A 45,145-nucleotide genomic window follows, 5' to 3' on the forward strand; every position below is an offset into this window, starting at 1 on the left:
AGCTGGGGTTAGCGAAATCAATGGCTTGGCGGCGGGGTCGATGCGCTGCTGATTCTACGAAACCCGTTTGACTCGTCGGGCAAGACACCGGCACGATGTCATCATCGGCGAAGCCCCGGCGGCCTCACGTCTCGGCCCGCGCCCCCGCCTCACTCAGCACCCGCTGCGCAATCGCCACCACCTCGGACGCTACGATATCGCGCATGCAGCGGTGGTCGTTCATCCTGCAGATCGTGCTTTGGCAGGGCTGGCACGACAGCACGCTCTTGTCCTGGACTACGGTGGCGGCAAGGCCGTTGAGGGGGGCCCAGAGGTAGGGGCTGGTCGGGCCGAAGATGCCCATGGTGGGCGTGCCGAGCGCGGCTGCGATGTGCATCAGGCCGGAATCGTTGGAGATGGCGACGCCGGCCGCGGCCATGGCCAGCACGCCGTTGCGCAAATCGGTGCCGGTGAGGTCCCGGACATCAGGACCGCCGGCCGCGACGATCTCCTGGGCGAGGCCCTTTTCGGCGGGGCCGCCCACGACCCAGACTTCGAGGCCACGCTCGACCAGCAGCCGGGCGGCCTCCGGATAATAGGTCCAGCGCTTCGAGACGCCGACCGAGCCGGGGGCCAGCGCCACGGCCGCGCCGGCGCTGAGCCCATTGGCCTGCCGCCAGCGGACGATGTCCTCGGCCGGGACCCGCAATTGCGGCACCGGCCATTCCGGCGGCAGGGGGGTGCCGTCGGGCTGGGCCAGCGCGGCGTTCTTGTCGATGAAGCGGGGCAGCTTTTTCTCGCCCCAGCGCCAGCGGTTGAGCAGGCCGAACCGGAACTCGCCGACGAAGCCGACCCGTTCGGGGATCCCGGCCAGCGCAGGCGCGATGGCGGCCTTCCAGGTCCGGGGCAGCACCAGGGCGGTGCCGTAGTTCCGCTCGCGCAGGAGCTTTGCCAGGCCGAACTGGCGGCCGACGGCGAGCCGGCCGCGCGGCAGGTCCCAGACGACGCCAGAACGCACGCCGGGCATGTAATCGACCAGCGGCGCGCACAGGGACGTGGTCAGGAGATCGACCGGCCGGTTCGGCCAGCGCTCCTTCAGGACCCGGACCACGGTGTGATTCCGGACGAAATCGCCGATCCACATGTAGGGGACGATCAGGATCGGGCGCATGTCGCTCCGATCTGCGCTTCCACTAAATTGTGAATTTTGATTCATTCGTTAATAGGACCGAGGACGGACTGATCTGGCGGTTCGGTTAGCCGCTCCCGGCCGGCAGGTAAAGCCGGGAGCGCGCTGATCCCAAAATGCTTACACTTTGGCAGATGATGCGCTACGGCAGGTATCGGGCCGCGAAGATCGGGCAGGGTGGTTGGAATGTTGCTGGTGACCGGCGGAGCCGGTTTTATCGGGTCGAATGTCGTGGCCGCGTTGAACGACGCCGGCCGGAGTGACGTCGTCGTCTGTGATTTCCTCGGCACCGAGGGCAAGTGGCGCAATCTCGCCAAGCGGCAGCTTGTGGATATCGTCCCCCCGGCCGAGCTGCTGGACTGGCTGAACGGCCGCAAGCTCGACGCGGTGATCCATCTCGGGGCGATTTCCGCGACCACCGCGACCGACGGCGATCTCGTGTTCGAAACCAATTTCCGTCTCTCCATGCGCCTGCTCGACTGGTGCACGGCCAATGCGGTGCCCCTGATCTACGCCTCCTCGGCGGCGACCTATGGCGACGGCGAGGCAGGCTTTGACGACGATGCGTCGCTGCCCGCGCTGAAGAAACTGCGGCCGATGAACCTCTACGGCTGGAGCAAGCACCTGTTCGATCTCGCCGTTGCCGAGCGCGTCGCACGCGGCGAGAAGCTGCCGCCGCAATGGGCGGGGTTGAAATTCTTCAACGTGTTCGGCCCCAACGAGTATCACAAGGGCTCGATGATGAGCGTGCTGGCGCGGCGCTTCGACGACGTGAGGGCGGGCCGCGCCGTGCAATTGTTCAAGTCGCATCGCGAGGGCATCGCCGACGGCGACCAGCGCCGCGATTTCATCTATGTCGACGATGTCGTGCGCGTCATCATGTGGCTGCTGGCAACGCCCTCGGTGTCCGGGCTGTTCAATGTCGGCACCGGCAAGGCGCGCAGCTTCAGGGATCTGATGTTGGCCGCCTATGCGGCGCTCGGGGCGAGGCCCAACATCGAATATATCGACATGCCCGAACAGATCCGCAACAGCTATCAATACTTCACCCAGAGCGAGGTCGATCGCCTCTGCCGCGCCGGCTATAACGGCGGCTTCACGACGCTCGAGGATGCGGTGAAGGCCTATGTCGGGGACTATCTCGACCGGCCCGACCGCTTCCGCTGAGGCTCCAGGATCATGCCGACGCCCATTCTCGATTTCGACGCTCTCGCGCAAACGATCTCAGGCCGCACGGTGCTCTGCATCGGCGACATCATGCTGGACGAGTTCGTCTATGGCGAGGTGTCGCGGATCTCGCCGGAAGCGCCGACGCCGGTCATCGTTGCCCAGCGCAGCGAGATCGATATCGGCGGCGCCGGCAATGTCGCGCGCAATATTGCCTCCCTCGGCGCGCGCTGCATCTTCGTCGGCCTCGTCGGCGAGGATGATGCGGGCAAGCGGCTCGCGGCCGCGCTTGCGGAGCAGGGGGGCATCGAAAGCGCGCTGGTGTGCGATCCGTCGCGGCCGACCACGCGAAAGGTCCGCTTCGTCTCCGAGCATTTCTCCACCCACATGCTGCGCGCGGATTGGGAGCAGGCGCAGCCTGCTTCCGACGAGGTCGAGGCGAAGCTGATCGAGGCGATCCTGCCGCAGGTCGCCCGCGCCGACATCGTGCTGCTGTCCGACTACGCCAAGGGCGTGCTGACGGCGCGCGTGATCCGCCACACCATCGACGCCGCGCGAAAGCTCGGCAAGCCCGTGATCGTCGATCCCAAGAGCCTGAACTGGGCGATCTATCGCGGCGCCACGCTGCTCACGCCCAATCGCAAGGAATTTGCCGAGGCGACCCGCAGCCGCGCCGACACGCCGCAGAGCATCGTCGATGCCAGCGAGGACGTGATGCAGCTCGCCGATTGCGAGGCGATCCTGGTCACGCAAGGCGAGCACGGCATGACGCTGGTGCCGCGCCAAGGCGCGGCCGTTCACGTTCCGGCGGTCCCCGTGAAGGTGCGCGACGTCTCCGGCGCCGGCGACACCGTCGCCGCCGCGCTCGCGGTCTCGCTCGCGGCGGGCGCGGACTGGGACACGGCGCTGCGCGTGGCCAATGCCGCAGCTTCCGTCGCCGTCGGCAAGCAGGGCACCGCCATTGTGAGCACGGCCGAGCTGCGGCGAAAGATCCTGCCGCACGCCTATCTCGCGGCCGAGGAGAAGATCGTGCTCGAGCCGGGGGCGCTCGACGCGCAGCTCGCGGAATGGCGCAGGCAGGACCTGCGGGTCGGCTTCACCAACGGCTGTTTCGACATCCTGCATCCCGGCCATGTCAAGGTGCTGACCGCGGCGCGCGGCGCCTGCGATCGCCTGGTCGTGGGCCTGAACAGCGACGCCTCGGTGCGGCGGCTGAAGGGTGCCGATCGCCCGGTTCAGGACGAACGGGCGCGTGCGGAAGTGCTCGCGGCGCTCGAAGCCGTCGATCTCGTCGTCATCTTCGAGGAGGACACGCCGATCGATTTGATCACCCGGATCAAGCCGAGCGCGCTGGTCAAGGGCGGCGACTACACCCGCGAGCAGGTGGTCGGCCATGAGGTCGTCGAGGCCGCGGGCGGGGTGGTCGTGCTGGTCGACATCCTCCAGGGTTTCAGCACGACGGCGCTGGTGCATCGCGCACGGGGAGGGGCTACGTGACGACACTTGCCGGGGAGACGGCGGGCCAGATGCTGGGGCGGCGCCTGCGCAGCCCGGCGGCCTGGAGCGAGACCGTCGATCTGTTTGCCATCCTCACCGCGGCCTCGCTGCCCTGGTCGACGTCGCTTGCGGGCATATTCAACGCCCTGATGCTGCTCTGCATGGTGCCGTTCCTCGACGTCCGGGCGTTCCTGCAATCGCTCAAGCGTCCGATCTGCGTTGCGCCGATCGCGCTGGTCCTGCTCGCGCTGGTGGGAACGCTGTGGTCGGACGCGACCTGGGGCGCGCGCCTCTACGCCGTCAATCCGACCGTCAAGCTGCTCGTGCTTCCGGTGCTGCTCTACCATTTCGAGCGCTCGCCGCGCGGACGCTGGATCTTCACCGCCTTCCTGGTGTCCTGCGCGCTGTTGTCGGTGATGTCCTGGCTGGTCGCCTTCTACCCGAACCTCGCGCTCAAGATCGATCCGCCCGAGCGCGGCATCTTCGTCAAGAACTACATCGACCAGAGCCAGGAATTCACGCTGTGTGCCGTCGCGCTCGCCTATCCGGTCGTGATGCTGCTGCGCCAGAAGCGCTACTGGTTCGCCGGGCTGCTCACGGCGCTGGCGCTGAGCTTCTTCCTCAACATGGTCTTCGTGGTGGTGTCGCGCACGGCACTCGTCACCGTTCCGATCATGTTCGGCGTGTTCGCGCTGCTTCATTTGAGATGGCGCAGCATCGCGATCATCGCGGCCGCTCTGCTCGCCGGCGCCGCTATCGCCTGGCAGGCCTCGCCGCAATTGCGCAAGACCGTCGACACCTTTGCCAGCGACTACACGCACTATGTGGAGAAGGGCGAGCCGACCTCGCTGGGCCTGCGGCTCGAGTTCTGGCGGAAATCGCTCGGCTTCTTCGCGGAGGCGCCGATCAAGGGGCACGGTACCGGCTCGACGCGCGGATTGTTCGAGCGCGTCGCGACGCCCAGCGGCCACTACCAGGCTTCCGCCGAAGTGATCGGCAACCCGCATAACCAGACGCTGAACGTCGCCGTGCAATGGGGCGTGATCGGCATCGTCGTTCTCTACGCGATCTGGATCCTGCATCTACTGTTGTTTCGCGGCGACGGGCTGGCCAATTGGGTCGGGCTCCTGGTGGTGGTGCAGAACGTCTTCACCTCGCTGTTCAACTCCCATCTGTTCGACTTCCACGAGGGCTGGATGTACGTCATCGGCGTCGGTGTCGCCGGCGGCATCGTGCTCCAGGCACAACAGGCGGAGGCGAAGGTGGGGGAAGCCGGTTCCTGAACGGCCGCGCGGCTGGCAAGTCCTGTCGAGATGGGCTATCAGCGCGGTCAGGTTGCACCTAACGGGATATTCATCGGTCGTCGGATGACGCGTCTTTCGCATCTCACCTTGCGCAATTTCCTGATCGCGCTCCACGACCTGCTGGCGACCACCGCGGCGCTGTTCGCGGCCTTCTATCTGCGCTTCGAGGGCGGCGACGGCTTCTACGACCGCCTGCCGCTGCTGCTCCAGATCCTGCCCTACTTCCTCGCCTTCAGCGTGGTCGTCTTCTTCGTCTTCAACCTGACCACGACGAAATGGCGCTTCATCTCGCTGCCCGACGCGCTGAACATCCTCCGCGTCGCGAGCGTGCTGACGGTTGCCCTCCTGGTGCTCGACTACATCTTCGTCGCCCCCAATGTCCGCGGTGCCTTCTTCCTCGGCAAGGTGACGATCGTCCTGTACTGGTTCCTCGAGGTCTCCTTCCTCAGCGCGCTGCGCATGGCCTACCGCTACTTCCGCTATACGCGGGTGCGGCGCCATGCGAGGGGCGAGGATGCCGCGCCGACGCTGCTGATCGGTCGCGCTGCGGATGCCGAGGTGCTGCTCCGCGGCATCGAGAGCGGAGCGATCAAGCGGATCTGGCCGGTCGGCGTGCTGTCGCCGTCGAGCTCGGATCGCGGCCAGTTCATCCGCAACGTTCCGGTGCTGGGCGGCATCGACGACATCGAGGACGTCATCGGCGACTTTGCCAAGCGCAACAAGCCGATTGGGCGCCTCATCATGACGCCGTCAGCGTTCGAGCCGGAGGCGCACCCGGAATCGATCCTGATGCGGGCGCGCAAGCTCGGCGTGATCGTCAACCGCATGCCGTCGCTGGAAAGCGGCGATACACCGCGCCTCACGGCGGTTGCGGTCGAGGACCTCCTGCTGCGGCCGAGCGAGACAATCGACTATGCGCGGCTCGAAGCCCTGATCAGGGGCAAGGCGGTGATCGTCACCGGCGGCGGCGGCTCGATCGGTTCCGAGATCTGCGAGCGCGTCGTCGCGTTCGGCGCCGCGCGCCTCCTGATCGTGGAAAATTCCGAGCCGGCGCTCTACGCGGTGACGGAGACGCTCGCCGCGCAGGGCGCAGCGGCTGCGATCGAAGGGCGGATCGCCGACATCCGCGACCGCGAGCGCATCATGCGCCTGATGGCCGAGTTCAAGCCGGACATCGTGTTTCACGCCGCCGCGCTCAAGCACGTGCCGATCCTGGAGCGCGACTGGAGCGAGGGCGTCAAGACCAACATCTTCGGCTCGATCAACGTTGCCGACGCCGCGCACGGCGCCGGCGCCGAAGCCATGGTGATGATCTCGACCGACAAGGCGATCGAGCCGGTGTCGATGCTCGGCCTGACCAAGCGCTTCGCCGAGATGTACTGCCAGGCGCTCGACCACGATCTCGCCGCAGGCGGCAGCGCCAAGCCGCCGATGCGGCTGATCTCGGTCCGGTTCGGCAATGTGCTGGCGTCGAACGGCTCGGTGGTGCCGAAGTTCAAGGCCCAGATCGAGGCCGGCGGTCCCGTGACGGTGACGCATCCCGACATGGTCCGCTACTTCATGACCATCCGCGAGGCCTGCGATCTCGTCATCACGGCGGCGACGCATGCGCTCGGAACGCAGCGTTCGGACGTCTCGGTCTACGTGCTCAACATGGGCCAGCCGGTGAAGATCGTCGATCTCGCCGAGCGCATGATCCGCCTTTCCGGCCTTCAGCCCGGCTACGACATCGAGATCGTGTTCACGGGCATGCGGCCGGGCGAGCGCCTGCACGAGATCCTGTTCGCCTCCGAGGAGCCGACCCGCGAGATTGGCGTCGCCGGCATCATGGCCGCGCAGCCGAACGAGCCGCCGATGCAGACCCTGCGCAAGTGGATCGCGGCGCTGGAGCAGGCGATCGCGCGCGACGATCGGGCCACCATCAGGACCATCCTGAAAGACGCAGTTCCGGAATTCGGATCGACCGCGGCCTGACCATGCAGTCTCCCGGCAAGATCGTCGTTGCGAGCCAGCATTATCCACCGGACCCGAGCACGACGGCGGCGATCATGGCCGAGATCGCCTGCCGTCTCGCCACGGGGCACGAGGTCGTCGTGCTGTCGGGCTCGCCCGGCGCGTTGCCGGCGTCGCAGACCGGCGCGGGCAAGCCGCGGATCGTCGCCATCAAGAACCGCATGACCGGCAAGGCGGCGCTGGTGCGGCGCGGCGCGGCCGAACTGCTGTTCGCGGCGCGCACGTTCCTTGCTTTGATGCGGGAGCTCCGGCCCGGCGACGTCGTGGTCACCGTCACCGCGCCGTTCATGCTGCCTTACGCGGTCGCGGCGGCCGCAAGGCTGAAGCGCGCCCGCTCGGCGCTGATCCTGCACGACCTCTTCCCCGACGTGCTCGTGACGGCGGGCCTGCTGAAGCCCGGTTCGATGGTGACGCGGACGATGCGCCTCGCCAACGGCCTGATGTTCCGCGCGCTCAATGCCGTCGTCACCATCGGCCGCGATGCGGAGCGGCCGCTGCTGAGCTATGCCGGGATGAAGCGCAACAAGATCCGCTTCATCCCGAACTGGGCGACGCTCGCGCCCGGGCCGCGTCCGCTGTCACCGGACAATCCGTTCCGCAAGCCGCTCTCCGCGCGTTTCGTCGTCGGCCTGTCGGGCAATCTCGGCTTCACCCATGATCCGGAGATCGTGTTCGAGGCGGCGCGCCTCTTGAAGGACGAGGCGGACATTCACTTCCTGCTGTCCGGCTGGGGCATCGGCTTTGCGCGGCTGAAGCAGTTGCAGGCGGCCGCGAACCTGCCCAATGTCTCCTTCGTGGCGCGGGTCGAGGATGCCGAGCTCGAGGCCTTCCTGGCGGCTGCCAATCTCTGGATCATTCCGTACCGGAAGGACGTTGCGGGGGTGTCGGTGCCGAGCCGGTTCTACAATCTGCTGGCGGTCGGCCGTCCGGTGGTGCTGGTGTCCGAGCCGGAGGCCGAGGCCGCGTTGACGGTGGTGGAGAACGGGCTCGGCTGGGTCGTGACGCCGGGCCGCGCCGACCAGCTCGCCGAGGCGATCCGCGCGGCGTCCCGTTCCGACGACAGTGCCATGGCGGAGCGCGCGGTGAAGGCGGCATCGAAGTTCGACCGCGCCACCGCGATGAACGCCTACGCCGCCCTGGTCGACGAATTGTTGCGCAACCCGGATCTTTCGGAGCAACGATGAGCGAACGCAAACCGGTCGTGCTGGTCACGGGAGCGAGCGGCTTCGTCGGCGGTCATGTCGTGCCCGCCCTCGCATGCGAGGGGTGGTCGGTCCGCCGCGCCGTGCGCAGCCTGACGGGTGCCGGCGACGAGGTCGTGATCGAAACGATCGGTCCCGAGACCGACTGGAAGGCCGCGCTCGAAGGCGTCGACGCCGTCGTCCATCTCGCCGCGCGCGTGCACCACAAGCACGAGGAGCAGGCGGTCCAGCTCTACCGCAACGTCAACATCGCCGGCACGCTGCATCTGGCGCGCTGCGCGGCGGCGGCCGGCGTGCGCCAGTTCATCTTCGTCAGCACCGTTCTCGTGCACGGCCGCAGCAACGAGGGCCGCGCGCCGTTCAGCGAGAACGACATCCTGACGCCCCGCGGCTTCTACGGCATGTCCAAGGCCGCGGCCGAGGCGGGCTTGAGGACGCTGGCGCGCGACAGCGTCATGAGCATTTCGGTGATCAGGCCGCCGCTGGTCTATGGCGCGGGCGCCAAGGGCAATTTCGCGCTGCTGACGCGCGCGGTGAGCCTGGGGCTGCCGCTGCCCTTTGCCGCGATCCGCAATCACCGCGCCTTCCTGGCCGTGCAGAACCTGTCGTCGTTCATCCTGCGCCGGCTCGCCCATCCCGACCCCGCCAGCAATTTCGAGATCTTCCTGGTGGCGGACCGGGAGCAGGTCTCGACGCCCGAATTCATCGAGCGCCTGGCGAAAGCATCCGGCAAGAGCCCGCGGCTGTTCCGCGTGCCGCCGGACCTGCTCGGCACGCTGCTCAGCGTGGCCGGACGGCAGGATACGCATGACAGCCTGATCGGCTCGCTCGAGCTCAACATCTCCAAGGCGATCGCAACCGGCTGGGAGCCGCAGGTCTCCCTCGACGAGGGCCTGCGGCTTGCGCTGTCGGCTCAGGACGCCTGAGGGCGGGAGAAGCGGCGCAGGACGAAGCCGACCGCGATCGCGCCTGCGAGCAGCGCGAGCAGCGTGACCGGCATCGAGCCGGCGCGCACGGTGAGGATCGCCAGCAGTGCCAGCACGAGATTGAGCGTGAACACCTCGCCGACCACGCGCGGGACCTTGAAGCCGTTGTCGGTCGCGCGCTGGTAAAAGTGCGAGCGGTGCGCCGACCAGAATTGTTCGCGGCGGGCGATGCGGCGAAACAGCGTGATGGTGGCATCCGCGAGGTAATAGGCCGGCAGCAGCAGCGCCGCGGCCGGCTGCCCGTGCCAGGCGAGCTCCAGCAGGCACCAGCCGAGCAGAAGGCCGATCGGCAGGCTGCCGACATCGCCGAGAAACACCTTCGCGACGGGACGATTGAACGGCGCAAAGCCGATCATGGCGCCGCACAGGGTGGTGGCGAGCAGTGCGGCCGGCCAGGACAAGTCGCCGAGCCATCCCAGCAGCAGCAGCGCCGCGGTGATCGGCACGACTTCCACGACCGTCATCAGGTCGAGCCCGTCCATGAAATTGACGAGGTTCACGAACCAGATTCCGGCGAGCAGGACGAGGCCGCGCTCCAGCACCAGCGGCACCGCGGGCACGATGCGCGCTGTTTCGGGCGCGGTGAACACGACGGCCCCGACGGCTGCCGCCTGCAGCACGAGCCGCAACAGCACAGGAAGCGATACAATGTCGTCGGCGAATCCGACCAGCGCGATCAAGACCGTCGCAGCCATCAGCGCCGGCGGGATCGCGACGTTTGCCCAGGCTGCCCAGGCCGATGCGACCAGCAGCGTCGCGGATATCACCGCGATGCCCGCACCCTGCGGGGTCGGAATGCGGTGTGAGGACCGCGCGTTGGGCCGCGCCAGTGCGTAACGCTGGAGCAGGGGACGGCTGGTCCAGGTGATGACGGCCGACACCATCGCGGCGATCGCAACGGCAAGCAGCGAGGGTGCGGCGGCGAGCGCGTCGGCGGCCGGGTTCACTCCGGCACTCCGAGCGGGGCCGACCCTTGCGCGGCTTTCTCCGCGCTGAGGATCCAGACCAGGCCGCCGATCGCGCCGACGATGAAGTACACGGCGCCGAACAGCAGCGAGACGTTGACGCCCTCGCTTGCGGCAAGTCCCGCGAAGCCGAACGCCAGGCCCATCGTGGCTTCACGCAGGCCCCAGCCGGCGATCGAGATCGGCATCATCGTGATCAGCATCACCGGCGGCACCAGCAGGAAGACGTCGCTGAAGCGAACGGGAGCGGCGATCGACTGCACGACGCACCAGGCGACGACGGCGGCGAGCACATGCACGATCAGCGACAGGATCGCGACGATCGGCCCGCGCCTGCGGCTGAAGATCACGCGGTTCGCGATCACCGCGCAGGCATGGATGTGGTGGGTGGCCCACCACGTCTTCAGCCATCGCCATTTCAGCGCGCCGAAGACCAGGAAGCCGAGGCCGCCCGCGAGCGCGGCAAGGTCGACAAGCAGCAATGCCGAGCGACCATGCGGATCGGTGATGAGGGAGTAGCTCCAGGGCAGGCTCGCGACGATGAGGATCGCGAGCGCGATGAGGCCGATCGCGCGATCGACAAAGATGGAGTAGGTGGCCGCGCGCCATCCGGCGCCGGCGCGCGCGACCAGCCACAGCCGGACCGCATCGCCCCCGATCGCCGATGGCAGGGTCTGGTTGAAGAAGGATCCGATCACGTTGTAGCGCATGGCCCGCTCGAGCTCGAGCGGCGCGCCGCATTCGGCGCTGACCTCCCGCCAGCGCAACACGCCGACGAAGATCTGCAGGAAGGTGATGGCGATCGCGACCCCGATCCAGAACAGGCTGGTCACAGTGAAGCGCGACACCAGTTCGGTCAGATCGACCTTGCGCAGCGCCAGGTAGAGCAGCGCCCCGGAAATCAGGATCTTGGCCGTCGACAGCAGAATTCGGCGCATCTCGTCCGCATGAACAGGGTTTGCGAAGATTTGAGGCAACCCGACGCGAGGCGCCGAATTAGGCCGCTTTGGTATGGTTTTGGCGCCGATCTTGCAATAGCGGTGACGAAGTGGGTTATGAACGGCCGTTATGACGTATGGCGGGGCTATTGCGACCCCTCGATACCGGCTAAAGATGCGGCGAGGGCCAGAGGTCCCCTTGGGAACAAGATGACGGATCAGGCGATTTTGGTCACGGGGGCCGCTGGCTTCATCGGCTTTCACGTCGCCCGGCAGCTGCTCGCCGAAGGCCGGCCGGTCGTCGGGCTCGACAATCTCAACAACTATTACGACCCGGCGCTGAAGAGCGCGCGGCTTGAGCTGTTGCGGAGCGATTCCCGCTTCTCCTTCGTCAAGGCTGACCTTGCCGACCGCGAGGCGATCGCAGCGCTGTTTGCGCGGCATGGATTTGCCAAGGTCGTGCATCTGGCCGCCCAGGCCGGCGTGCGCTACTCGATCGAGCATCCGCAGGCTTACGCCGATTCCAATCTCCAAGGCTTTCTCAACGTGCTGGAGGGCTGCCGCAACAACGGCTGCCGTCATCTGGTCTACGCCTCGTCATCCTCCGTTTACGGCGCCAACACAAAACTGCCATTTGCCGTGCAGGACCGGACCGATCATCCCGTGAGCCTCTACGCCGCGACCAAGAAGGCGAACGAAGTGATGGCGCAGTCCTACAGCCATCTCTACCGGCTGCCGGTCACGGGCTTGCGCTTCTTTACCATCTACGGCCCGTGGGGACGGCCCGATATGGCCATGTTTCTGTTCGTGAACGCCATCATGGCGGAGAGGCCGATCCGGCTCTTTAACCATGGCAGGATGCGCCGCGACTTCACCTATATTGACGACGTCACCCGTGTCGTGTCCAAGCTGATCGATCGGGTGCCGGCCGACGACCCGGCTGCCGCAAATGCGCCGTCTAAGGTCTACAATGTCGGCAACCACCGCCCCGAGGAGCTGATGCACGTCGTCGGACTTCTGGAGCAGGAGCTGGGTCGGACGGCGATCAAAGAATTGCTGCCGATGCAGCCGGGAGACGTCTTGGAAACGTTCGCGGATGTCGAGGACCTGATGCGCGACACCGGCTTTGCACCGTCAACGCCGATCGAGCAGGGGGTTCGTAATTTTGTCACCTGGTATCGGGACTACTTCAAGGTTTGAGATGACGATGGACAAACGCATTATCCCCCTGATCATGTGCGGCGGTGCCGGCACGCGGCTGTGGCCGGCCTCGCGCGAGGTGCGCCCAAAACAGTTCCTGCCGCTGTTCGGCTCGCGCTCGACCTTCCAGGACACGCTGCTGCGCGTCTCGGACGCCTCGCTATTCGAGCGTCCGATCGTCATCACCAATGCGTCCTACCGCTTCATGGTGCTGGAGCAGCTCGCCGAGATCGGCATCGAGGCCGACGTGATTCTCGAGCCGATGCGGCGCGACTCCGGCCCCGCGATCGCCGCGGGGGCGGTGTTCGCGCAGAACCGCGCCAGCGATGCGATCGTGCTCGCGCTCGCCGCCGATCACGTGGTGCAGGACAAAGCCGCTTTCGTCGCGGCCTGCCGCGAAGGCCTCACTGCCGCGAGCGCCGGGCGCATCGTCACCTTCGGCGTCAAGCCGGAGCGGCCGGCGACCGAATACGGCTATATCAGCCCGGGTGAGGTGATCTCCGGCGAGGTGCACGCGGTCGCGCGCTTCGTCGAGAAGCCGGACGCGGTGAAGGCGGCCGACTACGTCAATTCGGGCTATCTCTGGAACAGCGGCAACTTCATGTTCCCGGCGACCGTCCTGCTCGACGAATACCGCAAGGTCGATGCGGCCAGCGTGGAGGCGGTCTCCAATGCGGTCAACAACGCCGGCCGCGATCTCGGCTTCGTGACGCTGGAGCCGGAGGCGTTCGGTTCGGCGAAGGCGATCTCGATCGACTACGCGGTGATGGAGAAGACCTCGCGCGCGGCCGTCGTGCCGGTGTCATGCGGCTGGTCCGACGTCGGCTCCTGGCACGCGGTGTGGGAATTGTCGGAGAAGGACGCGCTAGGCAACGCCGCACACGGCGCCGCCGTGTTCGAAGATTCGCGCAACTGCAACGTCACCACCGATGCCGCGCTGGTCGCGCTCGAAGGCGTCGACGATCTCGTCGTGGTCGCGACCGCGGATGCGGTCCTCGTGTCGCGCCAGAAGGATGCCAACGGCCTGAAGCGCCTCGTGACCAAGCTCAAGGCAGTCGCGCCGAAGGTCACTGAGGAGCATCTCAAGGTGCACCGGCCCTGGGGTAGCTACCAGTCGGTCGACAATGGCGAGCGCCACCAGGTCAAGCGCATCGTGGTCAAGCCCGGCGGGCGGCTGTCGCTGCAAAAGCACCATCATCGTGCCGAGCACTGGATCGTGGTGCGTGGCGCCGCCCGGGTCACCGTCAACGAGACCGTGAAGACGGTGCACGAGAACGAGTCGATCTACATCCCGATGGGCGCGGTGCACCGGATGGAGAATCCCGGCAAAATCATGCTGGAGCTTATCGAGGTCCAGACCGGCAGCTATCTCGGGGAAGACGACATCATCCGGATTGAAGACGACTATCAAAGGTCGTAGCCAGCAGGCTCCGAATCACGCGACCCGGGCCGAAAGAGCGGTATCTTTCAGCGGCTTAAGGCCCGGGGAACGTGTAACTTTTTGAATCAAATCGTGTCCGGACCGGAAGCTGCGCATTCGCCACAAATGTGGCGCCCGTGCTAGAAGCGGCCCCGGGGATTTGCGTTGAATCGGGGTTTGCTCAAATGAGTTCCAAAGGGTCAGCACCTGCCAAGGCAGGCTTGCGCGTCGGCGTCATTGGCGCCGGCGTGATGGGCAGCAACCACGCGCGCGTGCTCGCGGGTCTTCCCGGCGTCACTCTCGTCGGCGTGGTCGATCCCTCGCCGGCGCACCTGACGCGCACCAGCGAGCTTGCCAACTGCCAGGGCTTCGAGACGCTCGACCAGCTCTTCGCCGCCGGCGTCGATGCCGTCACCATCGCAGCGCCCACCCATCTGCATCACGAGGTCGCGCTCGCCTGCATCGCCAAGAACATCCACGTACTGGTCGAGAAGCCGATCGCCTCCACGGTCGCGGAAGGCCGCGAGATCGTCGCCGCCGCGCAAAAGGCCGGCGTCACGCTGATGGTCGGCCATGTCGAGCGCTTCAATCCGGCGGTCGCCGCCGTCAAGCAGGCGATCGCGGGCGAGGACATCCTCTCGATCGCGATCACCCGCGTCGGTCCGTTCCCGCCGCGCATGTCCAATGTCGGCGTCGTCATCGATCTCGCCGTGCATGACATCGACCTGATCCGCTGGTTCACCGAATCCGACATCGTCGAGGTGCAGCCGCAATTGTCGAGCGCGGTCGCCGAGCGCGAGGACATCGCGCTCTTGCAGTTCCGCACCGCCAACGGCGTGCTCGCCCACATCAACACCAACTGGCTGACGCCGTTCAAGGCGCGCAGCGTCACGGTCGCGACCCGCGGCAAATACGTGATGGGCGATCTCCTGACGCGCCAGGTCACCGAGTGCTTCGGCTTCAAGCCCGACGGCAGCTATTCGATGCGGCATCTGCCCGTCGGCCACGACGAGCCGCTGCGCGCCGAGCTGATCGCGTTCCTCAAGGCCGTACGCCACGGCGAGACGCCGGCGGTCACCGGCGACGAGGGCGTCGCCAGCCTCGAGATCGCCACGCAGTGCCTGGAGACGCCGTCGCGTCCCGCCGCGACGTCGGCCGCCCTCAAGGGCCCGCGCCGCGTCGCCGGCTGATCTCCATCCATGTCGGCTTCTCCAACTTCGCAGGACGATCAGCAAGGCGCCATGAACCAGCATCTGCGCTCCGAACCCATTCCCTTCATCGACGTCGGCTCGCAGCGCCGCCGGCTCGGCGCCTCGCTCGATGCCGCCGTCAAGCGCGTTCTCGACCATTGCCAGTTCGTCAACGGCCCTGAAGTCGCCGAGCTCGAGAAGCAGCTCGCGGCCTATTGCGGCGCCAAGCACGTCATCGGCTGCGCCAGCGGCACCGACGCGATCCTGATGGTGATGATGGCGATGAATGTCGGCCCCGGCGATGCCGTGCTGTGTCCGTCCTTCACCTTCATCGCAACCGCCTCGCCGGTGGCGCGGACCGGTGCGACGCCGGTTTACGTGGACGTGGACGAGGCGACCTTCAACATGAGCCCGGAATCACTGAAGCGCGGCATCGCGACCGCCCGCAAGGCCGGCCTCAAGCCCGTCGCGGTCATTCCGGTCGACCTGTTCGGCCAGCCCGCCGATCACGATGCCATCGCCGAGATCGCCAAGGCCGAAGGCCTGTTCGTGCTCGACGACGCCGCGCAGGGTTTTGGCGCAAGCTACAAGGGCCGCAAGCTCGGCACCTTCGGGCTCGCCACCGCCACCAGCTTCTTCCCGGCAAAGCCGCTCGGCTGCTTCGGCGACGGCGGCGCGATCTTCACCGATGACGACGAGCTTGCAGCTAAGCTGCGCAGCATTCGCGTGCACGGGCAGGGCGTGGACAAATACGACAACGTCCGCCTCGGCCTGACCGGCCGGCTCGACACCATGCAGGCCGCGGTCCTGATCGAGAAGCTGAAGATTTTTGACGACGAGATCGCCGCCCGCAACCGGGTTGCGGAGCGCTACGCGCGTGGCCTGTCCAACGTCGTCACCGTGCCGCGTCTGGCGCCGGGCAATACCTCGGTCTGGGCGCAGTACACGATCCGCCTCCCTGAGGGCACCGACCGCGACGGCTTTGCCGCCGCGCTGAAGGCCCAGGGCGTGCCGACCGCGATCTATTACGGCAAGTCGATGCATCAGCAGACCGCCTACAAGCAATATCCGGTCGCCGAGGGCGGCCTGCCTGCTTGCGAGAGCCTGTCGCAGGACGTTATCAGCCTGCCGATGCACGCCTACCTGACCGAGGCCGACCAGGAGCGAATCATCGCCGCCGTCCGCGGCGCGCTGGCGGGCTGATTTTTGCTTCCTTCCCCTCTCCCCCTTGTGGGAGAGGGTGGCTCGCCGCGTAGCGGCGAGACGGGTGAGGGGTCTCTCTCCGCTCGGGAAGCGCGGAGAGAAACCCCTCACCCCAATGGGCTTGTGGCTACTTGCGTCGCTGCCCTCTCCCACAAGGGGAGAGGGCGCAGCAATGCGCATCGTAAGATGCAATCGACCTCTGGCCGATAAGCCTCTAGAAGAGTCCGCATGCTCGGACGTATCTTCACAGTCGGCGGATACACGCTGCTCTCGCGGCTGACGGGATTTGCCCGCGACATCATGCTCGCGGCGATCCTCGGCGCCGGCCCCGTGGCCGATGCCTTTTTCGTGGCGCTGCGGCTGCCCAATCATTTCCGCGCGATCTTCGCCGAGGGCGCCTTCAACGCCGCCTGGGTGCCGGCCTATGCGCATGTCCATGGCGAGAAGGGGGAGGCGGCAGCACACCTGTTCGCCGACCGCATCTTCACGCTGCTGCTGGCCTCGCAGGTGGTGCTGCTGATCGTCGCGTGGCTGTTCATGCCGCAGGCCATGAGCATTCTGGCGCCGGGCTTTTCCGAGGATGCCGAGCAGCGCAAGCTCGCGATCGAGCTGACCCGGATCACCTTTCCCTATCTGCTGCTGATCACGCTGGTGACGCTCTACGGCGGCATGCTCAACGTGATGCAGCGCTTTGCCAGCGCTGCGGCCGCCTCGATCTTCCTCAACGTCGCGATGATGATGACGCTGGCAGTTGCCGTCTGGTTTCCGACCGCGGGCCATGCCGCGGCCTGGGGCGTCCTCATCTCCGGCTTCCTGCAATATTTCCTGCTGGCTGGCGATCTCGCCCGCCATGGCGGCCTGCCGCGCTTTGCGCCTCTCAAGCTCGACGAAGACGTTCGCGGCTTTTTCAAAGCGCTCGGACCTGCAACGCTGGGCTCGATGGGCACTCAGGTCGCGCTGTTCGCCGACACCATCATCGCGACCTTCCTGCCCGCGGGCGCGCTGTCGGCGCTGTATTACGCCGATCGCCTCAATCAATTGCCCATCGGCGTCATCGGCATTGCCATCGGCACGGTGCTGCTGCCGGAGATGTCGCGGCGGATCACGGCGAGCGACCATGACGGCGCGATGAAGGCGCAGCGCCGCGCCTTCGATTTCACGCTGCTGTTCTCGGTGCCGTTCGTCGCGGCCTTTCTCACCGTGCCCGACGCGATCATGCGCGCGCTGTTCGCCCGCGGCGCGTTCTCGAAGGCCGATGCCGCCGCTGCCGGCGCGACGCTCGCGGCCTATGCCATCGGCCTGATCCCCTTCGTGCTGATCCGCAGCGCGGTCGCGACGTTCTACGCGCGCAAGGACACCGCGACGCCGGTCCGGGCGTCGCTGACCGGTATCGCCGTCAACGTCGCGCTGAAGCTCGCCTTGATGGGATCGCTGGCCCAGATCGGCCTTGCGCTTGCAACGGCCGTCGGCGTCTGGACCAATCTCTTGCTGGTGCTGTTCTTCGCGGTACGGCGGGGCTTTCTCGTTTTGGACCGCGCCTGGCTGATGGCGCTCGGCAAATTCCTGCTGACCGGATTGATCCTCGCCGCCGCGTTCTGGCTGATTGCGCGCTTCAGCCCGGCCGCTCTTGCCTCCGTGCATGCCTTCCGGGACGAAGCGACGCTGGCCCTGCTCGCCGTCGGCGGCACGATCGTCTACGCGCTCGCGATCCTCATCCTGTTCGGCCGCAGCTGGCTGGTGTCGCTGGTGCGCGGTTAGGCGAATGTACCCATAAGCCTGGTGGCGTGACGCTGCGCGGCAAAGTGCCGGCATGCTTCTGCTGACACCATGCTGTCAGCAGCACGGCGTTACGGGTCAGGCGTCGCGCGGGGCGGCAGGAGACCTACAGGAGACGACACTGTGAGATTTGCTTCAACGCGCCTGATTGCTGCAGACATCAAGGCGCTCGTCGAATTTTATGAGAAGGTAACCGGCAAAGCGGCCGAGTGGCTGGCGCCGGTATTCGCTGAAATCGTCACTCCTTCGGCAACGCTCGCCTTTGGTGGCGTCGAGACGGTGGCCCTATTCAAGGAAGGGAGCGCGGAGCCTGCCCTCAACCGTACCGCGATCGTCGAATTCCAAGTCGATGATGTGGAAGCTGAATTTGCGAGGCTGAAGCATCACGTGGAGGTGGTGCATGAGCCGAAGATGATGCCCTGGGGAAATTGCACGGCCCAGTTTCGGGATCCGGAAGGAACGCTCGTGAGTCTTTACACGCCAGTCAGCGACGCTGCCAAAAACCGGTTTGGATCGCGATGATCCGGATCGAGCAAGGATGATGAGCCGCCATCCTTCCTTGGGGCAGGCGGTTGCGGCGAACTTCACGGGATTGGTCGCATCCGCTTTACGGATGACGAATTGGCCGGAGCAAGGGACTCGCCTCCAGGATGCAGCCGACCGCCGCACATCCCTTGATTTTGCAGGATTGCCATGGTATGAGCCGCCCATGATTAAATGCACGCGCAACGTCAACTTCTCGCACATGACCCGCTTCGGCTGGGCCGTGGAAGGAGTCGTGCGCTAGTAATTCGACGACGACATCTTTTCCACCAGGCCCCGCCGGCATCGGACGGGGCCTTTTGTTTGGCCACGCTCCCTGCCGGCACAACAGCAGGAGCATCCGATGCCACCACAATTGACGAGCATATCATCCGAAATTGAGAGCGATGCCGCAGGACGCGGCCTCAACCTCTCCATCGCGCAAGCCAAGGACGCGATCGACCATGCGTTGGCAGCACGTCTCAAGGCGTCTGCCGCAGCGCTGGACGACGCTTTGTCGGACGGCGATGCTGCCGGACCAGCAGCCGCATCGACGCGAAGCGTCCTCGGCCTGCTCAGGCGATATTGGTATGCGTTTCAGGAGCGGCGGCAGCGCCCACGGGTCACATTGCAGGACCTGAGTGACAGGGAGTTGATGGATATCGGCCTGACGCGTGGCGAAGCCGACTACATCACGCCTGAACGCGCCATCGAGACGTTGAGAGATCGCGCGCTGTATCTATGGGGCCGTGGTGGGACGTGAGTGGTCACAATCCATGCCGATACCATCCTTCGCCGTTAGAAAGGAAAAAGGGGCGATCATGACGTCACCTGCTGCCGGTGCTCAGACGAATTTGGAAATCCGGAGACTGACTGTCGACGATCTGGATCTTCTTCGCGAAATTCGCGCGGAGGCGCTTCAGACGCACCCTCAATCGTTTGGTTCCCCCGAAGAAGACGAGGGCGGCGACACGATGGTGGCGGCGTATCGCCATTGGCTGAGCGGTACGATCCTTGGCGCTTTTGAATGTGGCAGCTTGATCGGTGTCGCGGGCTTCTATGTCTTGCCGGATAGAAGATCGCGACACAGAGGCCACATCTTCACGGTTTATGTGAAGGAGAATGGTCGGGGTAAAGGTGTCGGAGATCGGCTTATCAAAGAGCTTCTTGTCCATGCCGAGGCATGCGTCGAACAGGTGCATCTGGCCGTCCTGTTGACGGCAACTGCTGCAATCAAGACCTACAAGCGCAACGGGTTCGAAATCTACGGCACGGACCCCCGTGCCATTCGCATAGGTGACACTACCTATGACAAGTACCTTATGGTCAGGAAATTCAGCCATTAACGCCGGTCTGGCATGGCCAGGCGGCCTGGTTGCGCCAGAACCGTCGAGGGTGGCTTCGAATCATCGGCCTCTATAGAGAACGGCCAGCTAAAGCCGTTTGCCTTGCCACTTTTTCCACGGCAATATGTCGGCAAAACAACCATAGGACGGGACGAGAAAAAATGGCAGCTCCCATCAAGTTCGGTGTCGGCCAAAGCGTGCTGCGCAAGGAGGATGACGCGCTCATCCGCGGCAAGGGCCGCTATACCGACGATTACGCGCCGCAGGCTGCGCTCCGCTGCTTGATGCTGCGCTCGCCGCATGCGCATGCCAAATACACCATCGATGCGAGCCGTGCCCGTACGCTGCCCGGCGTCGCGTTGATCTTGACCGCCGACGACGTCAAGGATCTCGGCAATCTGCCGTGCCTGTTCAATCTCGAGACCGATCCCTTCACCGGCCCGCCTTACCCGATCCTCGCGAAGGATGAAGTGCGCCATGTCGGCGATTCCATCGCCTTCGTGGTCGCCGAGACCATCGACCAGGCCCGCGACGCGATCGAGGCGATCGAGGTCAAATGGAGCCCGCTGCCATCGGTGACCGGCGTCGTCAATGCCGTGAAGAAGGGCGCGCCGCAGGTCTGGCCGGACAAGCCCGGCAACGTGCTGTTCGACGTTTCAATTGGTGACAAGGCGGCGACCGAAGCCGCCTTTGCCAAGGCGCATGCGGTCGCCGAGATCGCCATTGTCAATCCGCGCGTGGTCGCAAGCTTCATGGAAACGCGCGCGGCGGTCTGCGAATACGACGCCAAGCGCGACCATCTGACGCTGACGGTCGGCAGCCAGGGCAGCCACCGCCTGCGCGACATCCTCTGCCAGAACGTGCTGAACATCCCGACCGAGAAGATGCGGGTGATTTGCCCCGACGTCGGCGGCGGTTTTGGTACGAAGCTGTTTCCGTATCGCGAATACGCCCTGATGGCGGTTGCGGCGCGGCAGCTGAAGAAGGCGGTGAAATGGGCGGCCGACCGCTCCGAGCATTTCATGGGCGACGCGCAGGGCCGCGACAACGTCACCACCGCGAAGATGGCGCTGACTGAAGACGGCAAGTTCCTCGCGATGGATTGCGACCTGATGGGCGACATGGGCGCCTATCTCTCCACCTTCGGGCCCTACATTCCGCACGGCGGCGCCGGCATGCTGCCGGGCCTCTACGACATCCAGGCCTTCCACTGCCGGGTGCGCACCATCTTCACCCACAGCGTGCCGGTCGATGCCTATCGTGGCGCGGGCCGGCCCGAGGCGGCCTATGTCATCGAGCGCCTGGTCGATGCCTGCGCGCGAAAGCTCGACATGACGCCGGACGCGATCCGCCGCAAGAATTTCATCCAGCCGAAGGCGTTGCCGTACAAGACCGCGACGGGGAAGGTCTATGATTCCGGCGACTTCGCCGCGCATCTGAAGCGCGCGATGGAGATCGCCGAGTGGAAGGAATTTCCCAAGCGCGCCAAGGCGGCCAAGAAGAGCGGCCTGATCCGCGGCATTGGCCTTGCGAGCTATGTCGAGATTTGCGGCGTGATGGGTGAGGAGACGGCCAACGTCCGCCTCGATCCCAATGGCGACGTCACCGTCCTGATCGGCACGCAGTCGAGCGGGCAGGGCCACCAGACCGCCTATGCGCAGATCGTCGCCGAGCAGTTCGGCGTGGCGCCGGAGCGCGTCCACGTCCGTCAGGGCGATACCGACGAGATCGCCACGGGTCTCGGCACCGGCGGTTCGGCCTCGATACCCACGGGCGGCGTCTGTGTGGAGCGCGCTGCGGGCGATCTGGGCAAGAAGCTGAAGGAGTTCGCAGCGCAGGCGCTGGAAGCGAGCGCGGGCGACCTCGAGATCACCGATGGCGTGATCCGGATCGCCGGCACCGACCGCTCGATCTCCTTCGCCGACCTCGCCAAGCGCCCCGGCGCCGATCCGTCGAAGCTCAACGGCAGCGCGACCTTCGCCAGCGCCGACGGCACCTATCCCAACGGCACGCATGTGGCGGAAGTCGAGATCGATCCGGCGACCGGCATCATCAAGATCGTCAACTACGTGATCGTCGACGATTTCGGCAAGACGCTCAACCCGCTGCTGCTGGCGGGGCAGGTCCATGGCGGCGCCATGCAGGGCATCGGCCAGGCCTTGATGGAGCAGGTGGTCTACGGCGCGGGCGACGGCCAGCTGATCACCGCGACCTTCATGGACTACGCGCTGCCGCGGGCGGCGGACGGTCCGGACTTCGTGTTCGAGACCGCCAACGTCCCCTGCAAGACCAATCCAATGGGCGTGAAGGGGGCGGGCGAGGCCGGCGCGATCGGTTCCTGTCCGGCCGTCGTCAACGCCATCGTCGATGGGCTCTGGCGCGAGTACAAGATCGACCACATCGACATGCCGGCAACGCCGGAGCGGGTGTGGATCGCGATCAGCGAGCACCGTCGCCGTCACAGCCTGTAAGCCACAATCCTCCCGCGCGGGAATAAACGCCCCGCGCGGGGTTCTATCCATGGATGGACCGCGACTCCCGTGAAGCGGGTGGAGGGTCCAATCCCAAGGCATCTGCGAGTCGGAGAAACCAACAATGAAACGGACGATGATTGTCGCGACGACCCTGCTATTGGGCGCGGGCGCCGTGATGGCGCAGCAGGAGGTCGCGGTTCAACAGGACAATCTGATGCGCTCGCAGGCCAAGAGCCTCTATACGGTCATCCTGAAGATGACCAAGGGCGACATCCCCTACGACCAGAAGGCCGTCGACGAGGCGATCGCCAACCTTGAGACCGACGTCGCCAAGATCGCCAAGACCTTCGAAGTCAATCCAAAGCAGGACGTGGTGAACGCGACCTATGGGGCCTCGCCGAAGGTTTGGAAGAACAAGGCCGATTTCGACTCCAAGATCCCGCCGGTGCAGAAGGCGATCGCGCAGGTCAAGGGCAAGATCACCGACGTCGCGAGCCTCAAGGCCGCCTATACCGCAATCAACGATCGTTGCTCCGACTGCCACGAGACGTATCGCCTGAAGTTGAAGTAGCCACCTCACTTTTTTCCACGCTCGACCTCGTAGACCGGATGAGCGCAGCGATATCCGGGGAAGGTGCCCCCGCATGTCGCTTCGCTGATGCGGCTCCGAGCGTTGCCTCAACCAGCACGGCCTGCGGTAACTGGTAGTTGCGGCAGGTCCGCAGGTCGGCTAGGTTGTACTTTACGAAGAGCCTCCGTGCTCATTCGTCCTATCGCGCGACTGGCGAGCTAACGTGGAATCGACCACGGTGAAGCGCGAGGGGTTCCAACGCCGATCGCCTGGGCAACCAATCTGCTGGAAAAACAGCGTGTTGAGGAGCCCGAGCATGCCGTCGTTTCGCAACGAACTGTCCATCAACGATCAAGAGATCGCCGCCGCCCTTGCGGGGGAAGAGCGCCGCCAACAGGACGGCGTCGAACTGATTCCGTCCGAGAATTACACCTACCCCGAGGTGCTTGAACTGCTCGGATCGGTCTTCACCAATAAATATTCCGAGGGATATCCGGGACGCAGATACTACGGCGGCCAGCAGTATACGGACGAAATCGAGAGCCTCGCACGCGAGCGGGCCTGCGCGCTTTTTCGTGCCGGGCACGCCAACGTTCAGCCTCTTTCGGGATCACCGATGAATCAGGCCGTCTATCTCGGCCTGTTGGAGCCCGGCGACACCATTCTCGCCATGGACCTGTCCCATGGCGGTCATCTCACCCACGGCGCGCCGGTGTCCCACATGGGGCGTTTGTTCAACTTCGTTCGCTACAAGACGGCCCCGTCAAACGGCGGCGCGATTGATTTCAACGAATTGCGCGCGATTGCGCGTAAAGCGCGTCCGAAGATGGTGTTGTGCGGTTACAGCTCCTATCCGCGCGACCTGGACTATGCGGCATTCAAGAGTATTGCCGACGAAGTTGGCGCGCTCACGATGGCTGACGTGAGCCACTATGGCGGCTTGGTTGCCGCGAATGTCATGCGCAATCCGCTTGATGCCGGCTTCGACGTCATGACGACGACATCCCACAAGACACTGCGCGGCCCCCGTGGCGGGATCATCCTATGCCGGAAAGAAAATGCCGGCCGGATCGATGCATCCGTATTTCCCGGTTTACAGGGCGGACCTCACATGAACGTCGTGGCCGGGATTGCCGTCACGCTCAAGAAGGCGGCGACCTCGGATTTCCAGGTCTACGCGCGGCAGGTTTTGCGCAACGCGAAGGTTCTTGCCGGCGCGCTGATGGAGCGCGGGATGAAGCTGGTCACGGACGGGACGGACAATCACATGATGGTCGTCGATACGGTCGCGTCCGTCGGACTGGACGGGCGGGCAGCCGAGGATGTGCTTGATGCCATCGCCATCACCACAAACAAGCAAGTGATTCCGGACGATCCGCGCCCGCCGCTCAGGCCGAGTGGTATTCGCCTTGGGACACCGGCGGCGACCACGCGTGGCATGGGAGAACCCGAAATGCGTCGTATCGGCGGGTTCATTGCGGCGGCTCTGCAGGCCAACGGAAACGATGAGGTCGTCGCGCGCCTCAGGTCAGAGTGCGTCGAGATGTGCCGGGCTTTTCCCGTTCCAGGCGTAGTGTCGTTCCAGGCGTAGTGTACGGAGCAAATTCTGTTTCCAAGGCCTGACGGATCGTTGTCAGAGTGGTTATCTTCGGTCGAGCCGACGCGGCGTTGATTCGACCTGCTGGATGCCGGCGCATCTCGCTCCCGATTGCCTCACAATGTTTGGAGTTCCAACGCGCGGCGCGGATCCTAGTCAACAGCGAGACAGGCCATGGTCAAACCGTTCCCGTCGAAGACCCACATCGGCAACCATATGCTGCATCCGGAAACGCTGATGCTGACCTATGGCTATGATCCGCAGCTGTCGGAAGGCGCCATCAAGCCGCCGGTGTTCCTGACCTCGACCTTCGTGTTCAGGACGGCCGAGGACGGGCAGGACTTCTTCGATTTCGTCGCCGGCCGGCGCGAGCCGCCGGAAGGCATGGGCGCGGGCCTGGTCTATTCGCGCTTCAATCACCCCAACAGCGAAATCGTCGAGGACAGGCTCGCGGTCTATGAGCGCACCGAGAGCTGTGCGCTGTTTTCCTCCGGCATGGCGGCCATCGCGACCACCATCCTCGCCTTCGTCCGCCCCGGCGACGTCATCCTGCATTCCCAGCCGCTCTATGGCGGGACGGAAACCCTGCTGACGAACACGCTTGCGCGCCTGTCGATCGGCGCCGTCGGCTTTGCCGACGGCATCGACGAGGCGGCGGTCAAGCAGGCCTCGGAGGAGGCGATGCGCAAGGGCCGGGTTTCGATGATCCTGATCGAGACCCCGGCCAACCCGACCAACGGCCTGGTCGACGTCGCGATGATTCGCCGCATCGCCGATGCGATCGGAAAGGCCCAGGGACACACGCCGATCATCGCCTGCGACAACACGCTGCTCGGGCCGGTGTTTCAGCGGCCGATCGAGCACGGCGCCGACCTCTCGCTGTACTCGCTGACGAAGTATGTCGGCGGTCACTCCGACCTGATCGCGGGCGCCGCGCTCGGCTCGAAGGCGATCATGAAGGGCATCAAGGCGCTGCGCGGCGCCATCGGCACCCAGCTCGATCCGCACTCCTGCTGGATGATCAACCGCTCGCTCGAGACGCTGAGCCTGCGGATGGAAAAAGCCGATACGAATGCGCGGCTCGTGGCGGACTACCTGCGCGATCACGACAAGGTGGCGAAAGTCCACTATCTCGGTCACCATGAGGAGGCCTCGCCGGCCGGACGCGTGTTCGCAAGGCAGTGCCTCGGGGCGGGCTCCACGTTCTCGTTCGACATCGTCGGCGGCAAGGAAGCCGCGGTCAAATTCCTCAACGCGCTGCAAATCCTCAAGCTCGCGGTGAGCCTTGGCGGCACGGAGTCGCTTGCCAGCCTGCCTGCGACGATGACTCATTCCGGCGTTCCCGCCGACATCCGCCAGAAAATCGGCGTTCTCGATTCCACGATCCGGCTGTCGATCGGCATCGAGAATCCGTCGGATTTGATCGCGGATCTCGCGCAGGCGCTGAGTGTGGCTTAAGCTCCCGGCTGTTGATTTCAAATGCTTCTCTCGAATCGAAAAGGCCGGGCGCCCCCTCCAGCACCCGGCCTTCGCCGACGAAGCCGCCGTTGAAGCTTACTTCGTCACCTGACCGCGGATCTCGCCGCCCGGATTGGCCGCGGTATGAATGTTGACGTAGAGCTTGCCGGCCAGCAGGTCGGCGGCCTGCGCATCGGTCAGGGTTGCAGAGCCCTCGACCGGGCTCGACGCCGCATTCGGGATCGCGACCGCGACGCCGGCGTTCTTGCCGGCCTCGGCGGGTCCGTGGAAATGAGCGGCGGTAGCGGGGCCGGAGAGGCCCGAATAGGTCACCTTCCAGGAGAGCTTCTTGCTCGCGGCGTCATAGTCCAGGTCGGCCGTTCCGGTGCCGCTGGTGGTGGTGGCGGGCACTTCGGACTTGCCATCCAGCGTCGCCTTCAGTTTCTCCGCGCTGGCCGGGGCGGCGAACGCGACGGCAGCTCCGAGTGCCAGCGTGGCAAAAAGTGCTTTGTTCATGGGTCTCTCCCTGTTGACGCCTGATTGCTATTAACCTGCAAACAGTGCGCGTCCGAGTTTATTCCCGGATCGGGCTCAAACCATCTAAATTATTCGTGGCTGGAGCGGCCGCCGCCGAATCCGTAAGTTCGCCTGATCTCCATGGGATACATCGATGCTGCAACGAACAATTCTTGTCATGCTGATGGCCGCCGTTGCAGGCTTCGGCGTCTATTGGTGGCTGACCGCGCCGGCTGCATCGGCCGTGCCGTTGCCATCCCGCGCGCCGGATCTTGCCAACGGGCAGGAGATCTTCAACGTCGGCGGCTGCTCATCCTGCCATGCCGTGCCCAACCAGCCAGACCGATTGCGGCTGGGCGGGGGCCTGGCGCTCGGCTCGCCATTCGGCACGTTCTATGCACCCAACATTTCCCCCGATCCCGCCGACGGCATCGGGCGCTGGAGCGAGGCCGATTTCGTAAGCGCCGTGATGCGCGGCGTGTCGCCCGAGGGCAAGCACTACTTCCCGGCATTTCCCTACACGTCCTATCATCTGGCGAAGGTCGAGGACGTTCGCGATCTCTTCGCCTACCTGAAGACGCTCCCGCCGGTGTCCGGCAAGGTGCGCGACCACGACCTGCCGTTCCCCTTCAACGTCCGCCGCAATGTCGGCATCTGGAAATTGCTGTTTAAGGACGGCAAGCCGTTCGTCGCCGACGGCGCGAAGTCACCGCAATGGAATCGCGGCGCCTATCTCGTCAACGGCTTCGGCCATTGCGCGGAGTGTCATAGCCCGCGCAATCTGCTCGGCGGCATCATCACCGCGCAGCGCTTTGCCGGCGGGCCCAATCCGGAAGGCGAGGGGTGGGTGCCGAACATCACGCAAAAGGGCATCGGCGAATGGAGCGCGAAGGATATCGCCAACCTCCTGAAGACGGGCGAATTGCCCGAGGGCGACAGCGTCGGCGGCGCGATGAGGCGTGTGATCAAGAACACCTCGCAATTGTCGGACGAGGACATCGCGGCGATCGCGGATTACGTCAAGTCGCTGCCGCCGGTGGACGGTCCGCCGCGCCCGAAACGCAAGGAGGGTGGCGCGTAAGTCCGGTCCTTCCCCCGATTGGCACGCAGGGATCCGCCAGCATCCTTTGCTTGCGTCAATTCCGGGCAGCTAGCCCGTGCCGAACGCCTTGAAGGTGATGATGGTGAGCGTGTCCTGGATGCCGGGCAGCACCTGCACCTTTTCGTTGACGAAGTGGCCGATGTCGGTGTCCTTGTCGAGGTAGAACTTCACCAGCAGGTCGTATTGGCCGGCGGTGGAGTAGATCTCGGAGGCGATCTCGGCTTCGGCAAGCGCATTGGCAACCGTGTAGGACTGGCCAAGCTTGCATTTGATCTGGACGAAAAAAGGAACCATTGCAGTCACTCCGAAGGCATATCTGGCGGCTAATAGGCCAAAACCGGCCGGGCTTGGCAAGCGAACTTCCTGGGCGCCTGGGAGAGATTGCCTCGCGCGGGTGCCGGTCCTGCCCTATGAGATCAGGGCCGCCGCGGCGAATGCGTCCCGGAGCCGCTGCGCAAGCTCGATCTTGCGATAGGGCTTGGTCAGAAGGATCGATTGCGTGCGCGCTCGGCCCTGCTCGACCAGGGTCTCCAGCGCGTAGCCCGAGGTGAACAGGACCGGGAGACCGGGGCGAATGAGCCGGGCCTGATCGGCGAGCTCCCATCCGCTTATGCCTCCGGGCATCACGATATCGGTGAACAGCATGTCGATGCTGGGATCTGTGCGCAGTCGCTGCAGGGCCTCCTTGCCGTTGACGGCCGCAATCACGCGATATCCAAGCGATTCCACCCTGCGGATGGCCGAGGAGCGCACGAACGGATCGTCTTCCGCGATCAGGATCGTCTCGTAGCCTCGCGGCGCCGCCTCCTCGCTCTCCTGCACGTCGGCCACGGATTGTCCGGCGCCGGCGCGCGGCAGGTAGAGCCTGACCGTCGTCCCAAGGCCCTGTTCGCTATAGATCGCGACATGGCCGTCGGATTGCTTGGCGAAGCCATAGACCATGCTGAGGCCGAGGCCCGAGCCCTTGCCGACTTCCTTGGTGGTGAAGAACGGCTCGAAAGCATGCTCGATGACGTCAGGCGTCATGCCTTCGCCGTCATCGGTGACGGAGATCAGGGCGTAGCTGCCGGAGGCCACTTCCGGGTGAAGGGCGCGATAGTCGTCGTCGATCGCGGCGAGCTCGGTGCTCAGGGTGAGATGTCCGCCGGCCGGCATGGCGTCCTGCGCGTTGAGCGCGAGATTGAGGACTGCGGATTCGAGCTGGGCGCGGTCGGCGAAGGCCATGATGGAGCCGGGGCCGAACGCCGTCCTGATCTCGATGTTTTCGCGCAAGGTCCGCTTGAGCAGCTTGTGCATGGACTCGAGGAGGTCGCGGCACTCGATCGCGCGGGGTTGCAGCAATTGGCGGCGGCTGAACGCGAGCAGCCGCTGCGTCAGCTCCGCGCCCCGCTCGCCCGACAGGCAGATATCGTCGGCGAAACGCCTGAGGTCGGGACGGGCCTTGAGCTGGTCACTGAGAAATTCCGCGTTACCGATGATGACGGTGAGCAGATTGTTGAAGTCGTGGGCGATGCCGCCGGAGAGCTGGCCGACCGTCTCCATCTTCTGCGCCTGCTGAAGCTGCTGCTCGGTCAGCTTGCGGTTGGTCAGGTCGTGGACGATTCCGACGTAGATCAGCTCGCCGTCCTGCCACGCCTGGCCCACCGACAGATTCATCGGAAAGGTCGATCCGTCCTTGCGCAGGCCGCCGGCTTCCCCGGTTGCGAAGCGCCGCGCACGACCCGCGGATGAGGGCCTCGCCTCGCTGGACATCAGCATGCCGATGTCGCGGTTCATGACCTCGTCGGCGCGATAGCCGAACAACCGTTCGCAGGCGGGATTGAACAGCAGAATGTGGGCTTGCGCGTCGAACAGGATGACGCCGTCGACCGCGGTCTCGACCACGGCGGTGAGGCGCGTCATGCTCTCGCGCAGCGCGCGCTGGGCTTCACGGACCTGTCCGAGCAGCTGAGCTGCATCCCGGTTCTTAGTCTCTTCCTCCTCGAGCGCGGCCTGGACCTGCCGGAACTCGAACGCCGAGGGGATCGTCAGGATTTTCGGCAGCAGCGGCCAGAGCGCACCGGCTGTGAAGACCGACGCAATGGCCGTCGCCGCCTTGACCATGCCCTCGATGCCGTAGACCGGGACCCAGAGCGTGTAGATCGACAGCACATGCGTCAGGCCGCACGCCATGATGAAGACCGCGAACGCCCAGTAGAGCCACCCGAACTTGAGGTCGCGCCGCTTGGTGACGAGGATCGCGAGTGCAAACGGGATCGAGAAATAGGCTGCGGCGATGCAGGCGTCCGAGACGACGTGCAGCCAGATCAGTTCGGGCTCCCAGAGCAGGCAGATCCCGTGTGGCGAGAACATCGAGGAGTCGAGGAGACGTTCGAAGAAGGCCCACATGGTTCCACCCCGAGAGGCTTGCAGGTCGGGTCGGCCCGCAGCATTGGTGCCGTTGGATGGCTCTGCCGCCCAAGGTCTCACTCATCGATGGTGGAGGCCAAGGGCCGAGGCCGTGTCGGGCCGTATATTGCAGCATGTGCCTGATTCGGGGCGACAATGCTGCGCGGGATCGGCTCCGCCTGACTCGCTTGGGCCCGGATCGGCGGTGCCGCAAATCACCGCTGCTGCGGCCGGCCCCGCTTGCTGGCGTTCCATGGTCGCGCTAGGACAGGCCATGGCGATGTTACTCTCAAACGACTGTATCCGGCGATGACGACGCCCGTGGCGCTCACCATTGCCGGCTCCGATTCGAGCGGCGGCGCCGGCATCCAGGCGGATCTGAAGACGTTCGCGGCGCTCGGCGTCTACGGCGCCTCCGCGATCACGGCGCTGACGGCGCAGAACACGCGCGGTGTCACCGGCATTCACGCGGTGCCGGCTGATTTCGTCACTGCGCAGATCGATGCGGTGTTCTCCGATCTCGACGTCGGCGCGGTAAAGATCGGCATGGTGGCGCAAGCCGCCAGCATCGATGCGATCGCGGCCGCGCTGGCGCGCTGGAAGCCTCGCCATGTGGTGCTCGATCCCGTGATGGTCGCAACGTCAGGCGATCGCTTGCTGGCGTCCGAAGCCGTGGAAGCCCTGCGCACACGACTGATGCCGCTGGCCTCGGTGATCACGCCGAACCTGCCGGAGGCGGCGGCTCTGCTCGGCGAGCAGGTCGCGGCCAGCGAGGCCGGGATCGAAAGCCAGGGGCGGCGCCTGCTGGCGCTCGGCTGCCGAGCCGTCCTGATCAAGGGCGGGCACGGCGAGGGGGCCGAGAGCATCGACTATCTCGTCACGTCCGAAAGCACGATTGCGCTCGCCGCGCCCCGCGTTGCCACCCGAAACACCCATGGCACCGGCTGCTCGCTGTCCTCGGCCGTGGCGGCGGGTCTTGCCAGCGGCGAGACTCTCGAACAGGCGGTGCGCAACGCCAAGGCCTGGATCAGCGCCGCGATTGCGGCTGCCGACCGCTTCAGCGTCGGCCACGGCCACGGGCCGATCCATCATTTCCACAAGTTCTACTGACGCCGGCTTCGAGCTGCGCGCCGACCCCCGCCGTTAACCAATAAGGCGACGGGTCCGGGCTTTTGCGGACAGCCATGGTCGCTTCATGTCGCCTGATTGTCGCATGCGACTGATATTCGCGGGGAGGGCGAGGCGAGGTTTGATTCGTATCTGAGGTGCCTCAAAGGTTCAATCGGTCATCCCCCTGTCACGGGATATTGTTACAGGCTGTCGCATGGGAAGCTACGATGTGAGTGACGAGAGCCCTGAAAGGCGCTTTCGCACCTTGTTTATCTCCGACGTTCATCTCGGAGCCCGCGGTTCACAAGCCGACCTTCTGCTGGACTTCCTGCGCTACCATGACGCCGAGACGATCTACCTCGTCGGCGACATCGTCGATGGCTGGGCGCTGAAATCGAGCTGGCACTGGCCGCAATCGCATAACGACCTCGTCCAGAAGCTTTTGCGCAAGGCGCGCAAGGGCGCCAAGGTGATCTACATCCCCGGCAATCACGACGAGTTCCTGCGCAATTATTACGGCACGCATTTCGGCGGCATCGACGTGGTCGAGAACACCGTCCACACCGGCGTGGACGGCAAGCGCTATCTGGTCATCCACGGCGACATCTTCGATCTCGTGGTGCAGAACGCGCGCTGGCTCGCCCATCTCGGCGACAAGGCCTACGACTTCGCGATCCAGATGAATCGCTTCGTCAACTTCTTCCGGCGCATGTTCAAGGTGCCTTATTGGTCGCTGTCGCAATGGGCCAAGCAGAAGGTCAAGAACGCCGTGAACTATATCGGCGCGTTCGAGCAGGCGCTCGCCGCCGAAGCGCGCCGTCACGACGCCGACGGCGTGATCTGCGGCCACATCCACTATGCCGTGATCCGCGACGAGGCCGGCATCCGTTACATGAATTGCGGCGACTGGGTGGAGAGCTGCACCGCGCTGGTCGAGCACGACGACGGCCATTTCGAGATCATCACCTGGGCGGATCAGGCGCAAAAGCCGGCAGCCGTCCCGCAGGTCGCAGCAAGGGCCGCTTGATGCGCATCCTGGTCGCGACCGACGCCTGGCACCCGCAAGTCAACGGTGTGGTTCGGACGCTGACCAAGCTTGCTGACGCCGCCAAAGGGCTTAACGTTGAAGGTCTTAACGTTGAAGGTCTTGGCGTCGAGTTCACGTTCCTGACGCCGCAATCGTTTCGCACTTTCGCGATGCCGAGCTATCGCGACGTGCGGCTCGCGATGCCGCGCCCGGCGCGAATCGCGAAGCTGATCGAGGAAGCCCGGCCCGACAGCATCCATATCGCGACCGAAGGGCCGATCGGCCTGATGGTCCGCCGCTATTGCCGACAGCGCAAGCTGCCGTTCACGACCAGCTTCCACACCCGCTTCCCCGAATATGTCCGCGCCAGGGTGCCGGTTCCGGAATCCCTGATCTGGCGGGCGCTGCGCCGCTTCCATGCGCCGAGCCGCGCCGTGATGGCGGCGACCCCGGCGCTTGCCCGCGAGCTGACCGAGCGCGGCTTTGACAATGTCGTGCTGTGGCCGCGCGGCGTCGACACGCACTTATTCCATCCCCGCGCGATCGATCTCTGCCTGCCGGCCCCGGTGTTCCTCTCGGTCGGCCGCGTCGCGGTGGAGAAGAATCTCGAGGCGTTCCTCGACCTCAAGCTGCCGGGCACCAAGGTGGTCGTCGGCGACGGCCCGGCGCGGGCTTCGCTCGAAGAGGCCTATCCCGACGCGATCTTCCTCGGCGAGAAGCACGGCGAGGCGCTGGCGGACATCTATGCGGCCGCCGACGTGTTCGTGTTCCCCAGCAAGACCGACACGTTCGGCCTGGTCCTGCTCGAAGCGCTGGCCAGCGGCCTGCCGGTCGCGGCCTTCCCGGTGAAGGGCCCCCGCGACGTGATCGGCGATGCGCCGGTCGGTGCACTCGATCACGATCTTCGCAATGCCTGCTTTGCCGCACTCGACATCTCCCGGCAGGCCTGCGTCGAATTCGCCGCCAACTACACCTGGGAAGCCTCGGCGAGGGCCTTTATCGACAGCATAAGGGCGGTCGGCGCGGTGCTGCCCGGCCGGAACGGCGGGGAACAGCCACGCTTCGTCGCCTGAAGGGGCTAGAGCCATTTCCGTTCCGATGGATCGGACCGGGCTCTAGATTCTTGTTTTGACGCGTTTTCTTCACGCGAACCGGTATCCGCTTCGCTCGAGAACGCTTTCGAAACCCTCGCGCGGAGGTGTCTTGCCCGGGCCTCGTCCGCCGCGATAAGGTCAGCCATGACCGAACAGCCCCTTCCGATCGGCCCTGCCGATATCGATGCCGCAGCGCGGGTGATCGCGCCCTTCGCCATCCGCACCCCGCTGTTGTCCTTTCCCGTGCTCAACGAGCGCGTCGGCGCCAAAGTGTTCCTGAAGCCGGAGATGCTCCAGCGCACCGGCTCCTTCAAGTTCCGCGGCGCCTTCAACAAGGTCGCCTCGATCCCGCAGGACCAGCGCGCCGGCGGCGTCGTGGCGTTCTCCTCCGGCAACCACGCCCAGGGCGTGGCGGCGGCGGCCAAGATCCTCGACATGCAGGCGACCATCGTGATGCCTGCGGACGCGCCGCTCTCCAAGCGCGAGCGCACCAAATCCTATGGCGCCGAGGTCGTGCTGTATGATCGCGACCGCGACGACCGCGAGGCGATCTCGCGCGGCATCGCCGAGAAGCGCGGCGCGACGCTGGTCAGGCCGTATGACGATCCCTTCGTGATCGCAGGGCAGGGCACTGCCGGCCGCGAGATCGCGGAAGACATGGCAACACTTGGCCTCGCGCCCGACATCGTGATGGCACCGGCCTCCGGCGGCGGCCTGATCGCCGGCGTCGCGACCGCCGTGAAGGCGCGCTATCCGCAGGCGCAGATCGTGGTGGCCGAGCCGGAAGCGTTCGACGATCACGGCATTTCGCTGACCGCCGGCCATCGCGAGCCGCATGGGCCAGCTGGCCGCACCATCTGCGATGCGCTGATGGCGCTGATCCCCGGCGAGATGACCTTTGCGATCAACAGCAAGCTGCTCGCGCGCGGCGTCACGGCATCCGACAAGGAAGTCGGCGCGGCGGTGGCGTTCGCCTATCGCGAGCTGAAGCTGGTGGTCGAGCCCGGCGGCGCCGTGGGACTTGCCGCGCTGCTCGCGGGACGTCTCGACGTCGCCGGCAAGAACGTCGTCATCGTGCTCTCCGGCGGCAATGTCGACGCGGATCTGTTCGCCGAGCTGGTGGCTTAGTCGTCATTCCGGGGCACGCGAAGCGTGAGCCCGGAATCTATAACCACGATAATGAGTATGGATTCCGGGCCTGCGCCTTGCGGCGCATCCCGGAATGACGACGTTTGAGAGCTGACACGAAGAAGGGGCGGAGCATTACTGCTCCGCCCCTTTGCCGCCTGCGCTTCTTCCGCGATCAGTGCATGAAGCCGCGTTGATTGTTGCCGCTGCCCATGGCCGGCGCCTGGTTCATCGACTGCCGGAAGTTGTTGCCGCCGTTGTTGACCATACGGTTGGTCGCATTGAACTGCGGGCGGTTGTTCTGTTGGTTGTTCTGAACCTCCACCTTGTTCACCGGGTTGTTGTTGAGCTTCACGATGCCGGTGTTGCCGTTGTTGACGCGGATCGGGTTGTTCTGCGTCTGAACGACCGGCTTGGTCTCGACAGTCGTGCCGCCCTTGCCGACATTCACCGGCATGCTCACGATCTTGCCAGGCGTGCCATTGGTCTTGCCGTTGGCAGTGCCGGCATTGTTGCTGCCGCCATTCTGCGTGGTGTTGTTGGTCGCGGGCAGGGTCACGATCTTGCCGATGCCGCCATTGTTCGTCGTGGTGTTGGTCGGTGCGGGCAGGGTGACGATCTTGCCCGGGGTCTGCGACGGCGTGCCGTTCGGCTGGTTCGGCTGGTTGTTGCCCGCCGGCAGGTTGACGATCTGGCCGCCATTGCCGAGCTTGCCGATGACGTTGCTGTCCACGGGCTTCTGCACGACCGGCAGATTTCCATTCATCTGACCACCGCCATTGCCCTGCTGCAGCGGCATGTATTTGGGCTGGCCGAGATTGCCGATCTTGAAGGTCGGCGCAATGTTCTGCGGCGCCAGGAACTTCGTCGCCTGCATCAAGGGGATCAGCTTCGGCTGGGCTGCGAGCTTCAGCGCGGACACGGCATAGGGGCTGGTGCCGTAGCTGTCGTAGAAGGTCTGGTAGCCGAGCGGCGAGTTCGCGAGCACCGCCTTGTGCCAGGCCTGCGTGAGCAGGAGGTTGTTGAGAAGCCAGCGGATGTGATCGCACAGCGGGTCGTGCGGATACATCTGGATGAACTCCTGATAGTACTCCGGCCGTCCCTCTGACACGACGTAGTCGTAGGCTTGGCGCGTCGAGCGGCTCGGCAGGTTGGAGGCCATCTGCACGACGGGCGCATTCACCGGCGCGCGGCTGGCGGCAACGGCGGTGTCGCCGAAGAAGGTGAAGTCTGATGTCAGCGACGAGCTCTCCCAAGGGATCTGCGCGCCGCTGGTGGTCTGGTTCACTTCCAGACGCACGCGCTTGAACAGCTGCTCGATCGGCACGTTGGGCTCGCGCGCGACGTTGAGGAAGGCCTGGGTGTAGGGGCTGTGGCCGCCGGTGCCGTCGAGCGCCTCGGCGCCCGGCGCGGTCGAATAGCCGACGATCGAGCCGTTCGGCGCATCGACGATGGCAAGGCCGCGGCCGGCGTCGTTGATGCTCGGGAACGGGTTGTTGCGGCAGGCATCGAGGATGACGATGCGCATGCGGCTCGGGATCGTCTCCAGCGTCGACATCACGTCGACCAGGCGCACCGAATTGTTGACGAGCTCGGTCGGGGTGGAGACCTTGGCGTCGACGGGAACGAGATAGTTCTCGCCGGCGAGCTGCACGCCGTGGCCGGCGTAGTAGACCATCGCCACGGTGTTGGGTCCGCGCGAAGCGACCTTGGCCGAAAAATCCTGCACCACGCGGAGCATGTCGTTCTGGGTCAGGTCGGTCGCGGCGACCACCTCGAAGCCGGCCGAATTCAGGAACTTCGCCATCGACTCGGCGTCGTTGTCGGGGTTCACGAGCTGTGGCGCGTTCTTGTAGTTCGAATTGCCGATCACCAGCGCCACCCGCTGCTCCGGGCCTTGCAGCGCGGTGGGAGCCGGCTCGACCGGGGCGACTTGCGCGGAAACAGGCCCGCAGGCGAAGCCGAACAGGCTTCCGATGAGGCTAGCTGTCATCAGGAAAGGCTTTAGGCGGAACATGGCGTGCTCCTCTGGCACTGATCTCGATGCGAGATTGGTTGCGAGGAAGCTTGGCCGCGTTCGAGCCAGGGGTCCGTGATCCCTATCACCATGGGCGGCTGCGTGATCTGAATCACGCTTGGAACCTGCTATGGTGAATGGCCGGTGTCACCGGCGACAGAAGAGACAAGCCTTCAGGGGAAATGCCGTCACATGCTGAAATCGATCGATCCGATCCTGACGCCCGATCTGCTCTGGCTCCTGGCCTCGATGGGCCATGGCGACGACCTCGTTTTCGTCGACGCCATTCATCCGGCAACGCGGATCGTCAAAACGACATCCTCGCAGCGCCTGATCCGGCTGCCGGGCATGCGCATGGAGACGACCGCCCGCGCCATCATGTCGGTCTACCCGCTCGACGATTTCGATCCCGATCCGGTGCGCGTGATGATGCCCGTGGACGATCCCGATCGCGTGCCCGACGTGCAGCGTGCGGTGCTCGCGGAGATCGAGCGCGCCGTCGGTCGCCCCGTCACCCCCGGCAAGCTCGCGCGTCCGGATTTCTATCGCGCGGCGGCGGCGAGCTTTGGCGTCGTGCAGGTCGGCGACAGCAGGGGCTATGGATGCTTCCTGATCCGGAAGGGCGTGATCAGCTAGAGGCCGCCATGAACCGATCAGCTACATCCGCACTCATCGTGTTCGGCGGCCTTCCGGGCACCGGCAAGACCACAATCTCTCGCGAACTCACCGTTCGGCTGGCGGCGACGTATCTTCGTATCGATGCCATCGAGCAGACATTGCGGGACGCAGGGCTCATCGTCGGCGCAGCCGGCTATGCCGTCGCCAATGCGCTGGCAGCCGAAAATCTCAAGCTCGGGCGCATCGTCATCGCGGACTGCGTCAATCCGGTGCTGGCAAGCCGCGTTGCATGGCGACAGACGGCCTCGCAGAGCTCGGCATGCATGGTCGAAATTGAAGTGGTTTGCAGCGAACCGGCGGTGCACAGGCAGCGCGTGGAAAGCCGTTCACCCGATATCGATGGTCTCAACCTTCCAAGCTCGGATGAAGTCGTGAGCCGGCCTTATCAGCCGTGGGATCGGGAGCATCTGGTGCTTGATACGGCCGAGAGTACGCTCGATCATCTGCTGGACCGCGCGGAGGCCCATGTGCGCGAGAGAATCGGCAAGTCCCTCATCGGAGTCTGGTGAGACGATAAGTCTCGCACTCGAATTTGAATGGTCTTCTTGTATTCGCCTGTCTATGGTCGATCCATGTCGCGCCTTATGTGTCTATCTGTTGCTGTCATCCTGTCGCTGCTGCCCGCGGTTGCGCCCGCTGCGTCAATTCAAAAACGCCCCAAGCCGGTCTGGCATGGCTACGGCTTCCTGCCGGGCTACCGTCAACCGCTGAGCAACAGCATTCCGCTCTACAAACAGAAGGACGCGATGCGGCGCCTTGCGCGCAACGACCGGCGCCATTGGTACATCGATCCGGTTCCCCAATATTATCGCTGGGATGGCGAGTGGCACTATTTCGGCCAGCCCGGCTTCGGCGGCGGCCGCTACAATGGCGGCAGTTTCGGTCCGTGCTGGACGCGCACGCCGATCGGCGCGGTGTGGAATTGCGGGTGATCGGAAGTAAGCAGCGCTCGCATTAATCACCGTCACCCTGAGGCGCTCGCCTCTTCGGCGAGCCTCGAAGGGCGACGGCCCGGCTGCATCGGGGCCGTAGCGTCATTGCGAGCGCAGCGAAGCAATCCTGACTGTTGCCGCGGAAAGACTCTGGATTGCTTCGCTGCGCTCGCAATGACGATGTCGCGAGAGTGTTGGTCTCACGCCGCTCTCGTGCCCCGGACGCAGCGCAGCGTCTCTTCGACGGTGCGCTGCCGAGCCGGGGCCCATGTTGCAAAGGAGGCTGTGGCTCCTGGGTCCCGGATCTGCGCTTTGCTTGTCCGGGACACGCGCGAGTACGGTCGCGCCCTTACGAGAAGAACGCGATCTTCTCGGCCTGGGTCATGCGGCGGATCGGTGCGAGCGGGTCGTTGGCGGGCGCGCGGGGTTTTTGCAGGATGCCGCTGGCGAGGATGCTGGCGCCGAGCGAGGACGCCGACAAGGGCGAGGGCATCGGCAGCGGCGCGGTCGGCGCTGCTGCGAAGGATGCCGTGGCCGCCACGGCCGGGGCCGGCTGCTCCATCACTTCGGCGGCGGCTTCCGCGATGGCATTGGTGAGGCGCGCCAGCGATTCCACCGCGATCGGCGCTTCCTCTGCGTGATCCTTCACGATCGGCGCGGGGGCGGGTTCCGGCGCGGCCGGCTGCGGAAGCTCGGCGGCGACGGGTGCTGCGACCTCCGCAGCCACCGGCTCGGGATTGGCCGCTGCCATCTCGACCGGCTCGATGATCTCATCGAAATCAGGATCGGGCGCGGCCATCTCGAGCGCGATGGCCTCGAGCACGGCCTCGTCCTCGGCTTCCGCGGCGGCGTCGAGTGAGAACTCGTCGGTGACTTCCGCGAACGCGACGGGCTCTTCGAAAGCTGCGTCTTCAGGCGCGGCATCTTCAGGCGCGATCCGGCTTTCGGCTGCGATCTCCACCGCGACGGCAGCGACCATCGCCGGCTCGGCAATTGCGAACGCTTCGGCGGTGCCGGCCGTCTGCGCGGCGGCTTCGGGCTCGGCAGACGCTGCGATGTCCTGCGGCGTCTCCGTAAAAGCCACGGGGGCTTCGTTCGCCATCGCGGCGGGCGCGGCCTCGACCGGCGAGGTCTCTGCGACGGGCGGCGGTGCTTCCTGCGCAGGATGGACCGTCGCCTGCGGCGTTGCGTCGCCGTCGGCATCGAGCTGCTCGACCCGATCCTTCAGCAGATCGAATGCGGCCTTGAGCTCGGTGCGGGGGTCGATGGTCGAAACCTGCCCGCAGGCGGCCTCGATCGAGGCGAGCTGCGAATCAATGAGGTCGCAGATTCGCCCGTCGGCGCCGATCTCGCGCCAGCGCCAGGAGATCTCCTTGATGATGCGCACGCCGCGCGGGATCGGTGCGAGGCTCGCCTCGATCGCGGCGGGGTCGAACGCCGCGGTCGCGATCGTCTCGGCCTCGCGGACGGCGCGGCGGATCTCGACCAGAGCCTCGGGCAGACGGTCCTCGACGACGGGTTGCCGCTGTGCCGCAAGGGTTTCTTCGATCTTGGCGACCGCGTCGAGCACCATGCTCGTGTCTGCATTGCGGTTGCGCTTGGCATATTCGCCGAGGAACCAGCGGCCGCGCGCGGTCTCCATGAAGGCTTCGCGGATCGCGTCGTAATCCTGCTCGTTCGGCTCGGCCGCGCGGGCAGACATGGGCGAGAGGGCGAATGCTTCGTTGGCCATGACAATCTCGTCGCGCAAATCACCGCGCGTTACTGTAACGATCACCACGATATCGACCGAATCGCAATTGGTTTGATGGCAGGCGAATCACAAATCCCCACGCAAGCCGCCGTGAAGCGGCGATTCGCCGTGAGCCTGGCCCTGTTCTACTCGGCCTTCTTCGCGGTCCTGGGCACGCATATGCCCTTCTTCCCGGTTTGGCTGAAGGCGATCGGTATCGACGCGGCCTGGATCGGCCTCATCAACGCGCTGCCGGCGATCACGCGCTTCACCACGCTGCCGCAGGTCGCGGCCTTCGCCGAAAAGCGACATGCCATTCGCGCCGGCATCATGGTGTCGGTGCTGGCGACGGCAATCGGATTTGCGGCCCTCGGCCTGCAGCAGCAGCCACTGGCGCTGTTCCTGATCTACGCGCTGACCTGCACGATGTGGACGCCGACGATGCCGCTGACCGATGCCTATGCGCTGCGCGGTGTCGCCCGTTATGGACTCGATTACGGACCCCTGCGGCTGTGGGGCTCGGCGGCGTTCGCCGCCGGCTCGCTCGCCTGCGGTTATCTCGTAGACCACATCGCGGCGCGCGACCTGATCTGGGTCATCGTCGCCTGGGCCGTCGTTGCGGTCGCAGCCAGCCTGCAGCTTCAGCCGCTCGACGATGTCAGGCGGAGGACGACGGACACGCATGCCGGCAAGACGCTGCTGCACGATGCCGCCTTCTGGGCCGTGATCGCCTCGGCGGCGCTGATCCAGAGCAGCCACATCGCCTTTTACACGTTCTCGGCCATCACCTGGCAGCTCCATGGTCTCGGCGGGCTGACGATCGCGGGGCTGTGGACGCTGGGTGTGATCGCCGAGATCGTCGTGTTCGCGCTGTCGCCGCGCTTCTCGCTGCATCCATCCACGCTGATGGCGATCGGGGGCTTAAGCGCCGTGGTGCGCTGGATCGTCACCGCGAGCGAGCCGTCGCTGGCGTGGCTCGCGATCGTGCAGCTCGGCCACGGCCTCTCCTTCGGCATGACCATGGTCGGCACCATGAACCTCCTGGTGCAGCGCGTGCCGTCGCATCAGATCGCGCGGGGGCAGGGCTACTACGCCGCCTGCAACGGGCTGCTGGGAGCTGCGACCTCGATCGCGTCAGGCGCGATCTACGCCCGCATCGGCGAGGGCCTGTATTACGTCATGGCCGCGATGGCCGCGGCCGGCGCGGTCCTGATCTGGTCGGCGCGGCATCGGCTCAAGGCTCATCCCCACAGCGAGGACTCCGGCGGATAGACCAGGCTGTCGTCATAGCGCAGGCCGTGATCGCGATCGCGCGCCAGCAGCAGCGGGCCGTCGAGATCGACGAAGCGCGCCTGCGGCGTCACCAGCATCGCGGGGGCCATCGACAGCGAGGTCGCGACCATGCAGCCGATCATGATCTCGAAGCCGAGCGCCTGCGCCGCATCCGCCATCGCCAGCGCCTCGGTGAGGCCGCCGGTCTTGTCGAGCTTGATGTTCACGGCATCGTAGCGCTCGCGCAAGGGAGCGAGCGAGATGCGGTCATGTACGCTCTCGTCGGCGCAGACCACGAGCGGCCGCTTGATCCGCGCCAGCGCGTCGTCCTTGCCTGCCGGCAGCGGCTGCTCGACCAGGGTGACGCCGACGGCGTCGCAGGCGGCGAGATTGTGCTCCAGATTGGCCTCGGTCCAGGACTCGTTGGCATCCACGATCAGCTCGGATTCGGGGGCCGCCTTGCGCACCGCCGCGATCCGCTCCGGATCGCCGTCGCCGCCGAGCTTGATCTTGAGCAGCGGCCGGTGCGCCGCTTTGGCGGTCGCCGCGGCCATGGCCTCGGGGGTGCCTAGCGAGATCGTGTAGGCGGTGGTGCGTTCGCCCGGGACCGGGCGGTCGAGCAGGTTCCAGGCCCGCAGGCCCGCCGCCTTGGCCTCGAGGTCGATCAGGGCGCAATCCAGAGCGTTGCGGGCCGCGCCCGGCGGCATGGCGGCCTGCAGCGCCTTCCGGGTGATACCGCCCGCCACGGCCGCCTGCATGGCCTCAATGGCGGCCAGGGTTGCCTCGGGGGTCTCGCCATAGCGGGGATAGGGCACGCATTCGCCCCGGCCGGTCAGGCCGTTCTGGCTCACTTCGGCCACAACGGTCACGGCCTCGGTCTTGGCGCCCCGGCTGATGGTGAAACTGCCGGCGATGGGAAAGCGCTCGATTCGCGCCCGAAGAGCCGGAACTTTGCTGGAAGTCATTTTGAACTCTGGCGAAATCTGAACCTGCTAGTTACCTCTAGCAACTAACGTTAACCAGTTGGGGATACCTTCTCCGGGTAAGGGCGCGTGCGCAACTATCTGATTTCCTCCGCCCCGGCACGGGAGCGGACATCTTGACTAGCGATCCGAAGCTGGAACGGATTGCGAAAGGCAACGCGCTGGCACTCTGCGCCACCGGAACCTGGACCGCGAGCTTCGCGCCGGTCCTGGAGCGGATGGTGGCGGATGCCGAGAAGCTGGCCGGCGGTTCGCAAAACATCTTCATCGACGTCTCCGAGGTCGCCAAGCTCGACACGTTCGGCGCCTGGCTGATCGAGCGGCTGCGCCGCAGCCTGACCCAGGGCGCGGTCGAGGCGCAGATCGCGGGCCTCTCCGTCAATTACTCGAGCCTCGTCGACGAGGTCCGGCGGGTCAGGGCGACGCCGGTGGTCGATGCCGGCACGATCACCATCACCGGCATGCTGGAGCAGATCGGCCGCGCCGTGGCGGGTGTCGCCGGCACGGTTGCGGGCCTCATCGACATGCTCGGCGCGGTGCTGGCGGCGGGCGGCCGCGTGCTGATCCATCCCCGTTCGTTCCGCCTGACCTCGACCGTGCACCACATGGAGCAGGTCTGCTGGCGCGCGGTGCCGATCATCGTGCTGATCACCTTCCTGATCGGCTGCATCATCGCGCAGCAAGGCATCTTCCATTTCCGCAGGTTCGGCGCCGACATCTTCGTCGTCGACATGCTGGGCGTGCTGGTGCTGCGCGAGATCGGCGTGCTCCTGGTCGCCATCATGGTCGCGGGCCGCTCGGGCAGCGCCTACACCGCCGAGCTCGGCTCGATGAAGATGCGCGAGGAGATCGACGCGCTGCGCACCATGGGCTTCGACCCGATCGAGGTGCTGGTGCTGCCGCGCATGCTGGCCCTGGTGCTGGCGCTGCCGATCCTGGCCTTCCTCGGCGCCATGGCCGCGCTCTACGGCGGCGGGCTCGTCGCCTGGCTCTACGGCGGCGTCGATCCCGAAGCCTTCCTGCTCCGCCTGCGCGATGCCATCTCGATCGACCATTTCATCGTCGGCATCGTCAAGGCGCCGGTCATGGCCGCCGTGATCGGCATCGTCGCCTGCGTCGAAGGGCTCGCCGTGCAGGGCAGTGCGGAATCGCTCGGACAGCACACCACCGCGTCGGTGGTGAAGGGCATCTTCTTCGTCATCGTCATGGACGGCGTGTTCGCCATCTTCTTCGCCTCGATCGGGATGTGACGATGGCCGGCGAGATCCAAAACCCCATCATCCGCGTCCGCGACATCACCGTGCAGTTCGGCAGCACACGCGTCCTCGACGGCCTCAACCTCGACGTCAAGCGCGGCGAGATCCTCGGCTTCGTCGGCCCATCGGGCGCGGGAAAATCGGTGCTGACGCGCACCATCATCGGCCTCGTGCCGAAGGTGGCAGGCTCCATCGAGGTGTTCGGCGTCGACCTCGATTCCTCCAACACGTCGCAGCGCCGCAATGTCGAGCGGCGCTGGGGCGTGCTGTTCCAGCAGGGCGCGCTGTTCTCCTCGCTCACCGTGCGGCAGAACATCCAGTTTCCGATGCGTGAATATTTGCGTGTCTCGCAGCGGCTGATGGACGAGATCACCATGGCCAAGCTGACGATGGTCGGCCTGAAGCCCGAGGTCGCCGAGCGCTTTCCGTCGGAGCTCTCGGGCGGCATGATCAAGCGCGTCGCGCTCGCACGCGCGCTTTCGCTCGATCCGGACCTCGTTTTCCTCGACGAGCCGACCTCCGGCCTCGACCCGATCGGCGCCGGCGACTTCGACGAGTTGGTCAGGACGCTCCAGCGCACTTTGGGCCTGACCGTTTTCATGGTAACGCACGACCTCGACAGCCTTTACACCGCTTGCGACCGCATCGCCGTTTTAGGGAACGGTAAGATCATTGCGGCAGGGTCGATCGCCGACATGCAGGCCTCGCAGCATCCCTGGCTGAGGCAATATTTCCATGGCAAGCGCGCCCGCGCGGTCATGGGCTGAGTGGTAGCCGGAGCACCTGATGGAAACGCGGGCGAATTACGTACTGATCGGGTCGTTCACGCTGACAGTGATTGCCGCGGCGATCGGCTTCGTGCTGTGGTTCCAGTCGCTGCACACCACCAAGCAGCGCAGCCCGCTGCGCGTGGTGTTCGAAGGCCCGGCGGCGGGCCTGCGCAACGGCGGCAGCGTCAATTTCAACGGTATCCGGGTGGGTGAAGTGGTCTCGGTGAAGCTCGATAACCCGCGGCGGGTTGTCGCACTCGCCATGGTCGAGAACAACACCCCGCTCCGCAAGGACACCCTGGTTGGCCTCGAATTCCAGGGCCTGACCGGCGTCGCCGCGATCTCGCTCAAGGGCGGCGAGGAGGCCGCGCCACCGCCGCCGCTCGACGAGGACGGCATCCCGTCGCTGACGGCCGATCCCAACAAGCTGCAGGACGTCACCGAGGCGATCCGCGGCACGCTCCAGAACATCAACAAGATCGTCGCCGACAATCAGGAATCGGTGAAGAACTCGCTGAAGAACCTCGAGACCTTCACCAACTCGCTGGCGCGCAACTCCGAGAAGATCGACGGCGTGATGGCCAAGGTCGACGGCGTGATGCTCAAGGCCGACAGCCTCATGCTCGGCCTCAACACGCTCGCCGGCGGCAAGGATGGCGGCGAGCTGTTCCAGGCGGTGAAGTCGATCCGCGAACTCGCCGATGATTTCGACAAGCGCTCCGGATTGCTGATCTCGGACGGCCGCCGCACCCTCGGCGACATCAGCCGCGCCGTGAACAATTTCGACCGCAACCCGACCCGCGTGCTGTTCGGTGCCAGCAACAGCGCCCCGGCGGCCGCTCCGCCGCCAGCCGAGCCGCCGAAGCCGGCGCCCGCGAACGAGCGCAAGCGGCAGTAGAGGGCCACAGTGCTTCCCCGACGTCGTCCTGGCGAAAGCCAGGAGGTGGATTCACACTCGAAGTGCAACAGTTGAGAGGAGAAGGCCTCTGCCGGGGTTCTGAAGTCAAGGCATTTGCGCGGGGTGTTGTTGTAGGTGGCAACGGACTGGCGGAAGCGCTTGGTTGGGAGCTTTTCGAGGTCGGTCTTTCGGGGGATGAAGCGGCGCAAGCGGCCGATGGCGTTCTCGATGCCGCCCTTTTGCCA

At 65.5% G+C, this 45,145-nt stretch carries 41 protein-coding genes and 1 riboswitch; of the genes, 32 read left to right on the forward strand and 9 right to left on the reverse strand.

Annotated elements, in window-relative coordinates; genetic code table 11:
- Window positions 1-124: 124 nt before the first annotated feature.
- Window positions 125-1,195, reverse strand: a complete 1,071-nt coding sequence (waaF, locus tag A3M7_RS0117685; RefSeq protein WP_027545123.1) for a lipopolysaccharide heptosyltransferase II — start codon at window positions 1,193-1,195, stop codon at window positions 125-127.
- A 159-nt stretch (window positions 1,196-1,354) separates the two neighbouring features.
- Between waaF and rfaD the strand changes: the two genes are divergently transcribed.
- The 6 genes from rfaD (at window position 1,355) to A3M7_RS0117715 (ending at window position 9,277) form a co-directional block, all read left to right on the forward strand.
- Complete coding sequence (rfaD, locus tag A3M7_RS0117690) at window positions 1,355-2,335, forward strand: ADP-glyceromanno-heptose 6-epimerase (protein ID WP_027545124.1); 981 nt, start codon at window positions 1,355-1,357, stop codon at window positions 2,333-2,335.
- Between the two features lie 12 nt (window positions 2,336-2,347).
- Window positions 2,348-3,832, forward strand: a complete 1,485-nt coding sequence (gene rfaE1 / locus A3M7_RS0117695) for a D-glycero-beta-D-manno-heptose-7-phosphate kinase (RefSeq protein WP_027545125.1) — start codon at window positions 2,348-2,350, stop codon at window positions 3,830-3,832.
- Window positions 3,829-5,115, forward strand: a complete 1,287-nt coding sequence (locus tag A3M7_RS0117700) for an O-antigen ligase (RefSeq protein ID WP_027545126.1) — start codon at window positions 3,829-3,831, stop codon at window positions 5,113-5,115. Before rfaE1 ends, A3M7_RS0117700 begins: the two co-directional genes overlap by 4 nt.
- Window positions 5,116-5,199: 84 nt before the next feature.
- Entirely contained in the window at window positions 5,200-7,110 is a 1,911-nt protein-coding gene (locus A3M7_RS0117705; RefSeq protein WP_027545127.1) for an SDR family NAD(P)-dependent oxidoreductase, read from the forward strand.
- A gap of 2 nt (window positions 7,111-7,112) precedes the next feature.
- Entirely contained in the window at window positions 7,113-8,333 is a 1,221-nt protein-coding gene (locus A3M7_RS0117710) for a glycosyltransferase family 4 protein (RefSeq protein WP_027545128.1), read from the forward strand.
- A complete protein-coding gene (locus tag A3M7_RS0117715; RefSeq protein WP_027545129.1) occupies window positions 8,330-9,277 on the forward strand; it encodes an NAD-dependent epimerase/dehydratase family protein in 948 nt (315 codons plus the stop codon). The genes A3M7_RS0117710 and A3M7_RS0117715 overlap by 4 nt, the downstream gene beginning before the upstream one ends.
- Here the strand turns inward: A3M7_RS0117715 and A3M7_RS0117720 are convergent.
- The gene (locus A3M7_RS0117720) at window positions 9,265-10,284 is read right to left on the reverse strand and encodes a glycosyltransferase family 4 protein (protein WP_027545130.1); all 1,020 of its coding nucleotides are present in this window, start codon (window positions 10,282-10,284) and stop codon (window positions 9,265-9,267) included. The genes A3M7_RS0117715 and A3M7_RS0117720 overlap by 13 nt on opposite strands.
- Window positions 10,281-11,240: a lysylphosphatidylglycerol synthase transmembrane domain-containing protein gene (locus tag A3M7_RS0117725; RefSeq protein ID WP_027545131.1), complete on the reverse strand. Its 960-nt coding sequence runs from the start codon at window positions 11,238-11,240 to the stop codon at window positions 10,281-10,283. Before A3M7_RS0117725 ends, A3M7_RS0117720 begins: the two co-directional genes overlap by 4 nt.
- A 210-nt stretch (window positions 11,241-11,450) precedes the next feature.
- On the opposite strand from A3M7_RS0117725, the gene A3M7_RS0117730 reads away from it, so the two are divergent.
- From A3M7_RS0117730 to A3M7_RS0117785, 13 genes are all read left to right on the forward strand, one after another.
- A complete protein-coding gene (locus tag A3M7_RS0117730) occupies window positions 11,451-12,440 on the forward strand; it encodes an SDR family NAD(P)-dependent oxidoreductase (RefSeq protein ID WP_027545132.1) in 990 nt (329 codons plus the stop codon).
- 7 nt (window positions 12,441-12,447) lie between these two features.
- Window positions 12,448-13,860: a mannose-1-phosphate guanylyltransferase/mannose-6-phosphate isomerase gene (locus tag A3M7_RS0117735; RefSeq protein ID WP_027545133.1), complete on the forward strand. Its 1,413-nt coding sequence runs from the start codon at window positions 12,448-12,450 to the stop codon at window positions 13,858-13,860.
- Window positions 13,861-14,045: 185 nt separating this feature from the next.
- Entirely contained in the window at window positions 14,046-15,050 is a 1,005-nt protein-coding gene (locus A3M7_RS0117740; RefSeq protein WP_027545134.1) for a Gfo/Idh/MocA family protein, read from the forward strand.
- Window positions 15,051-15,101: 51 nt separating this feature from the next.
- Complete coding sequence (locus tag A3M7_RS0117745) at window positions 15,102-16,253, forward strand: DegT/DnrJ/EryC1/StrS aminotransferase family protein (RefSeq protein ID WP_027545135.1); 1,152 nt, start codon at window positions 15,102-15,104, stop codon at window positions 16,251-16,253.
- A 228-nt stretch (window positions 16,254-16,481) separates the two neighbouring features.
- On the forward strand, window positions 16,482-18,011 hold the full coding sequence (gene murJ, locus A3M7_RS0117750) for a murein biosynthesis integral membrane protein MurJ (protein ID WP_027545136.1): 1,530 nt from the start codon (window positions 16,482-16,484) through the stop codon (window positions 18,009-18,011).
- A 141-nt stretch (window positions 18,012-18,152) separates the two neighbouring features.
- The gene (locus A3M7_RS0117755) at window positions 18,153-18,551 is read left to right on the forward strand and encodes a VOC family protein (RefSeq protein WP_027545137.1); all 399 of its coding nucleotides are present in this window, start codon (window positions 18,153-18,155) and stop codon (window positions 18,549-18,551) included.
- A 16-nt stretch (window positions 18,552-18,567) separates the two neighbouring features.
- The gene (locus A3M7_RS48595; protein ID WP_156936909.1) at window positions 18,568-18,816 is read left to right on the forward strand and encodes a hypothetical protein; all 249 of its coding nucleotides are present in this window, start codon (window positions 18,568-18,570) and stop codon (window positions 18,814-18,816) included.
- 99 nt (window positions 18,817-18,915) lie between these two features.
- Complete coding sequence (locus A3M7_RS0117760; protein ID WP_027545138.1) at window positions 18,916-19,314, forward strand: DUF1127 domain-containing protein; 399 nt, start codon at window positions 18,916-18,918, stop codon at window positions 19,312-19,314.
- A gap of 58 nt (window positions 19,315-19,372) precedes the next feature.
- Window positions 19,373-19,897, forward strand: a complete 525-nt coding sequence (locus A3M7_RS0117765; protein ID WP_063629445.1) for a GNAT family N-acetyltransferase — start codon at window positions 19,373-19,375, stop codon at window positions 19,895-19,897.
- A 161-nt stretch (window positions 19,898-20,058) separates the two neighbouring features.
- The gene (locus A3M7_RS0117770; protein ID WP_027545140.1) at window positions 20,059-22,368 is read left to right on the forward strand and encodes a xanthine dehydrogenase family protein molybdopterin-binding subunit; all 2,310 of its coding nucleotides are present in this window, start codon (window positions 20,059-20,061) and stop codon (window positions 22,366-22,368) included.
- A 124-nt stretch (window positions 22,369-22,492) separates the two neighbouring features.
- On the forward strand, window positions 22,493-22,942 hold the full coding sequence (locus tag A3M7_RS0117775; RefSeq protein WP_027545141.1) for a cytochrome c: 450 nt from the start codon (window positions 22,493-22,495) through the stop codon (window positions 22,940-22,942).
- Window positions 22,943-23,138: 196 nt separating this feature from the next.
- A riboswitch (ZMP/ZTP riboswitch) is annotated at window positions 23,139-23,224 on the forward strand.
- Window positions 23,225-23,258: 34 nt separating this feature from the next.
- Complete coding sequence (gene glyA / locus A3M7_RS0117780) at window positions 23,259-24,533, forward strand: serine hydroxymethyltransferase (RefSeq protein WP_027545142.1); 1,275 nt, start codon at window positions 23,259-23,261, stop codon at window positions 24,531-24,533.
- A gap of 180 nt (window positions 24,534-24,713) precedes the next feature.
- Entirely contained in the window at window positions 24,714-25,997 is a 1,284-nt protein-coding gene (locus A3M7_RS0117785) for a cystathionine gamma-synthase family protein (protein WP_027545143.1), read from the forward strand.
- A gap of 96 nt (window positions 25,998-26,093) precedes the next feature.
- On the opposite strand, the gene A3M7_RS0117790 is transcribed toward A3M7_RS0117785, so the two are convergent.
- Window positions 26,094-26,513, reverse strand: coding sequence for a CHRD domain-containing protein (locus A3M7_RS0117790; RefSeq protein WP_027545144.1), 420 nt, complete (start codon window positions 26,511-26,513; stop codon window positions 26,094-26,096).
- Between the two features lie 154 nt (window positions 26,514-26,667).
- Here A3M7_RS0117790 and A3M7_RS0117795 point away from each other — a divergent pair, with 154 nt between their 5' ends.
- A complete protein-coding gene (locus A3M7_RS0117795; protein WP_027545145.1) occupies window positions 26,668-27,594 on the forward strand; it encodes a cytochrome c in 927 nt (308 codons plus the stop codon).
- A gap of 69 nt (window positions 27,595-27,663) precedes the next feature.
- On the opposite strand, the gene A3M7_RS0117800 is transcribed toward A3M7_RS0117795, so the two are convergent.
- Window positions 27,664-27,909: an Lrp/AsnC ligand binding domain-containing protein gene (locus A3M7_RS0117800; RefSeq protein ID WP_027545146.1), complete on the reverse strand. Its 246-nt coding sequence runs from the start codon at window positions 27,907-27,909 to the stop codon at window positions 27,664-27,666.
- Window positions 27,910-28,023: 114 nt separating this feature from the next.
- On the reverse strand, window positions 28,024-30,003 hold the full coding sequence (locus A3M7_RS0117805) for a PAS domain S-box protein (protein ID WP_049823506.1): 1,980 nt from the start codon (window positions 30,001-30,003) through the stop codon (window positions 28,024-28,026).
- Between the two features lie 309 nt (window positions 30,004-30,312).
- Here A3M7_RS0117805 and thiD point away from each other — a divergent pair, with 309 nt between their 5' ends.
- The 4 genes from thiD to A3M7_RS0117825 all read left to right on the forward strand — a co-directional run bounded on the left by thiD (window position 30,313) and on the right by A3M7_RS0117825 (window position 34,362).
- Window positions 30,313-31,113 (forward strand): bifunctional hydroxymethylpyrimidine kinase/phosphomethylpyrimidine kinase, encoded by an 801-nt coding sequence (gene thiD / locus A3M7_RS0117810; protein WP_027545148.1) that lies wholly within the window; start codon window positions 30,313-30,315, stop codon window positions 31,111-31,113.
- 214 nt (window positions 31,114-31,327) lie between these two features.
- Window positions 31,328-32,140, forward strand: coding sequence for a UDP-2,3-diacylglucosamine diphosphatase (locus A3M7_RS0117815; protein WP_011088645.1), 813 nt, complete (start codon window positions 31,328-31,330; stop codon window positions 32,138-32,140).
- Window positions 32,140-33,213, forward strand: a complete 1,074-nt coding sequence (locus A3M7_RS0117820; protein ID WP_027545149.1) for a glycosyltransferase family 1 protein — start codon at window positions 32,140-32,142, stop codon at window positions 33,211-33,213. Before A3M7_RS0117815 ends, A3M7_RS0117820 begins: the two co-directional genes overlap by 1 nt.
- A 165-nt stretch (window positions 33,214-33,378) precedes the next feature.
- Window positions 33,379-34,362: a threonine/serine dehydratase gene (locus tag A3M7_RS0117825; RefSeq protein ID WP_027545150.1), complete on the forward strand. Its 984-nt coding sequence runs from the start codon at window positions 33,379-33,381 to the stop codon at window positions 34,360-34,362.
- Window positions 34,363-34,537: 175 nt separating this feature from the next.
- Here the strand turns inward: A3M7_RS0117825 and A3M7_RS0117830 are convergent, their stop codons facing one another.
- Complete coding sequence (locus A3M7_RS0117830; protein ID WP_027545151.1) at window positions 34,538-36,379, reverse strand: caspase family protein; 1,842 nt, start codon at window positions 36,377-36,379, stop codon at window positions 34,538-34,540.
- 192 nt (window positions 36,380-36,571) lie between these two features.
- Here A3M7_RS0117830 and A3M7_RS0117835 point away from each other — a divergent pair, with 192 nt between their 5' ends.
- The 3 genes from A3M7_RS0117835 (at window position 36,572) to A3M7_RS0117845 (ending at window position 37,989) form a co-directional block, all read left to right on the forward strand.
- The gene (locus tag A3M7_RS0117835; RefSeq protein ID WP_027545152.1) at window positions 36,572-37,015 is read left to right on the forward strand and encodes an RbsD/FucU family protein; all 444 of its coding nucleotides are present in this window, start codon (window positions 36,572-36,574) and stop codon (window positions 37,013-37,015) included.
- Entirely contained in the window at window positions 36,982-37,566 is a 585-nt protein-coding gene (locus tag A3M7_RS0117840; RefSeq protein WP_245284271.1) for an AAA family ATPase, read from the forward strand. The genes A3M7_RS0117835 and A3M7_RS0117840 overlap by 34 nt, the downstream gene beginning before the upstream one ends.
- 63 nt (window positions 37,567-37,629) lie before the next feature.
- Window positions 37,630-37,989 carry a hypothetical protein gene (locus A3M7_RS0117845; RefSeq protein ID WP_027545154.1) on the forward strand — a complete coding sequence of 120 codons (360 nt, stop codon included), beginning with the start codon at window positions 37,630-37,632 and terminating at the stop codon, window positions 37,987-37,989.
- Window positions 37,990-38,338: 349 nt separating this feature from the next.
- Here A3M7_RS0117845 and A3M7_RS0117850 read toward each other — a convergent pair whose 3' ends face one another.
- Entirely contained in the window at window positions 38,339-39,721 is a 1,383-nt protein-coding gene (locus A3M7_RS0117850) for a hypothetical protein (RefSeq protein WP_027545155.1), read from the reverse strand.
- 75 nt (window positions 39,722-39,796) lie between these two features.
- On the opposite strand from A3M7_RS0117850, the gene A3M7_RS0117855 reads away from it, so the two are divergent.
- Entirely contained in the window at window positions 39,797-40,993 is a 1,197-nt protein-coding gene (locus A3M7_RS0117855; RefSeq protein ID WP_027545156.1) for a major facilitator superfamily domain-containing protein 6, read from the forward strand.
- Here the strand turns inward: A3M7_RS0117855 and dgcA are convergent.
- Window positions 40,963-41,958, reverse strand: coding sequence for an N-acetyl-D-Glu racemase DgcA (gene dgcA / locus A3M7_RS0117860; protein WP_027545157.1), 996 nt, complete (start codon window positions 41,956-41,958; stop codon window positions 40,963-40,965). The genes A3M7_RS0117855 and dgcA overlap by 31 nt on opposite strands.
- Window positions 41,959-42,092: 134 nt before the next feature.
- On the opposite strand from dgcA, the gene A3M7_RS0117865 reads away from it, so the two are divergent.
- From A3M7_RS0117865 to A3M7_RS50275, 4 genes are all read left to right on the forward strand, one after another.
- Window positions 42,093-43,226, forward strand: coding sequence for an ABC transporter permease (locus A3M7_RS0117865; protein WP_027545158.1), 1,134 nt, complete (start codon window positions 42,093-42,095; stop codon window positions 43,224-43,226).
- 2 nt (window positions 43,227-43,228) lie between these two features.
- Complete coding sequence (locus A3M7_RS0117870) at window positions 43,229-43,999, forward strand: ABC transporter ATP-binding protein (protein WP_027545159.1); 771 nt, start codon at window positions 43,229-43,231, stop codon at window positions 43,997-43,999.
- A 19-nt stretch (window positions 44,000-44,018) separates the two neighbouring features.
- Window positions 44,019-44,900, forward strand: coding sequence for an MlaD family protein (locus A3M7_RS0117875; RefSeq protein ID WP_027545160.1), 882 nt, complete (start codon window positions 44,019-44,021; stop codon window positions 44,898-44,900).
- A 62-nt stretch (window positions 44,901-44,962) separates the two neighbouring features.
- The coding region (locus A3M7_RS50275; protein WP_210164298.1) for a hypothetical protein at window positions 44,963-45,145 on the forward strand (183 nt) is incomplete at its 3' end.

It is taken from the genome of Bradyrhizobium sp. WSM2254 (genome assembly GCF_000472645.1).
Classification (GTDB): domain Bacteria; phylum Pseudomonadota; class Alphaproteobacteria; order Rhizobiales; family Xanthobacteraceae; genus Bradyrhizobium; species Bradyrhizobium niftali.

Excerpts from the sequence above, each read along its gene's own strand:
- A3M7_RS0117705 (WP_027545127.1), top strand. The coding sequence starts at position 5,200 with ATGACGCGTCTTTCGCATCTCACCTTGCGCAATTTCCTGATCGCGCTC.
- A3M7_RS48595 (WP_156936909.1), top strand. The coding sequence starts at position 18,568 with ATGATGAGCCGCCATCCTTCCTTGGGGCAGGCGGTTGCGGCGAACTTC.
- A3M7_RS0117765 (WP_063629445.1), top strand. The coding sequence starts at position 19,373 with ATGACGTCACCTGCTGCCGGTGCTCAGACGAATTTGGAAATCCGGAGA.
- A3M7_RS0117875 (WP_027545160.1), top strand. The coding sequence starts at position 44,019 with ATGGAAACGCGGGCGAATTACGTACTGATCGGGTCGTTCACGCTGACA.
- A3M7_RS0117820 (WP_027545149.1), top strand. The coding sequence starts at position 32,140 with ATGCGCATCCTGGTCGCGACCGACGCCTGGCACCCGCAAGTCAACGGT.
- rfaD (WP_027545124.1), top strand. The coding sequence starts at position 1,355 with ATGTTGCTGGTGACCGGCGGAGCCGGTTTTATCGGGTCGAATGTCGTG.
- A3M7_RS0117805 (WP_049823506.1), bottom strand. The coding sequence starts at position 30,003 with ATGTGGGCCTTCTTCGAACGTCTCCTCGACTCCTCGATGTTCTCGCCA.
- dgcA (WP_027545157.1), bottom strand. The coding sequence starts at position 41,958 with ATGACTTCCAGCAAAGTTCCGGCTCTTCGGGCGCGAATCGAGCGCTTT.
- A3M7_RS0117745 (WP_027545135.1), top strand. The coding sequence starts at position 15,102 with ATGAACCAGCATCTGCGCTCCGAACCCATTCCCTTCATCGACGTCGGC.
- A3M7_RS0117815 (WP_011088645.1), top strand. The coding sequence starts at position 31,328 with ATGGGAAGCTACGATGTGAGTGACGAGAGCCCTGAAAGGCGCTTTCGC.
- A3M7_RS0117850 (WP_027545155.1), bottom strand. The coding sequence starts at position 39,721 with ATGGCCAACGAAGCATTCGCCCTCTCGCCCATGTCTGCCCGCGCGGCC.
- A3M7_RS0117740 (WP_027545134.1), top strand. The coding sequence starts at position 14,046 with ATGAGTTCCAAAGGGTCAGCACCTGCCAAGGCAGGCTTGCGCGTCGGC.
- A3M7_RS0117845 (WP_027545154.1), top strand. The coding sequence starts at position 37,630 with ATGTCGCGCCTTATGTGTCTATCTGTTGCTGTCATCCTGTCGCTGCTG.
- A3M7_RS0117760 (WP_027545138.1), top strand. The coding sequence starts at position 18,916 with ATGCCACCACAATTGACGAGCATATCATCCGAAATTGAGAGCGATGCC.
- A3M7_RS0117795 (WP_027545145.1), top strand. The coding sequence starts at position 26,668 with ATGCTGCAACGAACAATTCTTGTCATGCTGATGGCCGCCGTTGCAGGC.
- A3M7_RS0117770 (WP_027545140.1), top strand. The coding sequence starts at position 20,059 with ATGGCAGCTCCCATCAAGTTCGGTGTCGGCCAAAGCGTGCTGCGCAAG.
- A3M7_RS0117840 (WP_245284271.1), top strand. The coding sequence starts at position 36,982 with ATGCTTCCTGATCCGGAAGGGCGTGATCAGCTAGAGGCCGCCATGAAC.
- A3M7_RS0117830 (WP_027545151.1), bottom strand. The coding sequence starts at position 36,379 with ATGTTCCGCCTAAAGCCTTTCCTGATGACAGCTAGCCTCATCGGAAGC.
- murJ (WP_027545136.1), top strand. The coding sequence starts at position 16,482 with ATGCTCGGACGTATCTTCACAGTCGGCGGATACACGCTGCTCTCGCGG.
- A3M7_RS0117835 (WP_027545152.1), top strand. The coding sequence starts at position 36,572 with ATGCTGAAATCGATCGATCCGATCCTGACGCCCGATCTGCTCTGGCTC.
- A3M7_RS0117800 (WP_027545146.1), bottom strand. The coding sequence starts at position 27,909 with ATGGTTCCTTTTTTCGTCCAGATCAAATGCAAGCTTGGCCAGTCCTAC.
- A3M7_RS0117725 (WP_027545131.1), bottom strand. The coding sequence starts at position 11,240 with ATGCGCCGAATTCTGCTGTCGACGGCCAAGATCCTGATTTCCGGGGCG.
- thiD (WP_027545148.1), top strand. The coding sequence starts at position 30,313 with ATGACGACGCCCGTGGCGCTCACCATTGCCGGCTCCGATTCGAGCGGC.
- A3M7_RS0117710 (WP_027545128.1), top strand. The coding sequence starts at position 7,113 with ATGCAGTCTCCCGGCAAGATCGTCGTTGCGAGCCAGCATTATCCACCG.
- A3M7_RS0117775 (WP_027545141.1), top strand. The coding sequence starts at position 22,493 with ATGAAACGGACGATGATTGTCGCGACGACCCTGCTATTGGGCGCGGGC.
- waaF (WP_027545123.1), bottom strand. The coding sequence starts at position 1,195 with ATGAATCAAAATTCACAATTTAGTGGAAGCGCAGATCGGAGCGACATG.
- A3M7_RS0117735 (WP_027545133.1), top strand. The coding sequence starts at position 12,448 with ATGGACAAACGCATTATCCCCCTGATCATGTGCGGCGGTGCCGGCACG.
- A3M7_RS0117870 (WP_027545159.1), top strand. The coding sequence starts at position 43,229 with ATGGCCGGCGAGATCCAAAACCCCATCATCCGCGTCCGCGACATCACC.
- A3M7_RS0117730 (WP_027545132.1), top strand. The coding sequence starts at position 11,451 with ATGACGGATCAGGCGATTTTGGTCACGGGGGCCGCTGGCTTCATCGGC.
- A3M7_RS0117790 (WP_027545144.1), bottom strand. The coding sequence starts at position 26,513 with ATGAACAAAGCACTTTTTGCCACGCTGGCACTCGGAGCTGCCGTCGCG.
- A3M7_RS0117785 (WP_027545143.1), top strand. The coding sequence starts at position 24,714 with ATGGTCAAACCGTTCCCGTCGAAGACCCACATCGGCAACCATATGCTG.
- rfaE1 (WP_027545125.1), top strand. The coding sequence starts at position 2,348 with ATGCCGACGCCCATTCTCGATTTCGACGCTCTCGCGCAAACGATCTCA.
- A3M7_RS0117825 (WP_027545150.1), top strand. The coding sequence starts at position 33,379 with ATGACCGAACAGCCCCTTCCGATCGGCCCTGCCGATATCGATGCCGCA.
- A3M7_RS0117715 (WP_027545129.1), top strand. The coding sequence starts at position 8,330 with ATGAGCGAACGCAAACCGGTCGTGCTGGTCACGGGAGCGAGCGGCTTC.
- A3M7_RS0117855 (WP_027545156.1), top strand. The coding sequence starts at position 39,797 with ATGGCAGGCGAATCACAAATCCCCACGCAAGCCGCCGTGAAGCGGCGA.
- glyA (WP_027545142.1), top strand. The coding sequence starts at position 23,259 with ATGCCGTCGTTTCGCAACGAACTGTCCATCAACGATCAAGAGATCGCC.